The sequence below is a fragment of the Neobacillus jeddahensis genome (assembly GCF_000612625.1).
GTDB classification, from domain to species: Bacteria; Bacillota; Bacilli; order Bacillales; family Cytobacillaceae; genus Neobacillus; species Neobacillus jeddahensis.
The window spans coordinates 1-57,671 of the sequence record NZ_CCAS010000009.1 but is presented as its reverse complement, the minus strand read 5'-3'; the positions used below and the strand labels follow the sequence as shown (position 1 = coordinate 57,671).

Here is a 57,671-nt window from a genome sequence, read left to right as displayed (position 1 = left end):
GTAGCCCCATTCGGTAACACCGTCTCATCAATCGCAAATTCATTATTCCCCATACTCTTTAACAGATGAGGATTTTGAATATCCACGATCCCCAGCCGCTGTGCCGCTATCGAGGTCGTCCCAGTCGTCTTATCCTTCAGTTGAATTTGACCGTTCGTACCAATTTGCACTTCTGATTGGCCATCCAATTCCAGTGGAGCACCGTTTTGATCAAGTAAATACCCGCCATTGGCATTAACTAAATGATAGCTGCCTAGGTTATCAGGATTCGCACTTAAGTGAAAGTTTCCGTCCCGTGAATACCTGACCTCATCGGCTCCACCTGTAGTTGATGGGTAACCAATTTGAAAAAAGCCATTCCCTTGGATCATCAAATCAAACGGATTGCCCGTTTCGATGGCTTGACCTTGCTGTACGTCCAACTGTGTCATCCCCGGACGAACACCATATCCCACTCGTAGACCATTAGGCGTTAACCGCCCAACTTCCTGACTAGAACGTCCTTGATTGTTCAACTGTGATGTAAGCACATCTGAAAAAGTTTGCTCTTTTCGCTTAAAACCAGTCGTATTCACATTCGCCACATTATTTGCGGTGGTATCAATTTTTTGTTGATATGTTTTTAATGCACCAGAAGAGATAAATAGTGAAGTATTCAATGTCTTGTTCTCCTATTCATGTAGTCCTACCCGTTAATCTTACCAACAGAATTTAACAGCTGCAGTGAGCTGTCATAGGCACTAATTACCTTTTGATTGGCCTCATAGCCCTTAACCGTCATCATCATGTCTGTCATTGTTTGACTTGCGTCAACATTAGACTGTTCCATATATCCCTGCTGCAGAGTGACACCTGGATTCGCGCCGCCACCATCTTGAATAAAGGCCAACGGTGTATCGGAACCGTATGCATTACCACCCAATCGACGAAGCTCTAACGGATTTTGCGCAACCGCAATCCCAATTTGTCCAACAGTTTTCGTCTTAGCAGGGTCACTCGGATAGGCGACAATTTGACCATCTGCCCCTATATAGAGATCCTCTTTACTAATACTATCAGTAATGGTAATCGGTTGATGATCCGCCCCCAAGACTCGGTACCCATCGGTGGTAACCACATTCCCATTCACATCTAAATCCCACTTACCATTACGAGTATAACCTACTGTGCCATCTGGTAACTGAACTGCGAAGAAGGCAGCCGGCTTTACTTGGCGTCCATTCACTGTTTGAAATGGGATGGACTGATCATCAATCGCCACATCGAGGGCATTGCCCGTTTCGACGACTGCCCCTTGGCTGAAGCTCGGTATCCGCTCCTGTGCATACACTCCATTTGTTAATTCACCTATTGGAACAGCCATGCCAGGAATTTGCGTTCCTCCCGTAGCTGCTCCGTTTTCATTAAAGTCCTGTACGCGCTGCATGAATAGCTTCGGAAATGACCGGAGGACGGTATCATCCTTCTTATAACCTGGTGTTTCAGCATTGGCTAGATTATCTGATAGTGCTTCTTGTTTGCGCTCTAAGGCAAACATGCCGGAAGCGGCAGTATACAGACCTCTTATCATAATAGACCCTCTTTCTTTACGCGTGGTGATCTTGAGCAGCAAGCTGCAGGATCAACGTTATTTCCCCACAGCCCTTGTCAAGTTTCTTGGCAATTTGTTCAACGGAAAACCCTTGTCTTTGTAAATCAAAGATCTCCTGGTAGCGCTCATTTAAAAATAAATTTTCTATCTTGGGTGGTGTTGCTGCCACTCGCATTGATGATTCAAGTGCCTGTCGCTCTACCTTCCATTGTTCGAATTCATGCATAAGAATACTATGTGACTGTTCAATCGTTGATTTTAATTGTGTCATTTCCTGCATCATATTTTGATATTGTTTGTTTAATTTTTGATGTGCCGTTAACTGGTCCTTATCGCCTTGAGAGGATGATCCCTTTACGACCAAGAAGAGAACAGCAATTAAATTAACTGCTAATAAAACCAAAATGATATATTCTACCAATTGCTCTACTCCTTTATAGGTGCATAATGAAGCGTGAAAATCGCTTCTTTTTTATCATTTACGTATAAATATTAATCAATAGGCCTTTAATTTCACCAATTCTTTCTAATAACGTCAGCCCATTACTTTGTTTATTAAGGACGTGGTCCGTTAATTCCATTAATTTACGGTCCAGTACTTGCACGGTTTTCAATGTTTTATTTCCACCATATGGATCCCAGCTGTCTGTCTGATACAGGCTAACCCCATTTTTTGTGACTTCTCCCATGAATTGCTTGACCATGTCCTTATATTTCCTTAATTCATGGAAGGTGGGATTTTCAGATAATTTTAATCCTTGTTGATCAATATCCTGCAGCATTTGCTGGAGGCGATCCTCGGTTAAACCCTGTGAATACGTGCTCATGATTTTTTGAAAAGAGGTTGAGCTGGTGGAAGATCGTTCCGATGTTGAAAGACGGTTATCACCAAGATTAATCCTTACTGGGTCTTGAATTTTCAAAAGAATTCACTTCCTCTATATAAAACATAACGAATCTGTTAAAAATAATCGAAATCTATCAAAATTATACCTTACTTTTTCATAAATTTCATTATAAATATCGATCCACACCTCCACATCCCCCATCCTATTCATGGAAATACACCAAAAAAATGCTTCCACAAAAATTTGTGGAAGCATTTCGACCCTTATTGAATCTTTTTGACCTGTTTATTAACCTCAAGCATGGCATAAGTTACCGCTTCTACCTCACTAGTCTGTGTTTCTATGCTCTTATTAACTTCTTCTGTTTGATTTCGAACATTGTCAACCTGGGTAGCGATTTCCTGACCATATTTGGCTTGATCATTGGTTGCAATCATCATTTGGTTGACCATTTCTTTGATATTATTAATATTCCGAACGATTTCCTCAGCGGTCAATGACTGTTCCTTCGTTGCACTTGTGACCGAATTGGATTGTGTTGCCACATTTTCAACCGCCGCGATAATGGCATTACTTCCTTTTGCTTGTTCAGCCGTTGCCACGGAAATTTGCTGGACCTGTTCCTTTGTGTTGTTAATCGCATGAACAATTTCTTCAGCAGTAATCGTTTGTTCTTTTGTGGAATAAGTCATTTCCGTTGCTTGCTTCGTCACATTCTCGACAGCTTTTACAATGAACTGACTATTTTGGGTTTGTTCTTCCGTTGCACTTGCGACTTGATTGATTTCCTCAGTCACCTGGGCGATCCCTTCGGAAATTTTTCTGATTGCATGCTCGGTTTGCTCGGCCAACTGATTGCCGATTTTCACCTTCTCGGCCCCATCATTAATCGATGTAACAGCAGCGACGGTTTCAGTTTGAATCCCTTTAATCAAAACAGCAATTTCTTTCGTTGCTTTGGCAGAGCGTTCCGCCAATTTACGGACTTCTTCCGCCACAACAGCAAAGCCTTTTCCATGTTCACCGGCACGTGCCGCCTCAATCGCAGCATTCAGTGCTAATAAATTCGTTTGATCAGCAATCTCATCAATAACTTCAATGATACTGCCGATTTCCTCTGAGCTTTTTCCAAGGTTTGCCATTACGCTACTTGCCTGATTAATCACCTGTGAAATTTCGTCCATTCCATTTAACGTTTCATGTAAGGAGTCAGTTCCTTGAACGGCATCATGCATGACCGAATCCGTTAGTTGTTTAACGGTTTGCGCACTGTCTGCGACCTGTTTAATCGATCCGACCATTTCTTCGACAGTTTGCACGGTTTGTTCCGCTGTTTGGGTCAAGTCGACAGCATTTTTGCTAACACCGTTGATGGAAGCACTTATTTCTTCAATTGCCTTCGTAATTTGTTCCACATTCGCTCCAGCATGCCCAACATTTCCAGCGACCTGTTCAATCGATGCCATCATTTCTTGAATAGCCGATGAACTTTCCTCAGAAGATACAGCCAAGTGCCCAGCACTATCTGCGACCAAGTTAATTGACGCACTCATTTGCTCGATCGCAGCGGAGATTTCATCGACACCTGAAGCCGTAATATTCGTGTTGCCTGCGACTTGTTGGATACTAGCCACAAGTTCACTCACTGAATCCTTGGCCTTGGACATCGATGCATCCAATTCTTGGGCACTATCTGCAGTCGTTTCAATTGATTTTTTGATGCCCATCACGGAATTAGTTGTTGTTTGGACATTTTTAACAACTCCGGATACAGACCGCGAAATCAATCTACCTATTGCAAAGGCAATCACCACACTTAATAATGTAGAAATCACCGCAATCGCGATAATCAATAATTCACTTTTATCGGCATTATCGTCGGCCTCTAAGGATAATTGTGCTAATGCCTTATCCCGATCAGACTGAATTAAGTCTAATTGTTGGGAAGCCTTATCACCAAAGGGGCCCATTTCATTAAATATCGCCGTAAACCCCTTCATATCCTGATCTTCTGATCGTTCGATTGCCGTTGGGAGTAATTTTTGATACTCATAGAAATTACGTTCAAATTCATTCAGTCTTTCTTGATTTTCTTTCACGACCAACATAGGACGTAGTATCTTTACATTTTTCTCGACTTCTTTTGTATTTTCCTCTAGTAATTTACTGGCAGCATCCATTGTTTCCTTGTCCATTGCTGTTCCATGCTTGGCCATATATAATCTGACTCGGGTCATGCCAAGATTCAGTTTATTAATCGTTTTCACCTTGGTATATTCAGTTTGTGTAATTTCCTTTACGGAATCAGCTAAGCTATTAATATTTAAATAAGAGATGACACTTACTGCTAAAAGTAATATTAGCATCCCTAAAAAGCTACTCCATAATTTTGCCTTCATTGAAAACTGTTTCAACTTTCTAATTCTCCTTGTATTCTAAGATGTAGATTCTGGTCATCAATTCTTTGTTTCAAAACCAACCAATAATGAATAAGAGACCTGTTACTTTAACTTGTCCACTTGGTGATTGACGCCTTTTGTTGCACTCACCAATTCTTCTACTTCTTTTGATTGAATTTCGATACTTGAATTCAACTCATCTGTTTGTCTGCGTACATTTTCAACTTCTTTGGAAATTTCTTGGCCAAATCCGGCTTGATCATTAGTGGCAATCATAATTTGATTAACCATTTCTTTAATATTATTGATATTGCGAACAATTTCCTCTGCTGTTAGTGACTGTTCTTTTGTCGCATTGGTCATTGCATTCGATTGTCTCGTTACATTTTCAACCGCATCGACAATCGCCATACTTCCTTGAGCCTGTTCCGACGTGGCAATCGAGATTTGGTCCACTTGGTCCTTTGTTTTGTAGATTGCAGTGACAATTTCTTCAGCCGTAATCGTTTGTTCCTTTGTAGAATAGGTCATTTCCTTTGCTTGTTTCGTCACATTCTCAACGGCACTGATAATAAATGAACTATTTTTTGTTTGTTCTTCAGTCGCTTTTGCCACTTGATTAATTTCCGCGGTAACCTTGGCAATCCCTTCGGAAATTTTCTGAATAGCATAGTTTGTTTTTTCAGCTAATTGATTGCCGATTTTCACCTTGTCAGAGCCATCGTTAATCGACGTAACGGCCGTATTGGTTTCGGTTTGGATTCCTTTGATAAGGACCGCGATTTCCTTTGTTGCTTTAGCAGAACGTTCCGCCAATTTCCGAACCTCATCTGCGACAACGGCAAATCCCTTGCCATGCTCACCGGCGCGTGCTGCTTCAATTGCCGCATTCAATGCAAGAAGGTTCGTTTGCTCGGCAATATCGTCAATGACTTCAATGATACTGCCGATTTCCTCTGAACTTTTTCCTAACCCTTCGATTACACCACTTGCATGATCAATCACTTTCGATATTTCATTCATTCCATCCAAGGTTTCACTTAACGACTGCGTTCCTTCAAGGGCATCGTCCATAACTGTATCGGTTAACTGTTTCACCGTTTGCGCACTATCCGCTACCTGTTTGATCGACACAACCATTTCTTCGACTGTTTGTGCTGTTTGTTCTGCTGTATTCGTCAGGCCAACGGCATTCTCACTTACCCCTTTAATGGATGCACTTACTTCTTCAATGGCTTTCGTGATTTGTTCCACATTTGTTCCGGCACTAAAAACATTCATGGCTACTTGCTCAATCGAAGTTAACATTTCTTGCATCGCTGATGAGCTTTCCTCAGAAGATGCGGCTAATTGATCTGCCCCGCCTGCGACTAAGTTAATCGAAGCACTCATTTCTTCAATCGCAGCAGAAATCTCATCAACACTTGAGGCGGTTATATTGGTATTCCCGGCCACTTGTTGAATGCTTGCCACTAGTTCATTCACCGAATCATTCGCTTTATTCATCGAATCATCCAATACTTTCGCGTTTATGGCTGCCTTTTCAATTGATTCTTTCATCTCACCAACAGATTTATTCGAAACATCCACGTTGTTCACGACGCCTCGGACTGAGCGACGAATCGATCTCGTCATTGTGATAGAAATAATGATGCTAAAAATCGCACCTGCTATCGATACAAGTAATAGAATTAATCTTGAAGTAGAAGCCTCATCCTCTGAAGCAGCGATGATATCTTTATTATCCTTTTCGACACTTTTTTGGAGTTCATCGAGTGAAACGGTTGTTTTTTCCCCTAATGTGTCCATAATCTTCATTTGCAGCTGAACCATGTCATAATCATTTTTATTTGAATCTTCAAACATAAATGGGATAATGGCGGCATATTCTTCGAAGTTTTTACGGAATGATTCTAATTGGTCCCTATTTTTTTTCGTCAGGTCTAATTTCTCAAACCCTTTGATATTATTTCTAATTTCAGTAATATCTTTATCTACATTTGCTTTCATCACATTTTTATTAACCTGTTCGCGCTCATAGGCATGTTTCGTTGCATATAGTCGGACACGCGTAAACTCTTCTTTTAATTTTCCGGCTAACTCAATTTTGGGAACTTGGGTATTACCGATTTGGTGGACATAATCGGATAAAAGAGCTAACCCTTTTCCAGATAGTAAGAAGGTAGAAATCAACAGGATGATAATGACTAAATAACTACCATAAAGTTTAAGCGCCATTGGTAGTTTCCTAGCTGATTTCTTCGGAATCTTTCCTGTTCCCTTTTTTGGCATTTTGCTTGCTGTTTTTCTTTTAGGTTTAAACATATTAATTCTCCTTCATTAACAACCTTGTATTCTTTCGGGATTATAATGAATCTTTTATTTCTTTTAATTCATCTAAATTGGTTGTATCCTCAAGCAATTTTTCTATATCCAACAAAATGATAAGGCGCTCATCCAATTTCGAGATTCCCTTCAGATAGGAAACATCCTTCGCTTCCAATAGATTTGGATGCTGAATCGTATCCTCAGGAATATTTAATACATCGGTTGCCGCATCGACAACAAGTCCAATTTCTTTGTCATATACCTGAACAATAATCATTCTGGAGGCGTCTGCTACCTGAACAGACTCCCCTGTCAAGGCTTCTCGTAGGTCGACAATCGGAGTGACAACGTCCCTGATGGTCGTTACCCCCAATACATGTGCTGGTCTATTCGGATAGGGCGTGATTTCCTGCATCCGTTCAATTGAGACAACTTGATTAATGTGTACGCCATATTCTTCGTTGTCTACTTTAAAAATGAGTGTTTTATTATCTTGTTCCATCTGTTTTCCCCTCATCTTCGCTTATTTTTTTCTATTTTCCATCGACTTGTTGTAGATCGCCGACTGAGGCTTCCATTAACTCTGCCAATTTTAATAAAATGATTAAGCGCCCCTGAATATTAGCAATTCCACCAATATATTCTGAATCAAATCCACAGCTGGCAGGAGCTTCGAAATCTTCTGCTTTCACATCCATTACATCTTTTGTTTGATCGACGATTAATCCTAATTCAATTTCATCTAATTTGGTCATGATAATCCGGGTATTGTCGGTATAGTCTACTTGTTCTATCTTTAACAGGCTCCGTAAGTCAATAATCGGAGTGACATGTCCGCGAAGATTAATCACTCCTTTTACAAAAGTCGGTGCATTGGGGACTCTCGTAATATGTTGAATCCGCTCTATCGATTGTACGTGCTCAATGTCTAATGCATACTCTTCTTCGCCTAGTGTAAAGGCGACGATTTTGACCATGTCCATCAAAATGATTCACCCTTTCTATTTAAAAAACTGATTCGTATCGATGATGAGGGCCACTTCTCCATTGCCAAGAATGGTTGCCCCGGAAATGGCGAAGATATTGGTTAAATAGCCACCAAGTGATTTTAAGACCACTTCTTGCTGCCCGATCACGGAGTCAACTACTAAGCCCATCGTTTTATTGCCCCTGTGAACGAGGACAATAAACAATTGCTCACTGGATTCCGTTTGGTCGCTAGCCGGCACATGGAACACATCGTTTAAATACACCAATGGAACGACTTGTCCACGGAATTGGAACACTTTTTGACCGTGAAGGGTAGCAACCTGATCCTTCAAAATGGTCGTTATTTCGTTAATTGAACTAAATGGAATCGCAAACGTTTCTTCTTCTACCTTTACTAACATCGAATAGATAATCGACAGGGTTAACGGAAGCTGGATTCTGAAAACGGACCCATGACCTGGTGTGGAATCAATCGTAATTAATCCACCTAACGATTCTATTTTAGTTTTTACTACGTCTAGACCTACGCCGCGACCAGAGATATCAGAAATCTTATCTGCCGTACTAAATCCAGAGGAGAATATTAGCGCAAATACTTGTTGATCCGTAAGTGTATTTGCCTCGTCTTGTGTGACGACGCCACGCTCAATCGCTTTTTCCAACACTTTATCTCGGTTTATTCCTTTTCCATCATCCACCACTTCAATAAAGACATGATTTCCGCTATGGTAAGCTTTTAAAATGATGGTTCCTTCTTCAGGTTTACCACTGGCGATTCGTTCTTCTGTGGACTCAAGCCCATGGTCTAAACCATTTCGAAGTAAATGGACCAAAGGATCGCCAATCTCATCAATAACCGTACGATCAAGCTCCGTCTCTGCTCCTTCGACCACCAATTGAACTTTTTTATTTAATTCCTTGGCTAAATCGCGGACCATTCTTGGGAAACGATTGAATACTTGCTCGACTGGAACCATCCGCATATTTAAGATGAGTCCCTGAAGATCAGTGGAAATACGGGTCATATGTTCAACGGTTTCATTTAATTCACCTAGTTGACTTTTCTTAGCAATCTGTTCAAGTCTGCCACGGTCAATAATCAATTCACTAAATAAGTTCATTAATTGATCTAGTTTTTCAATATCCACCCGGATTGATTTAGAGCGATGTTTTTTCTTGGGTCCCTCTGTATCCTCTTTTTCTACAGTACGCTTTGGTTGTACCTCTGTTACTTGCTCTTCCGTACCTGTTGCTTTTGCCGTATCCTCTGATGGTTTCGTTAAACTCTCTTCTACTATAACTTCTTTAACTTCTGAAATATTGCGGATCTGTGTTTGTATATCGGTGGCGTCTTTTTGAGTCAACAATAAAATAGTGAAAGAATCTGTAAACTGTTCTTCTTCAATTTGGTCAACTGGCGGATTTGACTGGATAATTTCGCCAAGTTCCTCAGCAGCTTGAAAGACCATATAGGCACGAACAGCTTTCATCACACAGTTTTCATCAAGTGAAACCGTTACTTCATATACATTGTGACCAAATTTTCGTGCTTCATTGATAAGGGTTAATTGGTACTCATCAATATCAATGATATGGGTGCGTTCTGCGGTAACGGCTGTTTCAAGTGATGCTGCCGACATTTCTTGAACGGGTGAAATGGATGGATTCTGAATTTGTTCTAATTTTAAGACAATTCCACTAACATCTTCTTTTCCATCCCCACCTTGTTCAATGTTATCGACCATTTTTTCAATCAAGTCAACGCATTGAAAAATGACATCCATGATTTCGGAGGTAATCGTTAATTTATCATTGCGAAGAAGATCTAACACATTTTCCATTTCATGTGTTAAAGAAGCGAGATCTTCAAATCCCATTGTTCCTGACATCCCTTTAAGCGTGTGGGCTGAACGAAAGATCTCGTTTACGATGGCAGTATTACCTGGTTCTGCCTCTAGGTTTAACAGTTCATCATTAATTGCCTGAACATGTTCTTTTGATTCTTCTATGAATATTTCTAAATAATTATTAAAATCCATTTCAAACTCTCCTCACTAAGTAGCATCCAAAAGGGACATATATTCCATATTAGCATAGTTTTCGACTTTTTAAGTCGTTTTGTTTGATAGATTTGTAGATTTTTTGATAAATTATGATGTTAAATAAAACGCTCCCACATTTCGTGCGGAAGCGTTACATTTAAAAGTCGATTATTTTAATTTTTCAATTTGTATTTTTACATCATCTACAGAGCGAACGACCTCTTCTACCTCTTTAAGTTGCGTTTCCATGCTGGTGTTTAATTCCTCTGATTGTTTACGAACATTTTCTACTTCAAGGGCAATTTCTTGACCGTATTTAGCTTGGTCGCTCGTTGCAACCGTCATTTGGGTAACCATTTCTTTAATACTATTAATATTACGAACGATCTCATCAGCCGTAAGGGCCTGCTCATTTGTTGCATTTGTCACAGAACCTGTTTGATTAGATACATTCTCAACTGCAGCCACAATAGCTGTACTACCCTGCGCTTGTTCAGCTGCCGCCAGCGAAATTTGTTGAATTTGCTCCTTTGTCATCGTAATCCCTCTGACGATTTCTTCGGCAGTTATCGATTGTTCTTTTGTTGAATGAGTCATTTCAGTAGATTGCTGCTTGACACTTTCGACCACATTTGTAATTAACCCACTATTTCTAGTTTGTTCCTCTGTTGCTTTGGCAATTTGACTCATCTCATCCGTCACTTGGGCAATCCCCTCAGAGATTTTTTGGATGGCTTGATTGGTTTTTTCTGCTAGTTGATTTCCAATAATAACTTTATTGGCACCCTCATTGATGGATTTTACAGCTGCACCCGTTTCAATTTGAATTCCTTTAATCAATCCGGCAATTTCCTTTGTTGCTTTAGCAGAACGTTCTGCAAGTTTTCGGACCTCATCGGCGACTACCGCAAAGCCTCTTCCATGTTCACCTGCACGTGCTGCTTCAATGGCCGCATTAAGGGCTAATAAATTCGTTTGATCGGCAATATCATCGATGACTTCAATAATTGTTCCAATTTCTTCTGAACTTTTGCCGAGATTCTCAATCACATGGCTTGCTTGATCAATTACTAGAGATATTTCCTTCATTCCATTTAATGTTTCCTGTAACGAGACTGTACCTTCATGCGCATCCTCTTTTACTGTATTGCTCAGGTGGTTGACGATTTGCGCACTTTCAGCGACTTGCTTGATTGAATTCACCATCTCTTCTACCGTTAGTGATGCTTGTTCAGCCGTTTCATTCAAACTATCAGCATTATGATTGACAGTATTGATAGATTTGCTCATTTCTTCAATCGCTGCTGCGAATTCATCGACCCCCAAACTTACACTACCCACATTTGCGGCTACTTGTTCGATCGAAGCCATCATTTCTTGAATAGCAGAGGAAGACTCTTCGGCAGCTGAAGCTAAATGCGAAGCACTACCGGCCACCAAATTAATTGATGCACTCATTTGTTCAACTGCAGCAGAGATTTCATCTACTCCTGAAGCTGTTACTGTTGTACTCCCCGCCACCTGTTGGATGGAAGCCACTAACTCACTGATGGAATGGTTGGCTTTATTCATCGAATGATCTAAATCTTGAGCACTGATGGTTGTTTGATCAATTGACTTTTTAATTTCAGACACAGAGTTTGTCGTGACCAATACATTCTTGACAACTCCATGGACCGAGCGGCGAATAAGCTTTGTGATCAGGAATGAGATCAGAATGCTAAACAGAACCGCAATGATTGAGACAATCATGATCTGGATACTAGAACGAGTAGAGTCCTGCTTTGCTTCCTTTACGATCAAATTATTTTCTTCCAGAATGCTCTTGGAGAGCTTATCAAGCGATACCATAGATTTTCCACCCAAGGCAGACAATAACCCCATTTGACCATGAACATCGTCATAATTGTTATTTTTCGATTTTTCATAGAACGTCGGCATGATGTTCACGTATTTTTCAAAGCTATCACTGAACTCTGCTAATAGTTTTTTATTTTCTGTATCTAAGTTTAGTTTTTCCATTTCTTTAATGTTATTTCTTACCTTTGTGGCGTCTACTTTAATAAAACTTTCTACATTTGCCTTTGTTTCCTGCCCTTGTTCATACGCATGCTGGGAGGCATACATCCGTACATTGGTTACCTCTTCTTTTAAGTCGCCAATTAATTTAACCTTGGCAATTTGGGTATTGCCAATATTTTCAACATCACTGCTCAGAACGTGGATTTTTTGATAGGCCACCAATGAAATGGATCCTAGGAATAACAAAATAAGGATAAAACTCCCCCACAGCTTTACCCCCATGGACAACTTACTCGTTCCTTTGCTAAAAAAATCACCCAAATTTTTTGTCCATTTCATTGGTAGTTTTTTTGGCATTTTTACTGAAAACTTTTCTGGTATTTTCTTTGCCATTTTTTTTATCATATTTTAATCTCCTTTACGAATTTTCTATGTACGTTATCCCATGGTTATGAAAATACTATCACCTCACCAGATTGGAATTGTATTTACTTATAAGAAATAACATTTCAAATATATATAATATTAGCATAGTTTTTGAGTTTTTATCCAAATTTTTTGATTATTCTTTTGAGATTTATTGATTTTATTTGATTTATAGTCCAAATAATAAAAAAGGCGAGACGTGTTCAAAGCCAATCTAGATGGTTTCAAACACGTCTCGCCTCATTATTATAAGTATTTCTTGATATAACCGCCGTTCATACCTGTCCGGTCCTGAGGATGGGCTGCCTCGTCTGAATGCCCCATTTGCTTCGCAAGCTGGGTAATCGCCTCCAAACATTTGGGGCATTTTTTCCCTGATTTAATCATCGTGCCGCATGTTTCACATGGATACTCTAGATTTTCGAAGTGTCCGACGAGGATTCTGTCCGCCAAAATGAATTGGCGGATTTGTGCAACGGTAACCCCTGTCGCCTCACTCACTTCATAGATGTTACTACCGGGATATTCACGCAAATAATCTGCGACGCGAAGATAATCTTCTTCTTGTTTTTGGTAGCAATTGTCACAAATATCTCTAACCCACAGGTAAACCTTCTGGCATTTTGGACAGTTCCGCAATTTTGGTAAAGTCATGTAAGCAACTCCATTTCACCCTATACTTAATCGAAACTATTACGGAATTGCTGACTATTAGCTTCCTAAAACCTTGTTAATCGAATCCATTACACGATCCGCTTGGAATGGCTTGACCACAAAATCCTTCGCCCCTGCTTGAATAGCTTCTAGTACCATTGGTTGTTGCCCCATGGCTGAACACATGATAATTTTCGCCTGCGGATGAAATCCTTTAATTTGCTTAACAGCTGTAATGCCATCCATTTCCGGCATGGTGATGTCCATTGTAACCACATCTGGCGTTAATTCACGGTATTTTTCAACGGCATCTGCACCATTCACAGCTTCACCGACCACTTCCATTCCATTTTTTACCAATATATCCTTTAACATCATGCGCATAAATGCTGCATCATCCACAATTAATACCCTTGCCATAGTGTTTAACCTCCAATATTCAATTCTAAAAATTTTACATACTCATTTTGGTTAGACGGTCGGCTTGGCCGATAATGTCTGTAATCCGCACCCCAAAGTTCTCTTCGATCACTACCACTTCACCCTTAGCGATCAGTTTGTTGTTCGCTAATATATCAACTGGTTCGCCAGCTAATTTATCGAGTTGAATGACCGCACCAGCGCCCAATTCCAATATTTTACGAATTGGCATTTCCGTTCTACCCAGCTCCACGGTAATGGCCAATGGAATATCATATAATAAATCAATATTACTAACCCCATTGCTTGCTGCCGTTTTTTCTGAAAAAGCAGCATATTCAACCTTTTGAATATTTGCATTAACTGATTCCTGTGCTACCGGAGTGGCTCCGATATCAACAGGTAAAGCATTTACCTGCTGAGCTGGCATTTGTCGCAGCGGAGCTGCTGGTTTTTCCGCTACTACGGGAACAGGATTGACTGGTTCTGGCTCTTGTTGATTGAGGATTTTATGAACCATTTCTTTCGCAAAGGAAAGGGGAATAAACTGAATCATATTCGAATCAATCAGCGTGCCGACCTTTAACCGGAAAGAAACCTCGATAACCACATCATCATCAAAATGTTCCAGTTCTTTTGGTGGTAATCCCAACACATCGATCGCTGGCGGCGAAATATCTACTTTTTGATTAAAAATCGTTGACATTGACGTCGCAGCGGATCCCATCATTTGATTCATTGCTTCTTGAACGGCACTGAGGTGCAGGTCAGAAAGTTCCTCTTCCAACTGTGTGCCATCACCGCCCATCATTAAGCTAGCGATGATTTTTGCATCATTTTCCCTAATGATAAGCAGATTTTTTCCACGAATACCAGTGGTATAGTCCACATGCACAGCTACACTTTTTTCCTGTATCATTCCTTCGATTTGATCTTGTTCAATGACACTTAGTGTAGGAGTGGTTATCTCTACCCGTTGATTTAAGAGCATAGAAAGAGCAGTAGTGGAGCTGCCTAATGATATATTACCAATTTCCCCTATTGCATCTTTTTCCATTGAGCTTAAAAAATCATCAATATTTAAGCTTGGTTTTGTACTTGTTTGATTGAAAAGCGCATTTATCTCTTCTTGAGATAAGATACCGTCGCCCATCTTATAGATCATCTCCTTCCACTTGGATTACTTGGTCGATTTGAACTGCGTAACGCCCCTTTTGCAGCCCCGGGTCCCCGAGAAATCTTGGCAAATCTCCTACTTTGACTTGGATTTTTCCTGTATCAATTCCAATTACATCACCGGTTTGCAGATTCATCAAATCGGAAACCGATATCGTCGCACGGCCAAGCTCAGCCACAACTGGTACACGAACAGCATCTAGATTTTGCTTAATATGATCCTGTCCTAGGGTATTTGATTTTGATAAGGAAGAAAGCCACTGATGCGTAGTTAATTTTGGCAGCAGGGGTTCCACAATCAAATGTGGCAGACATAGGGTCATTCTACCTGTAACCTCTCCTATGGTTGTACGTAGAGCAATGATAATCACGGTGTCATTTGGAGATGCGATTTGAATAAATTGCGGATTCGATTCAATTGTGTCCCATTTTACATTTATTCTTTCAATGCTTTTCCACACCTCTTCATACATCGTAAAGGCCTTAGAAAACATCTTTTGCATGAGTACGGTTTCGATTTCTGTTAATGATCCGTCACGGGCCGATGGATCCCCCTGCCCGCCCAACAAACGCTCAATCACGGCATAGGCAACCTGGGGATTAATTTCCATCACCATTTTGCCATCCATTGGTTTCACATCATAAACGTTCAAAATCGTTCGCGAGGGGATGGACGCGATAAATTCATGGTAGGCCACCTGGTCTACCAGATCAATTTCGATTTGAACGAACGTTCTAAGTTGTGCAGAAAGGTAGGATGTAAACAGCCGTGTAAAGTTCTCATGGATTCGCGTGATGCTCCGTAATTGTTCCTTTGAATACCGCATGGCACGCTTGAAGTCATACACTTTTACTTTTTCTTTTTTCTCTGTGACATCGGATGCTTGCAGCTCGCCATTATTTAACGCCGATAGAAGAGCATCGATTTCTTGTTGCGATAATACTTCTGCCAAAGGGCATCCCCCTAACTCTTCCCTGAGTTATTCAATCAATTTATATTACTCTAGCAAATTAACGTTTTAAGTTTACGATTTCTTCCATAATCGAATCAGATGTTGTAATTGTTCTAGCATTTGCCTGGAAACCACGTTGAGCAACAATCATTTCCGTAAATTCTTCTGTTAAATCCACGTTAGACATTTCCAAAACACCAGCATTGATTTGTCCCCCAGCATTATCTTCAATGCGGCCAAAGAATTCTTGTCCAGAGTTCGCTGTGGTGACAAACATGGAATTCCCCACCTTTTGTAAACCGCCAGGATTCGTTACAACCGATGTACCAATAGAAATGATCTCATTTGTATTCGAAGTTTCATCATTCAGATAATATTTACCAAAGTTAGCATCAGTAGGATCCATTACTTTTGCTAGTTTTCCGCTCTCTCCATCTTCTCTCACGACATTTATATTTCCGCTATTATCAACTGAAAAAGAAGTGAATTTTTGATTGCTTACTTCATCATCAAATATTTGAATTGGAACAGCTTGTTGTACACCAGTGTTATCTTCAGCAACTCCTGCCACTAAATAACCATTGGTTGTGACAAGGTTCCCCCCACCATCTAAAGTAAAATTACCTGCTTTTGTTAAGAGGTACTGATTTGGATCTTGTGGTGAAACCACTACAAAATAAGCTTCACCGTCAACACTTAGATCCGAGCCCACATTAGTCGACATTGGACTTCCTTGCGTTTGAACAGTATCTATGGTGGAAACTTTTGTACCAAGTCCAATCTGCATTGGATTCGTACCACCTTGCGAATTAGTAGGTCCATTGGCTCCTGCAAGATTTTTGCTTAAGAAATCTTGAAAAACGACCCTACTTTTCTTAAATCCAACTGTATTAACGTTTGCAATGTTATTTCCGATAACGTCTAACTTGGTTTGAAAGCCTTTCATACCAGAAACGCCTGAATAAAATGAATTTAACATGATTTGTTCCTCCCTATTTTCTTGCTTACGTAATTGGATTAGTTTGAAGCATTTTCAACTTGCTTTATTTCCGTAACCTTTTCCATCGGAACCTTGTTATCCCCGACCATATAATAATAACTTCCTGCCTCAGAGGAAATTCCTTTAACAACCCCTGAAACTGGTGAAGTTGTTCCATCTGGTGTCCAGGTTACCTCTTTACCAATCATGGAAGCATATTGGCTGATTTGACTATTGGAAAATCTTTCAAAGGATGTGTTTAAATTTTGCATTTGTTCAAGTGAACTAAATGTGGCCATTTGTGCAACAAAATCCTTATCCTGAAGTGGGTTTGTCGGATCCTGATTGGCCAATTGGGTCATCAATATTTTAAGAAAATCATCTTTGCCAAGTGTACTTTTTTCTTCAAAGCTCTGGCCGCTATTGGTGACTGCGTTATTCTTAATCACAGTTGAAACATCAATCCAATTGCTCATAAACTTTTTCTCCCTCCTAAGCTGTAAAATCAATACGTGAGCTGGGTTTTACAACTGAGCTTCCGTATGTACTAACTATAAGCTCTCTCTCCGTATCTGTTTGATCAGCTTCTTTCTGTTTTTTTAAAGAATCCTTCGTTGGAGTATTCGTTCGTTGCTCAGCGGATGACCCAAATCCACCTTGTGCAAAGGATTGACTCGTTTGATTCCACTCCATGGAATGAGGTGTTTGCTGAACAATATCCAGCTTTTGCACCTGCAAGCCCTGTTGCTGCAATGCTTGCTTCAGATTCTGTAATTGCCCTTCCAGTGTTTCCTTAGCAGCAAGTGTATCCGTGATAATTTGGGCAGCAATTTGGCCCTGCTGAGTTGAAATTTTAATTTCAACATGTCCTAAATGCTCTGGATACAAAGAAAATTTTGCCTCAGCCGCTCCAGTTGGCTGATTGGTTAAGGTTAACTTTCCGCCCATCCATTGACTCACTTCGGGAACAAAATCAGCTACTGTAAGGACGCGTCCCTGAATACTAGGCTTTGAAACATTATCGCTAGGCAGCTGCAAGGATGAAGTCGAAACAGCTCCAGTAGTTGTACCCGTCCCCGCTTCAACATGATCGGCTGTTGTGAACTCTTCTATTTTAGAATCGTTCGATTGTTGTCCAATTTCTAAAACCGCTACTGGTATACCTTGCAAATGGAGCGCATCTTTAAGTCGCGTGGCCTCTCCCTTTAGCATATTTTCTGCTTGTTCCGAGTCGGTAGCTAGTTGAACGACTAGTTTTCCTTGTTCTGAGGTGATAGTAACCTCCAAGTCACCTAATTCTTTAGTAGATATGGTGAATGTTTGGTTCACTTCATCCTGACTTGGAAATTGACCATTTTTACTAAACCATTCACTAAGCTCAGTAATAAAACCTGTCATTGCTAGATTGGAATTCGATTGACCAACTGTAAGATTTTCAACTGGAATACCTTGTTGTTCGAGCGTTTGCTTCAATGCTGGTAGTTGTGCATTTAGCAGTTCTGCTGCCCTAGTGGTGTCAGTCATCATTTGCACATATATTTGCCCTTGAACTGACGTTAAATTAACCTCTATAGTTCCTAACGCCGTTGGGGTTAATAAATATCTGCCGCCATTACCTTCACTCAAACTAGTAGGGAGATTCGTTTGACTGCTAATCCATTCACTTAATTCCGGAACAACTTCCGCAATAGAAAGTAATGGTGAATTTGATAAATTACTATTTTCAGACATTTGAGGCTGATTGGATAAAACGGTTTGATTCATATTTTCAAAGTAAATCATTTGCGATTGAATATTAATAGGTGAAAGGAACACCTGATACTTATCGAGACTCCTACCAGATGTATTATTACCCTGGACCTGCATTTGCGCAGTTAGTGGACTTGTGTTCTTCGAGTCCATCGTTTCTGTGAAAATGGTGTTAATCTTCTCGATTATATCACTAGGTAGTTCCATCAAATCTTTTTGATTTGCAGGGAGATTAGCTATTTGTTGTAAAAATAGATTCCCCATTTCAGTAGCATCAACATCACTATACATCCCAGTTGAGTTAAGCCATTGAGCTACTGCCTGTCTTCCTTCTGTATTGACTTCAGCAAGCGGACTGAACGAGGTTGATTCTGTCGAAATCAGACTTCCATTGCCAATTCCAATACTTTCCGGTACCTCTTCAGGTATGGTGGTTGACACTTGCTGTAACCCGGCAATCCATTCCGATAAAATGGTGTCTAATTGCTCCCAATCCTCAACACTAAGATCTTGAAGATCCAATTCAAACGGTTCATTTTTGTTAGAGACGTTTGTCAAAGTTGATACAACTGCCTGTTCATCTAATATTGGAGGTTGCCCTAATTTTTGAAACAAGGTGAATATTTGGTTAAAGGAATTTCCTATATTTGCAGTTTGTGAGGCTAACTTTGTTTTTCCTCCGTCAGATTGAGTTGTTTGATTTATTTTGATACTAATTTGAGCGGCATCCAAACACTTACCCTCCTTATAGTCGACTATCTATTTCAATTATATTTCATTATAACCTATTCGCCATTTTTCGTCATGAAATTTTTAAATTGCCAAATATTTTCTTTGATGGATTTTGTTTTAAATTCATTGCAAATGGGAAAGGATTTCTTCATATATTTTTGATAATGGATATTGTCCATCTGCATATCCTGCCTGTACCACTGCCTTTGGCATACCATAGACAATGCATGACTCTTCGTCCTCTACTAACACGGTTCCCTGATATTTTTTTACTGCTCCACAGCCTTCCATACCGTCCACTCCCATACCAGTTAAGATTATCGATAAAAGACGGTTGGTATAGATTGGTGCTGCAGAAGCTAATGAGATGTCAATACACGGCTTATATAAAGCTTGACCTTCTTCATGATTATCAATCAGCAAAACGACTGTCCCATCCTGTTTTCTTTCAAATCTGGTTTGATAACCAGAGGGTGAAATGTAAATGGTTCCTGCCTGGATTTCTTCCCCATCTTTTCCTTCCCTTACATTTAGATGACACAAGGTGTCAAACCGATCGGCCAATGGTTTTGTAAAACCAGCTGGCATATGTTGTGCCACGACAATAGGAATCGGAAAATCCTTAGGAAATTGAGGTAAAATCGCTTGTAAAGCAGATGGTCCACCAGTGGAACAACCGATAAAAATGAGCTCAATGTTCTGATTAACTAGTTTTGTTACTTTATTTTCGATTGGTCGTAGTACAGGAGAAGGACTTGGAAGTTTTCCTTTGACAATACTTTTTATTCTCTGTAAAAACTCTTCGATCTGTTCTTGATCGCTTGGATTTTTGAGAAGATTGTCTTTCAAAAAGAAATCAACTGCCCCGTATTCTAGTGCCAGTAAGGTTTCATTTGCCCCTTCTTTGGTAAGAGAACTTAACATAACGACTGGAACAGGCGATAATTTCATGATTTCTTTTAATGACCGAATTCCGTTCATTTCCGGCATTTCCACATCCATCGTGACAAGATCAGGTTTAAGACGCTGAACCTTTTCAACAGCCTCTACCCCGTTTCTCGCAATCCCAATCACATAAAGCTGAGGATCCTCTTCAATAATGTGACTGACAGCCCTCCTCATAAAGGCAGAGTCATCGACTACTAATACACCGTATTGTTTCATCTTGATTAGTTTCCTTTCGATAATAAAAAGTCTTATCTGAGTCTACTTTTTGAAACCCCATGGTCAAATCCGTGATAGATTCTGCGTGTCCAAGAAACAAATAACCGCCCTGTGTCAAATTCCGATGTAAACTATGAATTACCTGTTTGGTTGTATCCTGATCAAAATAAATCAATACATTTCTACAAAAGATAATGTCAACATTCCCTAATTGGGCAACTTTATCCTGATTTAGCAGGTTTAAATGCTGGAATTTCACCATTTTTTGAATCGCACCATTTACTTGGTACCCACCATCTGTCAAAGTAAAGTGTTTTTCCAACATTCCACCAGGAATACGTCGGAATGCAAATGACCCTTGATGATACCAACCCTTTTCTGCCTTTTGCAGAACTTTTTTATTTATATCTGTGGCAATGATCTCAACAGTTCCAAATGGAAACAGTCCTGATTCCTGTATCAGCATTGCTAAGGTATAGGGTTCCTCCCCTGTTGAACATGCTGCACTCCAAATGCGTAACGGACGATTTCTAATTTTCTGTTTCAATTGAGGCAGGACTAACGAACAGCATTCGACTAGTTGACTCTCTTCCCTATAAAAGTACGTTTCATTTATGGTTAATATTTCAACAATAATATCCCATTCCATCGGAGAAATTTTTAAGTATTCCGCATATTCTCCGAACGATAGGTTTAATTCGTCCACTCGTTTTCCAATCTTTTCTTTTAGCGTAGTGAGTCGATCGTTGAAGCGCAATCCGCAGTAATCATAAATTATTTGACTTAATTTGATAAGCCCATTATCTTGCATATTCATCACCTTTACTGCTGCTTCTCTTTCCATTTGGGAGAGCAACTATATTTAGAAGAAAGATATTTTATTGATAGTTTTATTCTTAATTTTGATTCTTCAATTATTATACTGTATGAGTGCCATGTTTTGATATGGTTGGCAGAAATTTATATATTATTTCAATAATTTTGCCCTAATTTTTACAAAAAAAGAAAAATTTTCGTTTTGTTTAAGCAATCAAAAACTCTTCTTTATCAAACAAAATAAAAAAATGCTTATTGTCGAATTTTATCGATTAACGTACAATGTTATTAGGTATAGTTTTTATCAAAATTAAAGGGAGATAGTGATGTCGAGTATTTTCGGAATTTTGTTAGCACTTATAGCAATTGGGGTTGGAATGTATTTAAAAGGTGCTGATCTCATTGCATTATATAATCCCGCAGCATTGCTAATTATATTTGGAGGAACTGCAGCGGCAATTATGATTGCATTTCCATTTAGTGAACTTAAAAAGTTTCCTATTTTACTTAGAATCGCCCTATTTGAACCAAAATTAACAACAAAGGTTGATCAAATTTCCCGTTTAGTTGAGTGTGCAGAAATTGCAAAAAAAGAAGGGATTCTTGCACTTGAAGAACTAGCGAGCGAAACAACTGATCCATTTTTCAAAAAAGGGCTTGAGTTAATTATTGATGGTCATGATATTGAATTCATTGAGGAAGTCTTATTAGAGGAAGTTGCCGCAATTGACAAACGTCACAAAACAGGTGCCCTCATCTTTACACAAGCAGGCACCTATGCCCCTACGTTGGGCGTACTTGGTGCCGTTATTGGTCTTATTGCCTCACTTGGAAATTTAAATAATATTGATAAACTAGGGCATTCAATTTCTGCAGCCTTTATTGCCACGTTATTGGGAATCTTTTCTGGTTATGTTTTATGGCATCCGATTGCCAATAAATTAAAGCGAATCTCAAAAAAGGAACAAGAATTAAAACTTCTAACGATCGAAGGCTTGCTTTCCGTCTATCAAGGTCTTTCTCCTAGTGCGTTAGAAAAGAAATTAACTGTCTACGTTTCTCCAAAAGAACGCATTTCTTACGAAAAAAAGAACGAGGATCATACCAATGAGAAAACGGCGTAGAGATTTTGACGAAGAGCATGAAGAGCATATCGACGAATCATGGCTCATTCCCTATGCGGACATTTTGACTCTTTTATTAGCCTTGTTTATTGTTTTATTTGCGGCAAGTAGTGTGAATAAATCCAAATATGACGCCATTATGGAATCATTTAAAAAGGAATTGACAGGGACAAATATTGCCAATCATCAGTCCGGATTGTCACCGACTCCACCACAAGGAAAAACAGAAGAGGAACCTGCTGCAAACGCAAAGCAAGAGGAAACTAAAACGGAAGATGAAACAAAGGACGAGGATCCCGAGCTTGACCAATTAAAACAGAAATTAGAGGCCTACATTGGTGAAAACAAGTTGGAAGCTATGGTAACCCTGAGTGAAACAAAACGAGGAGTGGAAATTTCCTTTAAAGATGTGATTCTCTTCGATCCGGGTAAAGCAGAATTAAAAGAAAGTTCGTTTGACACATTAAATATCTTAACAGGGATCATGTCGACTGTTCCGAATCCCATCAGTATTGAAGGACATACTGATAATGTTCCGATTAAAAATTCTAAATTCCCGTCAAACTGGGAGCTTTCTTCTGCTAGAGCTGTTAGTGTTCTCCATTATTTTGCTTCAAAAAATATAACCCAGGATCGCTTGCAATTTGTCGGCTATGGAGAATTCAAGCCACTTTATCCTAATGATACTGCTGCACATAAACAAGCCAATCGAAGGGTAAATATTGTGGTCCTTCGTACGAGTTAAAGCCCCAAAAAACGATCTGATTTTAATAATCAGATCGTTTTTTTTACTTAAAAGACGGATGATACTCCTTTCTTATTCCGTTTATTTCACTGGCAATGGGACCACTTTTTGCCCGATGGCAGCAATCAATTCTTTTGGTATTGGGAAGCTTAGGGCAGCTGGATCCTTCATCACCGCTGGGATGGTACTCTGCATTGCCTCTTCACTGATGTTGTACTCCTTGAAATCTGCTGGTAAACCTACCTGTTGTTGAAGCAATCTAATTTTTTCAATGACCTTCGCTAACGCTATTTGTGATGAGGCATCTTTCACTTCTACGTGGAGCGCTTGAGCGAGCTCAGCCACTTTAGGCAAATACAGGGTAGGCACCATTTCCATGACAACTGGTAAAAAGACTGCATTCGCTAGGCCATGCGGAATGCGGAATAAGGCGCCATATGCATGTGCCATATTATGAACCGGGATCGCATTTAGGGCAAAGCTAAAGGCCGTAATTCCCATCAGACTGGCTTGGAGAAGGTCCATGCGGGCATCGAGATTGCCACCGTCTTCTACGGCAATCGACAGATTTTTTTCAATTAGACGAATCGCATGTAAGGCATAGGCATCGGTTAGTCCAGTTGCGGTCGGTGAGGCGAGTGCTTCGATCGCATGTGTTAAGGCATCAAAGCCGGTAAAGGCTGTAATAACCGGTGGAAGCCCTACTGTTAAATCAGGGTCTAAAATGGCTATATCAGCATTTATAAAAGGATTGATAATATTGGTCTTCATTTGAATTTCCTCGTTAAAAATAACCGCGATCGGCGACACTTCCGAACCAGTTCCTGCCGTTGTCGGAATAGCAATATGAGGGATCCCCATATGGTTCGCTTTAGGAAACTGTTCGTATAATAGTCCGCCTGGAATAGTCTCTTTTATATCAGCTAAACCTTTGTGGAGCGCATATTTCACGCCCTTTACGGTATCAAGCACGCTCCCGCCGCCAACGGCAAGTAAGCTATCAGCGCCCACCTCTCTAGCATAACGGACGGCATCATTAATGCAGTGACTCTCGGCATCTTGGGCAATATCAAGATAGGTTCCGACTAATTCAGGTCCGCTTCCATGACCCGTCAATTCAAAAATAGAGGCCACCTTTTCGACGATCCCTGCTTTTTCTAAGCCGTGGTCACTGAGGAGCAGCACCCGTTTCGATCCAAGACCAGCGAATAAACTTGGCACCATTGCTCGTGAATTTGAACCGCTATAAATCCCCGTCCGTAACATAAACTGCGATAAGGTTGTTTTCATATTCCTCTTCACCTCTTTATTAGTTTTGACCAAACAGAATTCCATACCAGTTGCGTCGATCCAATTCAGGGGTCATCGATGTATGCACATGCTTCACTTGTGTATAGGCATCGAGTGAATGCTGACCCATTTCGCGGCCAATACCACTTTGTTTGTAGCCTCCGAACGGTGCATCACTGCGGAGCATATGCCAGTCATTAATCCAGACAACCCCCGCTTGCAGCTGTCTGGCCACCTCATAGGCTTTATTGACATCACGTGTCCACACACCAGCAGCTAGCCCATAAATCGTATCATTGGCCATTTGGATCGCCTCTTCAATTTCAGCATAACGGATCACACATAAGACAGGTCCAAAAATCTCCTCTTGGGCAATTTTCATATTATTTGTTACATTTGTAAAAATAGTTGGTTCGATAAAATGACCATCCTCACAGCCTGGGACCTTGACTTCCTTCCCGCCACAAACAAGGGTAGCTCCCTCTTGTTTCCCTGCTTCAATGTAGGCAAGGATGGTTTCCTTTTGCTTTTTCGAAATGACTGGTCCGACATCTGTGGTTGGATCAAGCGGATTGCCGAGCTTTAGTTTACTGGAAAGAGCAACGAGACCGGCAACCACTTGATCATAGAGCTTATCAGGAACAAATAACCTCGTACCCGATTCACACAACTGACCGGAGTGAAGGAATACGCCGAAAAGACTGCCAGGTAAGGCAATATTCAGGTCTGCATCCTCTAAAATAATATTAGGTGATTTTCCACCAAGCTCTAATGTAGTGTTTTTGATCGTGCCCGCTGCAAGACCCATGATTCGCCTGCCCACATCGGTTGATCCCGTAAATGCCACCTTGTCAACCAATCGATGTTGCACTAAGGCTTCGCCCACATCAGCACCAGGGCCGGTGACGACGTTGATGACACCTGGTGGCACGACAGCCGAAATAATTTCTGTCAGCTTCAATGTAGATAATGGAGTATAACTGGCGGGCTTAATCACAATCGTGTTCCCCATCGCGAGTGCCGGGGCAATTTTCCAAGTGGCAATTGACATCGGCAAATTCCATGGGGTAATGGCCACACACACACCGATTGGTTCTCGCCAGATAAAATTGTGGGCCGGTCCTGGAAAGGGCGGAACAGGCAGTGTTTCTGAAAATGGATAGTCGACCGTGAAGTTCGCCAGTGTTTGAAACAAATCGACCATTTGTAAAATATCACTGTTGCCAATCCGACGGACCGTTCCTCCTGAGCTTATTGCTTCTAAATAGGCGAGCTCTTCCGCATGATCGGCAATTTGGTAGGAAATAGCGTACAAGATTTTTGCCCGATCCTTCGGGTTCATGTTTTTCCATTCTCCTTGATCAAATGCCGCACGTGCTGCTTTTACCGCTCGGTCTACGTCTACCTCCGTTCCTTTTGCTACCTTTGCGACGAGCTCACCCGTTGCCGGATTAAACACATCAAATGTTTCCTTGCTGCTGGCTGGCTCCCATTTTCCATTGATAAAATGGGGAAATGTTGGTACCTCTACCTTTACAGTCATCCTAACTTCCTCCTCTACTAAATGTACTTACAATACCCCTAGTTCACTATCTGTATATCTATAAATCTCTTCGATTTTTTTGCCTTTTGCCCGTGCTAAAATTTCCATTCGGACAGATAACTGTTTTAGCGTAAAATTCATAATGTCATCCGGGTCTCCGCCAAACGCACTAACCTCCCTTCCCGCGATCCCCTCTTGATTTAAGCTAATGGCTAATGGGGTCAGTTCTCCCATTTTAGCAGCAACAAAATCAAACAGATGTGGATGTTCACAAATCAATCGTTGTAAAAGGAAGGTGCCATAACCAATATGCCTGGACTCATCCTTCTTTAATTGACCAATTCCTTCTAGTAACCCTGGCATGATTCCCGCTGTTTCCAGAGCAGCATAAAAGGAAAAATAGCCAGTTTCCGCTAATACCCCTTCGACAAACATGTTGTAAACAACGGATGCTTCGGCAATCGCTTCAGGCGACTGGTCCGTCACAAGACGTTCCATTGCTGTTGGAAGAATTTCATAGAAAATTTTTTGATAGGTTTCCGTATGAAAATGGGATAGCTCACCTTTTTCACCAATAGCATTCAAGACAAGTCGGAAAAATTCTGTGTGCTTTGCTTCCTCAAATAAAAAGGTCGTTAAAAACATCTCCTCTTCCAAACGGCCTTCTTTGGCGATCGCCATCATGAGTGGCAATAGATCCAGGGTGACCGCTTCTTCACCGGCTTGGAATTGAGAAATCAGCCGCAAAATATCTTCTTTCTGCTCTGTATTCATCATGCTCCAGTCTTTTTGATCCTGCCGGAAATCTATGTCCGCCGGGTTCCATGTCCCTAGCCTCTTCGCTTTTTGATAAAGTCTGTAAGGAAATGAATCCTCTAATATCCCTCTAGTACTGGTTGTTAAAATCGTTCTTTTTCCCATTTGTTTCTCCTCCTATTTATTCGTGATTATTTGATGGCCATCTCTGCCGCTGTTTTCCTTAGCTGCGTTTTCAGTATTTTTCCAACACCATTTCGTGGGAGTGTGTCAAGAAACACAACTCTTCTAGGGGTTTTATTTTTTGCCAAGTGATCCTGACAATAGCGGATTAACTCCTCCTCCGATACAGCGGATCCTGCCTTTTTCACGACACAGGCGATCATTTCCTCCCCCATCCGTTCATCTGGAACACCGACTACAGCCGTCTCAACAACCTGTTCATGCGCCGATAAAATTTCTTCCACATCACGTGGATAGACATTAAACCCACCACGAATGATTAAGTCCTTTTTCCGATCCACAATATACAGATAACCTTCGTCATCGACACGAGCCATATCGCCGGTAAATAACCAGGAATCGCGGAGGACTCGACTGGATTCTTCCGGATTTTGATAATAGCCCGGCGTTACATTGGCACCACGAACAACCAATTCACCAACCTCACCAATGGGCACTTCCACACCGACTTCATTGACAATCTTGATTTCGACTCCTGGAATCGGGGTGCCGACCGAGCCTGACTTTATTTCCATTCGTTTCGTGTGTGCCGTCACAACTGGCGCTGCTTCTGACAAGCCGTAGCCCTCAAGCACTTTCGCACCAAACTTTTGTTCAAAGGCATTCAGTAAGGCAACGGGCAATGGCGCGGACCCTGAGCCTACCGATTCAAGGCTTGACGTATTAAACTGTTCAGCTTCCGGATAGGAAACGAGTGCATGGATCATGGCAGGAACTGCGGAAAACGTTCTTACTTTATATTTTTCAATTGCCTTGAACACTTCCTTCACATCAAAGTTGGAAAACACGACGATAGAGCTGCCCGTTAATAAGCAAATGTTGGAGACGGTTAGACCATATACATGGGCAAGCGGCAAAACCCCTAAGGTCGTGCCCCGCTCTGTTTCATTATGGATAACAGAGTTTTCCGCATTTGAAACTAAATTTCGATGTGTTAGTAACACCCCTTTCGGATTTCCCGTTGTCCCGGAGGTGTAGAGAATGACCGCCGTGTCGTCACCCTTACTATCCTCGGCCTCCTTCTGCTCGCCCTGACCGACCACATCATAAAAATTCCTCCATTTCTCATTTGATGGAAGATCGACGACGATTAGCTTTGGTTGGACTGACAAGCCCTCAAGTGATTTTTCAACATTTTTCAGGGTAGTCGCTGAGGTGATAACTACTTTGATCCCGGAATTAAGGGCAATATAATGTAGTTCCTTTGGATGTAGGGTAAACATCACTGGGACGATAATCGCCCCCGCCCTCGTAATACCTTGATATGCAAAAAGAACCTCAGGACAGTTAGGCATACAAACGAGTACCCTGTCTCCCTTGTTAACGCCCAGACTTTGTAAGCCACTGGCAAATTGGTCTGCATATTGCTGTGTCTCTAGATTTGTATACATCTTGTCTTTGAAAAATAAAAAGGGATACTCACGATAATCAGCAATATTCGTTTCAAGTAAGTCCTTAAGCTGCACACATTCCACTCCCTTCGTAAAATTTATGGGACACATGACTAAATCCTTCTAAATAAGGTTGTATTTCACCAGCGATCCAGACTGTTCAAAACGAACTTGTTGTCGTAATTCCAGCAAATCCAAGTGGCCTTGTATTTGCGATAAGCCTAAAAAGACGGTCTTTCCATGTAAATGTGGATACATTGCTCCACAAATTTCAAAAATGGTTTTTCTTCCATTCCTAAGGATCGCTACTATCTGATCACAGCGCTTCTCTTGTTCTTGTAATCTTTTATTAATTAACGATAAATGATCATCGAATACCTCGCCATGGCCAGGATAGATCATCTTTAATGGTAATTTACTGACTTTCGCAAGGGATTCCCGATATTGTAATAATGGTTTTGGTCGACTTGTCTCCCCAGGGCTGGGCGGCTCAATGAAGGCGTTCACAGAGAAACCCTTAAGTAAATGATCACCAGCAAAGGCATCCCCGGTTTCACGATTCCAAAGGAGAATATCCGATTGACTATGGCCAGGTACATGTGCTGCCGTAAAGCTCTTCCCACCAATGGGAACCCTATCACCTTCCTGTAGATAAGAAACATTTCTCCAAGATTCTTCTATATAATTCCGTTTGACGATATGTTTTAGGGGATCTGCCCCACAGGATTGTAAAAATTGGTCAAAAAAATGCTTCACCCTTTCAAACTCATGATACCCGCCATGAAGTGAGTCTTTCGCCCGCTCATGGACATAAATGGGTAGATCTACTTCAGCTTGTATGTGTGGAATGGCACCAGCATGATCAATATGAGTATGCGTTAGGACAATGGCATCAAGATCCGTCAATGTCACGCCATGATTATGTAATCTTTCTTTGAGTTGTTGAAAGGCTTCTTTACCAGGGTTGCCTGTGTCGATTAACGTAATCTTGTCTCCCAATACCAAAAAGGCGTTTACCGTTCCTTCAGCAAAATGGGTAGATAATTCAAGGGGAACAATTTTAAACAAGAGCTGAACCTCCTTTCTGAAAAACTATAGAACAATTCTATCCAAAAAATGGATAACCCTTCCACTCTCAAAAACTATATTTTTGCTGATCCGATATTATGAGTACATAGGAGAAAAAAGTTACATAAAAACCCCCTTAAGATCCATTACGATTTACCAACTCGTAATTTCTTCAAGGGGGTCCTTAGTTAGTATTTTATGCAATAGATAGTATTACCCTTGCCCTCGGTACAACTATTTTTCAACTTTAATTGGAACGACTTTTCCGTCCTCAATCGCAGCTACTTCCAATTCGCCATCGAAGCCCCCACCAGAAAATTTAGTAAATTGATAGATTCTCACATTATCAGCGATGTTTGAAACGCCATCCTGCATATGCGCTTGAATTTTAACAGCATCATCTACCGATCCGGCAGCCTTCATCGCTTCAACAAAAATATACATGCCGATATAATTTAGACCCGCTTCTGAACCTGGATTTTCACCATATTTGTCATTATACTTTTTGACAAAATCAGGAATCGCTGGACTGTTAGTCGAATCTATTAAAGGCATAACGCCAATAGAACCATTTAATAAATCGTACGAACCTGTTACCGCTTTCATTTCATCAAACTTCGCCTGATCCATAACGATAAATCCGCCTTTAAAGCCAAGTTCTCGTGCTTGTTTGGCAACCTTAGCTGTTGGCTCGGAGGCACCCCCAATGAATAATACATCTGGCTTTTCCTTTAAGGCATTCGTGACGGATGTAAAGAAGTCTGTTTCTTTAGCAAAGTCGATGGAAGAGTTATAGACAACCTTTCCACCCTCTTTTTCCCAATACTTCTTCAGTTGATCAGCCCAATCTTTTCCGTACTGTGAAGAGGTCGGCAGGAAGGCAATTTTCTTACCGAACTTTTTCATTTCATAATCCGTAAAAGGTTTCAAATAGCCATCGTAGCGAGGAGGGATTCGAACGGTTAGATCATTGCCCACCTCTGACACTTTCGGTTCACTTGTATAGGCACCAATGAGAAAATTATCCTGCTGATTGAATACTTGAAGGGCAAAAACGCCACCACTATGTGGAGTAAAAATAATCGGTGTCTTATTTTCCTGAACCAGTCTCTTTGCGTTCGCACCAGCTTCGTTCGGTAAATATTTATCATCCAAGGAAACGATATTCAACTTGTATTTTTTTCCGCCAACTTCAAATCCTCCTGCACCGTTAATCTCATCTGCAGCCATTTTAATCCCATTTAAGGTCCGCTCACCATAAAAGGCTGCTGCTCCACTTAATGGTCCAGTGTAACCGATGTTCACTATTCCTGTTTTGCTGTCTCCTCCATCTCCTGCAGGCTTGGTGCCAGCTGTTTTTTTCTCTGTGCTGTTACAGGCTGCTAAACTGAAAATGATGATGAAGATGAAACACATCATTAAAAGCGACTTCATTCTTTTCATTCGGTTTCCCCCTTGATATTATTCGAATCTTCAGAAATAGACAGTGATGAAATTCTCGCTCACCACCCCCTTCAAGTCGCATAGTATTCAGCCCCCAGCGGTCAGTGACTATGCCCCAATATAGGCTTTTCTTACTTCATCATTGGCGAATAATTCTTCTGATGTCCCTTGGAGAACAATCGAGCCATTTTCAAATACATAGCCTTTATCGGCAATTTTCAGAGCGGCATTGGCATTTTGCTCCGCCAACAGGATGGTGGTTCCCTCGTTATTAATCTTTTGAATCACCCCAAACATTTGCTCGACAATCAATGGTGCCAAACCGACAGATGGTTCATCGAGCAGCATCAGCTTCGGTTTGGACATTAGCGCCCGACCAATGGCAAGCATTTGCTGCTGCCCCCCACTGAGTGAGCCTGCGGCATCATTCCTTTTTTCTTTTAAAATTGGAAATAATTCATAAACATGTTCAAGGAGATGCTTGATTTCCTCCTTTTTGCGGCGATGAATATAGGAACCCATTTTTAAGTTTTCTTGAACCGTCATCGCTGGAAACAGCTTTCGTCCCTCCGGACATTGCCCAATTCCTAATTTCACCATCTGGTCTGCAGATGTTTTATTGACCTTCTTCCCTTCAAAAAGAAGTTCACCAGTAGCCGGCTTGCTTAAACCGCTAATCGTTCGAAAGGTGGTGCTTTTTCCGGCGCCATTTGATCCTAGTAGCACTACAATTTCTCCCTCGTTCACCTCGATATTGACATCCTGAATGGCGGTAAAGCTTCCGTATTTGACAGAGATATTTTTTAGACTAAGCAATGGCGCTACCTCCTAAATACGCTTTAATCACCATTTCATTATTGCGAATTTCCTCTGGTCTGCCCTCAGCAATCTTTTCTCCGTAGTTTAAGACCATAATCTTATCCGCGATGCTCATAATCATTTGCATTTTGTGTTCAATTAAACAGACAGTGATTCCCGTTGACGCCATCTTCTTCATTAACTCAGCCAGACCTTCTGTTTCATCAGGATTGACGCCAGCTGCCGGTTCATCTAAAAAGACAATTTCCGGATTTGTTGCCAGGGCCAGCGCAAAAGCCGTGCGCTTTTTCTCTTCTTGCGTTAAACCGCCAACAAGTTTAGTCGCGACATTTTTTAAATCGACAAACTCGAGCACTTCCATGGCTTTTTCACGGCATTGTGCCTCTTCTGCTTTCAGACGTGGTGTCCGGAGGATGGCATCCAATAGATTTGATTTTGTCCTTAAGCGGTGCCCGACAATGACATTATCCAAAACCGTAGATTGTTCAAACAAATTCGTTGTTTGGAAGGTACGGGCAATCCCGAGCTTTGCTATTTTATCAGATGGTAAGGTGGTAATCTCACGGCCATTAAAAATGACGGAACCTGAGCTCGGACGATGGAAACCGCTGATGAGATTGAAAAATGTAGATTTCCCCGCCCCATTTGGACCAATGATGGCATTGATTTTCCCCTTTTCAATCGCAAAATCAACATTATTTACTGCCACTAAGCCCCCAAATTTCTTCGTTAAATTCTTCGTTTCTAGAAAAATCATCCTAACCCTCCTTTACTTCCTTTTCCGCCTCGATCGATGCTCCACTTCTCACTTTTGTCGGCCGCAATATCCTTTGATGGTCCTTTTTCGAGATCAGTTTTGTATACCAGCTAGAAACCGCCCCGACAATTCCGCGTGGATAGAAAATAACTAGCAAAGTTAACACAGGGCCGAAAATAAGCATCCGATATTCTTGAAAACCTTGTAGCTGCTGCGAAAGCCAGACAATTAGTGTTGTACCGACGAGCGGACCACTTAATGTTCCGATTCCACCTACCAATAAGTACGTTAATAAATCAAATGTGATCGAGATAGCGCCAATATCTGGACCGATAAAGCGAACAAATGATGCATACAGAGCTCCAGAAAGTCCGGCAAAAAACGTTGAGAGCACAAAGACCGTTAACTTATTTTTCATCGTGGAAATCCCAATTGTCTTCGCTAAATCCTCACTATTTCGGATCGCAATATAGGTCCTGCCTGTTAAGGAATGGATGATGCGATACATGATTAAGACAACTAGTAGCAGAAAAAACAGGACAAGATAATAATGAGAAATTTCAGTTTCAAACTTGATCGGACCTATGCTCGCTGGGGCCGGTATACCAATCAAGCCGCGGACCCCTTCGGTGAGACTGTCCCATTTATCTATAATAAGGTAAAGAATATATCCCAAACACAAAGTATAGATGGCGAAGAAATGCTCCTTTGTGCGAAACGCAATCAAGCCTACGACGAGTCCGATTACACAAGTAATCAACAAGGATAAGATAAAGGCACCCCAAAAATTCATCCCGGCTTTTACCGTTAATATTCCTATTGAATACGCACCAATCGCAAAGAAACCCGCATGTGCCAGTGAAAGATAACCCGTATAGCCAGCTAGCAAATTGAGACCATAGACGCCAATCATCCAAATAAACGATAGGGTCATGACATGTACATAATAAGTATTATTCGTAATTAAAGGGAATAATACAGCCACAACAATCAATAGAGAAATCATATTTCTTTGTTTAAAGATCTTTGCCATCAATGCTGCCCCCCTTTGGAAAATAAACCGGTTGGCTTCACTGTTAAAATAATGACAAGTAAGATGAAGGCGATAATATCCTTGTAGTCGTTAGAAATGTATGTGGCACCAAGGCTTTCACTAAAGCCTAAAATATATCCGCCCACAATCGCTCCAGGAATACTGCCCATCCCGCCAAGGATAATGATGACAAACGCCTTTAAAATGACGAGCTGTCCCATCCCTGGGAAAACGAGATTAATAGGAGATGACAGGGAGCTGGCAATCGCAGCTAATCCACCTGAAATCATGAACGTTAGCATTGCGACCTTGTTTGTATTCACCCCGACGAGGTTCGCTCCTTCACGGTTCTGTGACATTGCAATAATCGTTGCGCCCATAAAGGTTTTTTTCAAGAAAAGATATAATAGAAGCATCACGACAAGAGCAGCAACGACGATGAGGATGCGCTGCATCGTAAACGTTAGACCCATGATTTGGACAACTTGCCCATAGGGTGTCGGCATGCTTTGGTACTCAGCCCCCCAATAAAATTGAGCAAAGGCTTCTAAGAATAAGAGAATCCCAATGGCAGCAATCTTATCATGGATAGGTGGAGCCTCCCGGAGCGGATGGAAGACGAATCGCTCCATCAATACACCGATGAGGCCAACTAAAATAATGGAAACAAAAATGGCGATCCAATAATGGAGTCCAAATTTGGTCATCATCGTTAAAGTTATGTATCCCCCCATCATGTATAAGGCTCCATGTGCAAAATTAGGAATGTGCAGAATTCCATACACAAGCGTTAACCCGAGCGCCACTAATGCATAAACGCTTCCAATTGTTAAACCATTAAACAGCTGCTGGATGAGAATCTCCATACCTCTCCCCCTTTATTTTTTTAAGGAGCCTTCCTTTCTTTTTCTTGGTCGACTCCTTATGATTGTCTAGTCATTACGTTACCTTATTATCCGCTTTGACCTTTTCCTCTTCCTGAAGGGTGCGCCAGAGAATTTTCCCGCTCGAAGTCATTGGGAATTGTTTTCTAAATTCAATCTGGCGTGGATATTTATAGGCAGCCATATGCTGTTTAGACCATTCGATGATTTCTTCTGCACTGACTTTACCTTCATACCCTTCATTTAAAATGACAAACGCTTTGACGGTTTCCCCTCTTCGTGGATCGGGTACCCCGACAATGCAGGCCTGTTGGATTGCTGGATGTTTATAAAGATAGGATTCCACCTCGGTCGGCCATACTTTAAATCCGGATGCATTAATCATCCGTTTGACACGGTCGACAATAAAGAAATACCCTTCCTCATCATAACGGCCAATATCACCTGTTCTGAAAAACCTTTTCCCGTCGATGTCAATAAAAGAACTTCGATTTTCATCATCACGATTATAGTAACCTACCATGATTTGCGGACCATTCACGATAATTTCTCCAATTTCTCCGACACTAAGCTCTTTACCTGACGTCGGCTCGATAATTCTTGCATCGACATCAAATGATGGAATACCCAAGCATTGCATTTTTGGCCGATCAGGTGGATTGAAATGCGTTTGCGCAATCGTTTCTGATAGTCCATACCCTTCTACAAAACGTAAGCCTGAAAGCTTAAATAATTTTTCACCAACGGCTTCCGGTAAGGCTGCCCCACCTCCTGAAATAGAAGTTAATGTGGCAATATCTTCTTTTTTTAGATTAGGATTGGCTAAGAAATCAATAATCATCGTTGCGATCGTTACCCAGTGGGTGCAGCCTAAATTTTTGATCAATTCCACGGCAGCATCCCGGTTCCATCTTGTTAAAATCACCATTGTACTTCCGCTAAAAAGCGGCATATGCATACTATGGACCATCCCTGTTACATGAAAAAGCGGCAAGGTCATTAAGTGCACAGCATTAGGAGTTGTCGAGGACCAGTAGAAAGCCCCTATCGTATTAGCATTAATCGTTCTATTCGTGTGCATACAGCCTTTCGGGAGCCCCGTCGTGCCTGATGTATACGGAAGACAGGCCAAATCATCGCCTTTTGCCGTATGTTCCGTTGGGGTAAGTTTCGCCTCAATCGCGTCATTCCAATGATAATGGTCCGCTTCTATAAAGTTTACTCTCGTGGCCTCAACCTCCTTCGGAAGCATGCCTTCAAACCCATGACCTGCATAATCCGAATAGGCCGCAAGTAGTAAATTCTCTAAGGAAGTTTTCCTTAACAATGGACGGATACGATCATATAATTCTTGGCCGGCTAATGCCGTTTTAATCTCACAATCCCTTATATAGAATTCCAATTCGTCTGCTACTAGCATCGGATTGATCGGAACGACAACAGCATTGGCTCTTAAGATGGCATAGTACCCTATCACGAATTGCGGTGAGTTCTGCATAAATAGTAATACCTTTTCGTCTTTTTGCACGCCTAGTTTGTGCTGTAAATAACCGGCAAGTGCATTAACTTCCGCATCCAGCTCCTCATAGGTTATTTTGTTGCCGTAATAGAATATCGCATCTTGATCTGGATAGCGATGGGCACTAACCTTGAGATTGTCATATAGGGAGGTAGCGGGAACTTTTAATGATTTGGAAATCTTTGGCCAGTAGTCATAATGAAGAGTTAACACAGACATCTCTCCTTTTTTTAATAGCATGTCAGTATCTTAAAATCAGTTTTTGTAAACGCTATCATTTATAGTGATACCGTTTAATATCAACTCTAAAAAGATATCAACGAGTTGTTCTTCCTTGACCTCTCCATCGGGATGAAACCAATAGTAGCTCCAATTCGTGATACCGAGTATCCCCATCGTAAGGATGTCAGGCCGTAGACCTTCTTTAAACTCCCCATGCTGGATGCCTGCTTCAATCAATTTTTGGGTATTTTTTCGAAATAACGTCCGTTTTATTTTAATTTCCTCAATGTACTTTTCGCTTAAATGTCGTATTTCACGTGAGAAAATCCGTGCACTTGGTCTCTCTGTTCGAATGTTTTTAATCAACATCGAAATAATCTCATACAGTTTATTGGTAAAATTCATCGAGGAATCTTGGAGAATGACTTCTTGTTGTTTTACAAGCCCTTCAATATAAATGAGGTGGATATCCTTTAGAAGCTCTTCTTTACTGCTAAAATAATAATAGAATGTACCCTTTGTTACACCTAAAAATCGAACAATATCCTGCACTGATGTTGATTTAAATCCATTTTTATCAAATAGCTGGATGCCGATTTCCATTAATTTCTGTTTCATCGGATAGTTCCTTTCGGCTATATGCTAAGTACCGGGCAGGGGGCATCACCATCTACATTCCCCCACCCGCCACTCATAAATATGGTGCCTGACCCCCAACTATAAGCGCTCAATTATTGTCGCAATTCCTTGGCCGCCCCCGATGCAAGCGGTAATCAATGCATACTGTCCGCCGCTCCGTTTAAGTTCGTAAACCGCCTTGGTCGTCAGGATAGCCCCTGTTGCACCAAGCGGATGTCCATGAGAAATAGCTCCGCCGTTCACATTCACTTTTTCAAGATTCATCTCAAGCTCTCGATTACAGGCCAATACCTGGGCAGCAAAGGCTTCGTTGATTTCAATGAGGTCCATTTCCGCTAAGGAATAACCTGACTTTTCCATCACCTTTTTCACCGCTGGCACCGGTCCGATTCCCATAATGTTCGGATCAACCCCAGCAACGGCATAGGCGCGAATTACTGCCAATGGCGTGAGGTTTAATTCCTCCGCTTTTTCCCTTGACATGATCACTAAGGCAGAAGCTGCATCATTTAAACCTGAGCTATTTCCAGCAGTAACAGTTCCACCCTTTAGAAATGCTGGTGCTAGTTTAGCTAATGCTTCACGGGTTGTTTGTGGCCTTGGATGCTCGTCGGTTTTAAACACGATCGGCTCGCCCTTTTTAACTGGAATGGTAATCGGAACGATTTGTTCAGCGAATCGGTCCTCTTCCATCGCTGTCACCATTTTCAGCTGACTTTGCAGAGCAAATTCATCCTGCTCTTCTCTCGCAATCTCGTATTTTTGAACGAGGTTTTCAGCAGTAATCCCCATTGGTGGATCGCCTATTTCTTTTGGTGATAACTGTGATTTTCTAAAGCTTGGCGGCATCGGGCTATATGGTTTGTCTGGTCGATCCATCAAATAAGGAGCCCTGCTCATGCTTTCGGTTCCGCCCGCAATATAGATATCTCCATCACCAGCCCGAATTGCCTGGGCCGCAAGATTGATAGCATTCAATCCGGAGCCACACTGTCTATCGACCGTTAGTCCAGGTAAATCTAGTGATAGCCCTGTCTGTAATGCTGCTAATCTAGCAATGTTTCCACCGCCTGATAGGACATTTCCAAAAATAACATCATCAATCCATTCAGGCTGAATTTTAGCCCTTTTTACCGCTTCCTTAATCACTTCTGCTCCCAATACATGGGCAGGAACTCCTGCAAGGCTTCCCCCCTGCCTGCCTATCGCTGTTCGGACGGCTGACACGATAACTGCATCTCTTTTCATTGTTCTGTTCCCCCTTGAAATTGTGAAATGCCCTTTCCCTCATCCGCTATGAAAGTGCGATTCCGCTTATTAAATTAACCATTAGTAGTAGTTATGAAGCACGATCTCTTGCTACATAGCATGCGCGCCGCCATCGACGACAACAATATCCCCTGTCACAAAATTAGACGCAGGTGACGCTAAAAATAAGGCAACACCCTTTATATCAGTATCTGAGCCAAATTTCCGCAGTGGTGTCCCCTCAAGAATAGCCTCTCCCCCTTGATCTAATAGACCTTTTGACATTTTCGTCGGGAAGAATCCAGGGGCAATTGCATTCACGTAAATTCCTTCTGGTCCCCATTTCACCGCTAAATCCTTTGTGAAAGTAATGACGGCCCCTTTGCTAGAGTTATAGCCAATGGCATTCATATATTTAGGATTGCTGCCTTTTAAGCCGGCAACCGAGGCAATATTGATAATTTTCCCGGATCTTTGTTCAAGCATCACTTTTCCAACCGCCTGCGACATTAGGAATGTACCTGTCACATTCACGTTCATCACTTTTTGCCAAGCCTCGAGCGGCATTTCCTCCACTGGTGCTCCCCAAGAAGCACCGCTATTGTTGACGAGAATATCAATCCGACCAAATTTTTCAACAGTTCGTTCGACAACGTTTCGTACATCCTCAGGATTGGAAACATCACATTTTAGGGCAAAGCTTTCCACTCCAAGCTTTTTTAACCCCTCACTTACTTCCTCACAAGCCTCCAGTTTTCTAGAACAGACGACCACATTGGCACCTGCCTCAGCAAAGCCTTCGGCTATTTGCTGCCCCAGGCCTCTGCCACCTCCTGTAACAATCGCTACTTTACCCGTTAAATCAAATAGTTGTTGAACATGCATTGAAACTCCCCCTAATCAAAAATCAGCGATATTTTTTTAGTTCGTATCTGGCAATTGCTCGCTTGTGAACTTCATCTGGACCATCGGCTAATCGTAATGTCCGAATATTAGCCCAGCTTGCTGCAAGCGGTGTATCTTCACTAACTCCAGCAGCACCAAAGGCCTGAATTGCCCGATCGATCACCTTTAATGCCATATTAGGGGCAACCACTTTAATCATAGCAATTTCAGCTTTTGCTTCTTTATTCCCAACCGTATCCATCATGTATGCAGCTTTAAGCGTCAAAAGTCTTGATTGTTCAATCTCAATTCTTGCCTCGGCTATCCATTCCTGAATCACGCCCTGGTCAGAAAGTTTTTTTCCAAAAGCAACCCTACCTTGAATACGCTTACACAATTCCTCCAGTGCACGCTCTGCTGCACCAATTGTCCGCATACAATGGTGAATTCGGCCTGGTCCAAGTCGGCCTTGGGCAATAGCAAACCCTTTTCCTTCACCCCAAAGCATATTGGAGGCGGGAACTCTTACATTCTTATATTCAATTTCAGCATGACCATGTGGTGCGTGATCATAGCCAAACACTGGTAATATCCGTTTAATCGTTACCCCTGGCGCATCTAGTGGAACAAGAATCATCGATTGTTGTTCATATGTAGAGGCCGTCGGATCATTTTTACCCATCACAATCGCGATTTTACAGCGGGGATCGCCTGCACCTGATGACCACCATTTCGTTCCGTTAACGATATAGTCATCACCATCACGAACAATACTTGCTTGAATATTCGTTGCATCTGATGAAGCTACATCTGGTTCGGTCATCGAAAAACAAGAACGGATTTCCCCGTCTAAGAGCGGCTTTAACCACTTTTCCTTCTGCTCCTCCGTTCCGTAGCGTACAAGGACTTCCATATTTCCCGTGTCTGGTGCGGCACAATTGAACACTTCCGGAGCAATACTAGAGCGCCCCATAATTTCGCAAAGAGGTGCGTATTCAACGTTCGTTAGACCCGCTCCTAGTTCACTCTCTGGTAAAAACAAGTTCCATAGCCCATGCTGTTTGGCTTTCTCTTTTAATTCCTCCATAATCGGGGGAACCTTTGAAAACGGGTTACTTTTATCAATCTGCTCATGGTAGAGCGCTTCATTTGGATAGACATACTCTTCCATAAAATGCGTTAGTTTTTTCTGATACTCCTTAACCTTTTCGGAATAACTGAAGTTCATTCTATTCCCTCCTCCCAACATACTAACTAGTCGGTATGTTACTAAATCTATAATAGTAGAAATTATCGGAATATTCAATGACTATTTTTCCGACAATTTCTTCAACAATATAGTAGAATATTGTTTATCTAGCTACTCTTTTCTCAATATCTTAAATATTCCTGTACCTTTGGCTATTAGCAGATCATCCTCATCGACAATTTCCGCTTCAATCGTCGCTAGTTTATACCCCTTTTGGACAATGTTAGCTCGGGCAAAGAGGTGCCCAGAATTTGTTGGGGCAAAATAATGAACTTCCAAATTCATAGCCACAACGGGTACTCTATATAAATTGCGAAGGAAGATGGTTTGGACCGTACTAAGCATGGATGCATGAACCCCGCCATGAGCCATTTTATTCGTATTTAATAACTCTTTTTTTAACGGCAGTTTTAGTAGAATGTCATCCTCTTCTAAGTTTACAACTTCAAAACCAATATGGGTAAAGAAGGGATTCGCTTCCCAATCGTTTAAAACGTTTCTTTTTATGACAGGCACCGACTCATCATTTTCTTCTTCAGCAAATTGAATCATCGAGCCCGTTTTAAAGGTACCGTTCCCTTTTGCAATGAGGAATCTATCCTGATCATAAATGCAGCCTTCTGCCGTTACGTATTTATCATCCTTGTTCAGGATTCTTGTTTCAGCCTGATAACGTTCTTTTGGTACTAGGTCAAAAAAGGATAGATTCAGATTGATTGTTGTCGCAAATGAGTTTGTCTCGAGTGAGATGGTCGCACCCATGGTAATATCGAGCATGGTTGCAAAAACCCCTGGATGGACAGTACCATCATCTTGAAGTAGATGAGGTCCCATTCCGAGCTCAAGTTGAAACAGATCTGGTGAACCACTGTTAAATCCGATATAATCAAAAAAAGTTGAATTGGTTTTTGGTAGTTTCACTTCAATGTCCCTCTCTAGTCGAATAAATTTAAAGTAGCTCGACCATCATCGCCATTCCTTGCCCACCACCAACACAAAGTGTAGCGATTCCTCTTTTGGCTTGACGTCTGTTCAATTCATGTACTAAGGTCGTGACAATCTTTGCTCCGGTTGCTCCGAGTGGATGTCCGAGAGCAATCGCACCACCGTTCACATTTACCTTATCCATATCGAGTTGTAATTCGCGAATCACGGCCAAGGACTGCGAGGCGAACGCTTCATTTAACTCAATTAGATCTATATCATCCAATGAAAGCTGTGTGCGTTCTAGCAGTTTTTTTATCGCTGGAACGGGCCCAATCCCCATCACCTCTGGTGAAACCCCTACTGCTGTCCAGTCAACAATTCTTGCCAGCGGTCGTAAGCCCAGCTTTTCGGCATGACTACTTGAGGTCAGTATAAGTGCTGCTGCCCCGTCATTCCGGCCGCAAGCATTCCCTGCGGTAACCGTCCCATTTTCTTTAAAAACCGGTCGAAGTTTGCTAAGCATTTCCACCGTCGTTTCAGGTCTAGGATGTTCATCGACAGCGACTGTCAAGGTACTTTTTTTCTCCTTCACCTCTACAGGCACCACTTCGGATGCAAAACGATTGTCCCGGATTGCTGCTGCCGCCCTACACTGACTTTCAAACGCGAATCTATCTTGGTCCTGGCGTGAAATCGAAAACCGTTCTGCTACATTTTCTGCGGTGATGCCCATTCCAAGTTCTTTGCCGTAGATTTCATGTGGCTGCTGGCCTGCTTCGGTGTTGGAATCAACAAGTTTGGAATTGTCCCCGCCAAAACGAGTGTTCCTCAGATAAAGTGGCGCATTACTCATGCTTTCCGTTCCACCTGCCACAACAATATTCGCCTGGCCAAAGGAAATTTGTTGGGCACCGGAAGCAATCGCCTGTAACCCGGATGCACATAAGCGGTTAATCGTAAAGGCCGGCACAGTGTCAGGCACACCAGCTCTCAACGCCGCTACCCTGGCCACGTTCGAAGATTCCGTTGACTGCCGCACTTCACCTAAAATGACTTCATCCACTTGTTTTGGAGTAATTCCAGCCCTTTTTACCGCTTCCTTAATAGCAATCGAGGCAAGGGTACCGGAGTTCAAACTTTTTAAGACACCCCCATACCTTCCTACCGGTGTGCGCACGGCACTTAAAATGACAATATCATCCATTTCGAATTCTCCTTTGTTACTAGATTAGTTGTACTCTTTTTCTAGTTGCCCTGCGATAATATTTTTCTGTATTTCAGAGGTGCCCTCATAAATTCTCGTAATTCTCGCATCCCGAAAAAATCGTTCGATCGGATAGTCGGCAATATAGCCGAGCCCACCGTGAATTTGGACTGCCTTATCAGCCACGCGATTGTAAACTTCTGAACCATAAAGCTTTAACATAGCCGCTTCCTTAATGACTTTCATTCCTTGATCCACCATCCACGCCACCCGGTAGGTGAATGACCTTAATGCCTCAATTTCAACAGCCATCTCAGCTAACATATGACTGACTGCCTGGTTCCTTATAATCGGTTTACCAAACTGTATGCGTTCCCTCGCATATCTCGTTGACATATCGAGGAGTTTTAAGCAGGAACCAAGATTGCGAGACGCCAAGCCAGCCCGGCCATTCGTTAAAATTTTTAACGCGTTGACATACCCTTGCCCTTCAACGCCAAGCACGTTTTCCACTGGAACCTCACAATCTTCAAAAATACATTCTGCTGAATGTGATCCTCTTAGGCCCATTTTTTTCTCAACCGCCCCAACTTGAAAACCAGGAAAATCCTTTTCGACTATAAAAGACGTAATCCCCTTGCTTCCTTTCTCAGGGTCTGTCGCCGCCATAACGGTGAAAACACTTGCTTCCGTAGCATTTGTAATATAATGTTTCAAGCCGTTAATAATGTACTTATCTCCTTTTCTGACTGCCGTGGTTTTTAAATTGGCAGCATTTGAACCAGCCGCAGGCTCTGTTAAGGCAAAGGCGCCGATTTTCTCACCGTTTGCCATATCCGGTAAATATTTGCGTTTTTGTTGTTCATTCCCCATTTCCACAATTCCAACTGTACCAATTCCGGTATGGGCCCCAATTAACGTGGTGTAACCGTTATGTGTTTGGCCAATTTCCTCATATAATGCACATTTCCCCACCATGTCAATTCCAAGACCACCATACTCCTCAGGAATACTAAGTCCAAACAGACCCATCTCTTTTGAGAGATTAATAACTCTTTCAGGTATATGGTTCTCCTCTTCAATTTGCATGGCAACAGCTTCTACCTCTGTCTGAATAAAATCCCTAACATTCTTTTTTAGAAAAAGAATATCTTCGTCTAATTCAAAGTTCATGACTAACAACTCCATTTATTCATCTTTTTGTTCAAATCTAGTTCTTTGCCTCTGCCAAGAGGATTCGTTTTAATACCTTTCCGACGGTATTTCGAGGTAAGGCATCGATTAATTCAAACTGTTTTGGCACTTTATAGCGAGTTAGGTTTTGATAACAAAAGTACTGAAGCTCCATCATATTAATGGTTCTTCCATCTTTTGGGACAATAAAAGCCTTTACGATTTCCCCTGCTTGCTGGTCGGGAATACCTACCACCGCTGCCTCAAGAACATCGGGATGTTCATATAGAACTCCTTCTACTTCCTGTGGATACACATTAAATCCACCAACCAAAATCATTTCCTTTTTCCGACCAACAATATAAAAATAACCATCTTCGTCCATTGTTGCTAAATCACCCGTATGGAGCCAGCCGTCTCGAAGTGCATGCTTCGTTTCCTCCGGTTTTTTCCAGTAGCCAAGCATAACCTGTGGCCCCCGAATCAATAATTCACCGACCGTTTTTTCAGGCAAATCCTCCCCATCATCATCGACAATTCGACAGTCTGTTTTTGGGACCGGGATCCCGATACTTCCTATTTTCAATTTCCCACCTGGCGGATTGCGATGTGTTGTCGGTGATGTCTCGGATAATCCATAGCCTTCACCAAGGGTAACCCCCGTTAATTGCTCAAACTTCTTGATAATTTCAATTGGTAATGGAGCAGACCCGCTTGAGCACATCTTGAAGCAGGTTAAATCATAGCTATCAATCTTAGGATAGTGGACAAAGGCATGATACATTTTTGGTACGCCAGGGAAAAATGTTGGTCGATGCGCTTGAATGATCTTAAGCACTTTTTCAGTCTCAAATTTGTTAACCAACACATTCACCGCACCGATATATATGCCAAGATTCATCCCACTCGTCATCCCGTAGACATGGTATAGCGGGGTCGCCGTTAAAATCGTTTCTTCACCAAAACCCATTCTATCTCCATATAGGGCCTTACTTTGAAGGACATTTGCCAGTAAATTAAAATGGGTCAACATGGCCCCCTTTTTCGTTCCTGTTGTTCCACCTGTATATTGAATGACAGCAATTTCTTCCTTCGCGATGATTGAACAGGCTTCTTCACTAAGGGGAGTTGCGTTAGTGATTAAGCTAGGAATGTTCGGAACGCCAGAAGCCTCCAAGCTTGGTTCCGTTACAAAAATATGTTTAAAAACAAAGGATGTTTGTAGGTTGGTTATCTTTTCTAAATTTACCGGTTCTGCAATAATATAGTTCAAATCGGCATCATGCGATATTTCCAAAAGTTCTCTAGAGGTATATAGGGGATTGATTTGGACTATGATAAGTCCCAACTTTAAGGCGGCATAATAGCAAATGACATAGATGGGGTGGTTAGACACCATTAGCCCTAAGCGCTCTCCTTTTGTCGCACCAAGCCGCTTCCAGGCATTGGCCAGCCGGTCTACCTGATCCTTCAACTGCTTGTAGGTCAGTCTTTCCTCCTCATAAATTATCGCCAATTGCTGACCATACTTTTCTGTTGTCGTTTCTAATAATGAATAAAGATTCTCCTCAGGAATATCAAAGGATTGAACGGTGGTCACTGGATATTGCTTTAACCAAGAACGGTTATGTTGTTTTTGCAAGTGTTTCACCTCGCCAAGAAGAGTTGGTTTTAAGAATTACTAGTTTGGTAGTATAACAGATGATAAATTGTTTCTAGAATCGGCGTTTCCACCTTTAGCTCTCGCCCCTTTTTTGCGATATATCCGCAAATGGATTCGATCTCTAGAGGTTTCCCTTTATGTTTATCCTGGAGCATGGAGGTTTGATGCGCTCTTGCAAGCTGTCCTTGCGCAAAGATTGTTTCGTAAAAATCCTCCTCGACCTCTATACCGGAGGCCCTAGCAACCTGTATGGATTCTTTACAGATATTCATTGCCGTTTGGTATAATCCGTCATCATCATACACGGCGCCAACCTTTGCCTCCATCAAGGCAGTGATGGGATTAAATGTGACATTCCAAAGCAGTTTTTTCCACTTAACAGCTATGATATTGTTCGATGGGAAGGTTTCAATATTCGCCTCATTAAAAATGGCGCTAATTTCATCTGCATGTTTAGCAGAATGATTGTCTAATGCGCCAATGATTAGTCTTGGTGTGACGCCAATTTGTTTCACACTACCTGTTTCTGTCACAATTGCTTGGATATACGTTGCAACCGAAATAATTCGTCCACTTCCAAACATTTCACTAAGAATTTCTTCATTGTCTACGCCATTCTGGAACGTCATGATTGTGCATGATTTTTTTAAATAAGGTTGAAAATTAGCAGCAACCTCCACTGTATTGGTTGATTTTACACAAAATAGCAGGAGGTCTATATCGGAAAATAATTCATAACGATCGGTAAAAGTACCTGCCACTTTGAAAGTCTCTCCACCATTTTCAACCGTAATCCCTTCTGCCTTCATTCTTTCGAGACTCTTGCCCCGCGCTAGAAAAGTGACTTCATGACCCGCTCTTTTTAATAGGGCCCCAAAATAACCGCCAACTGCACCGGAACCTGCCACACCAATCTTCATTTATTTTCCTCCATATACTTATGTAAAAATGCAAAGGGCAAAACTTTCACCCCCCACATTCAACTTTATTAATCCAACAGATCTGGTTGTTCTTTCACAATCCGATTCCATAATGGCTGGAATTGAAACCAACCTGCACTAGAAATTCCGACTGTATCATAGGTTACACGGGCACTCTCATCATCGATGCATATAGGCTTTCCAGCTGATTCGGCAAGTAATTGTGCTTGACAGGAACGTTCCATTGTAATAAACCACCAGGCCGCTTCATCAACCGTCTGGCCCACTGTTAGCAAGCCGTGATTTCGGAGAATACACGCTTTCTTGTCCCCAAGTGCATGACCAATCCGCTTCCCTTCTTCGATGTCATGGACGACGCCAGTAAAATCATCAAATATGGAATGATCTTGATAAAAGGCACACGCATCCTGTGTGATTGGATCTAAGTGACGACCAAGGGATGACCAGGATTTTCCGTAAACAGAATGTGCATGAGCAGCAGCGATGATATCAGGACGAGCCGCATGGACTTGAGAATGGATCGCAAAGGCAGCACGGTTAACCGGGTAATCTCCTTCAACCACCACTCCTTCATGATTACAAAGAATTAAATCAGAGGCACTAATTTGACTAAAATGCATCCCAAACGGATTTACCCAAAAGTGATCCTTCCGCTCAGGATCACGTGCCGTAAGATGGCCGGCAACCCCTTCGTCAAAACCAAACTTAGAAAATAAGCGGAAGGCACCTGCTAGTTTTTGTTTTAAATGAAGCCTTTCTTCTTCGATAGAAGAAAAAACGGGCGGCCGATAATTAACTTTCAGCTTAGTGGTCATAGTATCACCCTTTATTAAAGTAGTTGGAATATCATTCCTTTATTTTTCACTACTATTTAATAGAACTAAACCCAGCATGAAGACGGAATTCCTCCACCATGCCGGGTCTTTATGTCCCTCCCATTAATATTGGCGGTATACGACCTCGCCCTTTAACACTTCATTTCCCTGCTGATTAACAGCTTGAACTGTAAAGCGGAGAAGCTGCTCCTGTTTTTCTTTTAATGTGGCTTTAAGCGTGACTACATCATTTAGAAAGACCATGCCTTTAAAGCGGATCGAGTAATCTTGAACAAACCCTTCCTCATAGTACGAAGTAAATAGCTTTGCCAGATTGCCCATAGTCCACATGCCATGGGCAATAATCCCTGGTAAACCCGCTTTTTTAGCTTCATCATCAATCGTATGGATCGGATTAAAATCACCGGATGCCCCCGAATATTTAATCAGATCCATCCTCGAGACCGGCTCAAGCTGAATGTCTTGGATGGATTCGCCAACTTGTAACGCTAAAAGTGAACTCACTTTACCAACACCTTCCTCACTGCTTCAGAGATGACAACCGTTGAGGTTGAACTGAAAATGTTGTTTCCGGCTTGGTCATCCCCAAAGCTTTCAATCACGAGGAAGCCCATTTCTCCAAAGTTCCCTTTTTTCTCAAAATAATTTTTCACCTTGGAATAGCAAAATACTTCTTCCCCGACGATCAACGGCCTTTCATAATGGAAGGTCTGTTCCCCATGAATTAAACCTTTTGCGGGTAGGTTCAATCCCACTATATCACCATAATCAAAAGTCCTCGGGAAGGTCGGTGGTGCAATATTCGCTTTATATTTAGACAATCTTCCGGTATCTTCATCAAAATAAATCGGATGAAGGTCCCCAATCGCTTCAGCGAATTTCTTAACTGCCCCTCGTTCAACCACATTCTTCACCTTGCTCGATTGTTTACCAATTTGCTCTTTAAACAAATCCTTTCACCTCACAAGTTAACATTTTGGTCCGCCCGCGACATAGATTACCTGACCATTAACAAACGATGATTTTTCATCTGCAAAGAAGGCAACAGCATTGGCAATATCTGCAGGTTTACCACTTCTGCCGACAGGAATATTAGCTACACTTGCTTGGATTAATTGTTCAAATGGAATCCCAATTCTCGCTGCCGTTTCTTTCGTCATCTCTGTTTCAATAAAACCAGGTGCAACGGAGTTGGCAGTGATTCCATACCGGCCTAATTCGATTGCCAGTGTCTTTGTGAAGCCCTGCAAGCCCGCTTTCGCCGCCGCATAATTGGCTTGACCACGATTACCAAGCGCCGAAGTGGAAGAAATATTAATAATTCGTCCGTATTTATTTTCGACCATATATTTCTGAGCAGCACGTGCCGCATTAAACGAGCCCTTCAAATGGACATCCATCACGGTCTGCCAATCTGAATCCGTCATTTTAAATAAGAGATTATCTCGGATGACCCCGGCATTATTGACAAGAATGTCGATCGAACCATAGGTGTTGTAAACCTCTTTAACAGCATTTTCTATTTGTTCGGCATCGACAACATTGGCTACCTTCGCAAAGACTTCATAGCCTTTTTCAGTGAATTCTTTTGATGTTTCCGTCAATGCCTCTTCATTTAGGTCAACAATCGCCACTTTTGCCCCCTCAGATGCAAAAAGTTCGGCAATTCCCTTTCCGATCCCCCGACTTCCTCCTGTTACAAATGCAACTCGCCCCGCAAATCTTCCTGTCATTTCGATTCCTCCTGCAAAAATATTTTAGATAGCGCTTACAATCAGTCCTTAAATATATTGGCCTACCTTGACATGACCTTTAATTAAGTTACGTGAGATAATCATGCGCTGAATTTCGTCTGTACCATCATAAATTCTCCATAGTCTTGCTTCACGGTACCAGCGTTCAATTGGCAATTCTCTTGTATACCCCATACCACCGTGAATTTGTAAAACTCGGTCAACCACTCGGTTCCCCATATTTGCCCCGTATAACTTTGCCATCGAAGCTAGATGACGATTATCTTCGCCATTATCAAGTGTAAAGGCTGCATTCAAGACGAGCCATTTGGCTGCTTCAATTTCAACGGCTGAGTCGGCAATTTGCCATTGGATTGCTTGGCGTTCTGCAATCGGTTTTCCGAACGTCACTCGTTCTTTTGCATAGTCAATCGCCATTTGTAAGAGGCGTTCAGCGGTTCCAACTGCTCTTGCACCTACGACCCATCTAGCAAACCCAATCCACTCCAACCCTAGGTTATACCCCTTATGCAATTCGCCAAGAATATTTTCCTCAGGAACGCGTACATTATCAAATACCAAGCCTGCCGGACCCCATTCCCCCATCGTATGTATATACTCGGATTTCCAGCCCATGTCGCGGTCAACGATAAAACAGGTAACGCCTTCACGCCCATGTGTAGTTTGGTGTAAGTCTTTATCCGTAATTGCGATCGCCATTACAAAGTCTGCTTCATTGCCACCTGTAATAAAGGTCTTTTCACCATTTAACACCCATTCATGGCCATCCTTTACGGCTGTCATTTTAATATTTCGTGTATCAGAGCCTGCACCAGGTTCAGTCATGGCAAAACATGATTTCTTATCACCATTGATGGTTGGCAATAAATACTTTTTCTTCTGCTCGTCATTTCCATAGTAAAGGATATTGTCTGCACCGCCACCAAAGGAAAATGGCACAAATGTTTTGGAAACCTCCATTAAAACAATCGCCATCATCATTTGGCCAAGATCAGCGCCCCCATATTCTTCTGGTGTGTTAATTCCCCAGAAGCCAGCTTCCTTTGCCTTTAATTGCAGCTCTTTAAGCTTTCCAGCTGGGAGACTTGGTTTACCTTCTCGTTCGTTTCGTAAAACATCATTTTCAAGTGGAATGAGTTCTTTTTCTACAAATCTTCTAATAGTTTTTTGGACCATTTTTTGTTCATCGGTTAGTCGCAAATGCATTTCCATCACTCCATTTCTCATTCTTTTGAATGGTAAAAACTGGTCGTAGATCCTCAAAAGCTTGCAACAATTCTGTTAATCTAGTTTTAACTTCTTAAAAAGCATATGCAAAAAACATTTAATACATACCTACCGGTTGGTATGTTACTTATATTTTATTCCGAACTTTCAGATAATACAAGGTTTTTTCTGTTTTTTATTTTTAATTAACGCATACAAACTGAGCTCTTTTCTTTTACTTTACTTAATATAATGTTTTTGACTAATTCCTTTCTTTTTGGCAAATGATATTAGTGGTATTCAAATTGAATATCCTCGTTTCAAATCCTATGATGAGGTGATTGTTGATGAGCTATCGAGATCAATTAGATCCACACTCAGAGCTTTTTCACCACACTTTTACCAGACCGAAACACCAAAAAGCACAGGTGAACGGGCAAACGCAAATGTCGCAAAACCAAATCATCTTAAGGAGTAATGCTAAGGCTCACCGCTGGTAGGAGTCTTGGCAGCGAAACGAAACTGATTGTCTAAAAAACAATTAGTACAAAAAGGAAGACCCTTTTTCGATGCAATTTTCGAGACTGGGTCTTTCTTTTTTTCATGAAAATAAAATTTTTCAGAAAAGTTCATATTGAAAATATAGGATTGGAAGGCTATCATAAATCTAATTACATATTATTAAACTGGGGTGGAATAGGGATATGTTTGAGGAATTCTCAATAAGAGATGCAGAAATAGAAGATTTACCCGTTATAGTGGACATATACAATTCAACCATTCCCAGCAGAATGGTGACAGCCGACTTAGAACCAGTGTCAGTGGAAACTAGAGAGCCATGGTTCAACGAGCATACACCTACTTTTCGTCCTTTATGGGTGGTCGAAACCAATGGCAGAATTTGTGCGTGGGTCAGCTTTCAATCATTTTATGGCAGACCCGCTTATAATCATACCGCAGAAATCAGCATTTATATCCATCATGATTTTCGGGGCAGAAAACTTGGTAAATATCTTATTCAAAAATCCATTGATGCCTGCCCCAAACTTGACATCAAGACATTGCTCGGGTTTATTTTTGGACATAATGAACCAAGTACGAAACTGTTTTTAAGCTTTGGATTTGAAAAGTGGGCCCATTTTCCGAATGTAGCAGAATTAGATGGGGTAGAAAGAGATTTACTTATCTTTGGAAAAAGAATTGGCTAATACCTTCATTGGCCGTACGACCAGATTATACATGATGAACAGGAGCTGAAATACATGAGTGTACATAAAGCGATTACTCAACACGTAAACAAACAAAACAAACAAATAGCTACTTTTCTCTTACTCGACCAACAAAGAGAATTTTATATTGAGGAAGCCTTGAAATGTTGTAAAGAGGGAAAACCATTTACGACCGAGAAAATCAACGAAATTACAGAGCAAATTAATGCCCTGACAAGACAGGGAATCGTACCAAATCGTAAATTAGTTTCCATCGATATGGTTAAGGCATACGCAAAGAAGTCTTAAAGGCTTCTTTTTTTATTTCCATTAAATTGTAAATCCTTATTCCGTATTCCAAATTAATCAATTATCTAGTAGTATATCAGAGGAGAAATAATTATTACTTTCATTCTCGGACCCTGGTTTCTTTGAAAGAATAGGAGATTTTCATGGATAAAAAAAAGCTCGTTATCCTTTATATTATTAGTAGTATTATTTGGATATATGGTTCAAATTACCTCATTCAAGAATTTATCCCTACCCCTTATATTCATCTTTTAGAAAGATTAAAAGAAATTCTCTATATCATCGTTACAGGAGGATTTATCTACTTTTATATCAATAAGCAACAAGAGTTAATGGTTTCGCGGGAAGATCAAAATCGCCTTTCCACACTTATTAATTCCATGGTGGACTTTGTTAATTTTAAGGATGGAGAAGGCAGATGGATTGAAACCAATGACTATGGTTTGAAACTGTTTCAGCTTGAGCATGTCGATTATCGTGGGAAGAAGGATTCTGAGCTAGCCCACTACACTGAATTTTACGCAAATGTCCTTAAGTCCGTTGAGCAATCCGATGAGCAAGCCTGGAAAAATGGAAAAATCCTCCGAATTGAAGAGGTACTTCCCCTTCCAAATGGTTCGTGGAAAACGTTTGATACCATCAAGGTTCCCCTTTTTCATGCCGATGGCAGCAGACAAGGGTTAGTCATCATCAGTCGTGATATTACGGAAAAAAGGGAGATGGCCAAACAGCTAGCAGAGAGTCAGCAACAATATAAATCTTTATTTGAATATAGTCCAGATATCGTTTATATGCTGGACCTTAACGGAATCATCACTAATCTTAACCCCCACTTTGAAGTGATTACAGGTTTTAAGCGGGAGGCGATGATTGGCACAAGTATCACTACATTATTGCCGAAAAAATATAAAAGGTTTTTAACTAGTTTTATTTCCTCTGTTGTAGAAAATGGCAAGCCGATCGTATATGAGATGAGTTTCCCTCATGCGAATGGAACGAACATTACCTTACAATGTACATCCCTCCCAATTATTGTTAATGGTCAAATCACAGGGATTATTGGCTATGGCCGAGATGTTACCGCTCTTAGGGCCACAGAGGAGCGCTTAAGAAGAACAGAAAAGCTTTCCGTTGTCGGAGAATTATCAGCTAGTGTAGCACATGAGATTCGTAATCCACTTACCTCGTTAAAGGGCTTCGTTCAGCTTTTACAAATGGAGGATGGAAAACATCAATATTATTATCAAATCATGTTGGATGAACTAGACCGGATCAATCATATTGTTAGTGAACTATTGTTACTTGCCAAACCACAGCATTTTAAGTTTTCGATAGCGTCTATTCAAAAATTATTAAATGACGTGGTATCGTTATTAAGTTCAGAAGCCATTTATTATAATGTAAGGATTGATTCTTTTTTCCATGAAGAAAATCTCTACATTGAATGTGAACCAAATCAGCTAAAACAAGTATTTATTAATATCCTAAAAAACGCCATCGAGGCCTCCGAAAAAGGTGGGACCGTTACGATTGAACTAGCGAAATCAGTAGATGAGCAGGTTTTGATTACGGTGAAGGATAATGGTTATGGCATTTCAAAAGAACGGTTAGAAAAAATTGGCGAACCCTTTTACTCTTCTAAGGAAAAAGGGACAGGCTTAGGGTTAACCGTCAGCTTTAAAATTGTCCAAACACATAATGGAACGATTCGTTTTACTAGCCAAAAAAATCAAGGTACTTCCGTTCAAATTACCCTCCCTATTAAACAGGATCATTCAAATAAAAAGGTCGTACAGAATTTACATTCACGATCGTAAACTGAAAACTGCCTATGGTCATCATCAAAGGCAGTTTTTTTGTCTATTAACCTAAGACGGATTAGACGTTGCTTCCGCATTTTTTTTTCGATTACGAAAGAACGCAATAATGAGAAGAAAGACTGGAATCACGACCTGAAATGGATAATGCAAATAAATGGGAACTATACTTAGCCCTTCTTTAATGTGTTCCGCGTAATTGGAGGCAATGGTTACCGAGGCAAATAAAACTAGGGTCCCCAATGGAAAACTTAATTGAGCTTGATTCGTAAATTTAAAAATATCAGCTGCTCCAGCCACTGCCGCATAGAAGAATAATGATATTTTAAAAAAACCACCTACCATTAAATAGAGCATAAACAGCACATCCAGTCGCTCGATAAAATTAGCTAATTTAATTTTGCTAATGGTTGAAAGTAGTGGGAAATTAGCTCGAACAAATAAATCGGTGCCTAAGGCAGAAACATTAATGGCGGCTGTTAAGGCAATATTTATTCCACTTAGGACCATTGCACTCAGACAAACTACTTTCACCTTTTTTGGATTATTGATGTAGGGCAGAATCATCGTAAAAACAACCATTTCCCCGAAAGGGAAGGTGAGTGTTTCGCCAAGAACAGTGCTCATTACTGGTTTCCAGCCATTCTCTAGGATAGGGCGAAGATGCTCAAGATTAATTAACCCAGAAAAAATAACTAATCCAAAGCCAACAATGGCCAAAAAATAGATAATCATTAAAAAAAGTTGTCCCACCCTGGCAATTACTTCAAAACCCTTATGAATACCATAAATAATTGTAAAAATCATTAAGCAATTAATTACAATTAAAGGCGTACCTGTGTAGATGGTCGTTGTTAATAATTCTCCGAAGTCACGTAATACCCTTGCCGCACAATATAGGAAATATATAATATATAACAAACCGATGAAACGGCCAACCCATTTTCCCGTAATCCTTTGCGCATAACTGGTTAAAGGAATATCCTGATAATACATATAGAGACGGTAGTAAACCAGGAATAGGACGAGCCCTCCAGCTAACCCCACTAAAATGGCAATCCATGCATCTTGTTTCGCACTTGCTCCTAACCCAACAAGAATAGCACTCCCCATCTCAAACATAACGACTAGAACAAATAGTTGTGAAGCATTGATTTTTGCCTTTTCCATTCACTCCCTCCTCTCTCGACCGATTCATTGTTTCATTGTTGACCAAAATGGTTTTGTGCGGATTCCCTCTCTACGAACATAGAAATCAACTTTTACATTCACGTCTAAGTCAGCAAATTCCTCGTCCCACTGATTCTGAATTCGTTTCCACAAGCGAGGATTGGCCAAATGCACCTTTTCGCCAAAACCCAAGATATCACTCTTTAATCGTTGAGTTGCCTTTACTGTCGCTAATATTTGTTTTTTTGTCTCAATTTCTACTTTTTTTTCGATTTGATTCATTACATCAGGATTGGTCAAATCAATATTGGTGTTGGCCTCACTAATCCACCCTTCATTTTCGATTTTTATATTAATGAGAGGTTTTTCATTAATAACCTTTGCAGAAACTTTTGTTTTAGACCGTATCGGTGCCACCGTAAGGGCCTTCTTCTTCCCATTCCAATTTATATTGATGTCGGTACTTTGCAGCTTATCAAGTATCCAGATGACCCCTCTTGCTTCATCATTACTTAGCCAGTCTTGCAATTTCCCATCATGAAATACTGCTAACCCATCCGATTCAAGATAGGCATCTGTAGTCGTTTTTTGCAGATTACTTGCTTTCTTTGCTCCTGATTTCTTTCCACGAAGCCTATATCCATTTAGAATCGGTTGTTTCCCCTTGCTTAATAATCCGCTAAGGAAATCGTCAATATTAATGCTCATATTTTCACCCAGCATACTTTCAGATGATTTTATTTGATTTGAAATACTTTTAACTGGGATTTTATCAAGAATCGTAAGAGTCGTTACAATCTCTTCCGCTGTAGAACCCCTTGCAATGATTAATTCAGTTGTGGTTCGAAATTCTGGATCGCGATCTAATGCATCCAAGACATCAAGCATATTTTCCTTTGCTATTTCTTCACTAATCACAACAATATTGGTGTGCGCATAATAAAGCCGCCTAGAAACCTTTTTTGTAGCATTTCTAGCTGCCTCTGTTAAGGTATCACCCGTACTTTTATAAACAGCGATTGGTAGCCCTTGTCCTCCCCCCGTTTGCGCGGAAGAAACATTGCCCGGATTTACAAGTTGAAATGAGAGGGTAAACTTATTATTTTCGCCCTTGTCCACCCCTAAGGCCATCACAAAGGCTAAGTCAGTGAGTTCCTTTTGATTCCAACAAGCACTAAGAATGGGTAAAATCATAACGACAATGGATAGGACCATCAAGACTTTCTTCATTATTTGTCACCCTTTGTTTCCTGGATGTCATTAGGTTTCGGCGGATCCGGTTTTTGATTTTCTCCTGTCCTAACAATATTCCCTTTACTCATAAATGGAGGTCTTTTCTTAAATGCCCAAATTGGAAAACGAACAAACACATCTTGTTGATTATTGATGTTAAATGGGGCTAATGGCATCATATAAGGCACCCCAAACGAACGTAACGAGCATAAATGAATAGTAATAAAAATAAGCCCGAGCATCATTCCATAAAACCCCAAAATAGTCGCTAATCCCATTAAGGCGAAGCGGAGAAGTCTAGCTGCAATCGCCATCGCAAAAATTGGCGTTGAAAAATTAGCAATCGCCGTAATCGAAACTACGATTACCATTATTGGGGAAACAAAGCCAGCCTGTACGGCAGCCTGCCCAATAACAAGCGCACCAACAATGGAAACGGCTTGGCCGACAGCCCTTGGCAATCTTAGCCCAGCCTCCCGGAGGATTTCAAAGGTAACTTCCATGATTAATGCCTCCACAAATGCGGGAAACGGGACATTCTCCCGTTGAGCGGCAATCGCAATTGCCATTGACGTCGGTATCATTTCTTGATGGAAGGTGGTTGCCGCAATATAGGTGGCCGGCCCCATCAGGGCTATTAAAAAAGCCAATATTCTTAAAATTCGAATCCCTGTTGAAATATCAAATCGTGAATAATAATCATCAGGTGCCTGAAAAAATTGAATAAAAATAGCTGGTGCCGTTACAACAAAGGGTGTCCCATCAACAATAATGGCCACTCTTCCTTCAAGTAATTGTGAGGTTACAACATCAGGTCTTTCAGTATGATAGGTAGTAGGAAATGTGGTCCACGTCTGATCTTCAATTAATTGTTCAATATAGCCTGAGCCAATAATCGAATCCATATCAATTCGCCCTAGTCTTTCTTTAATCTCCTTCACAATCTTTTCATTAGCAATTCCTTTAATATACATAATGCCAACATCCGTTTGAGAAACCCTTCCTATTTTGAACGATTCTAACCAAAGATTAGGACTTTTTATCCTGCGCCGGATTAAGGCGGTATTAGTTCTAAGCGTTTCTGTAAAAGAATCCTTCGGCCCTCTGATGGAAAGTTGGGTAGTCGGCTCCGAAATGGAACGTTTTTCCCATCCCTTCGTCTCTCCACTGATTGCCTTCGTGCACCCATCTAAAAAAATAATCGTATTCCCAGACAGTAATGAATCATAGACTTTATTCCAATCAGCAATGGACTCAACACTCCCTAATGCCACGGCTTGATCGAGTACGTATTGAAAAATATCGATGCGTTCTGGAATGATTTCCTTCTCCATGAATGGTTCTAATAAGAAATCACTAACAACTTTGTTATCTGCTAATCCATCTACATACACTAAAGCACCTTTATGGATGCTCACTTTAAAGTCTCGACAGACGATATCCGCGCTATCTCCAAATTCTTCTTTGATTCGCCTAATATTTTCTTTATACTCTCTAAGGATCGGTAAATCCTCTGGCTTAAGTGGATCTTGTTTTTGCCTATAATTATCATTCTTTCGCTGTTTTTTCTTCTTTTTCATGATACTTGACAATATCGACACAAGCTTCCACCCCACTTCCAAGTATTACTATTGGCTATTTTACCCAAGGTGTTCAGGAATATCCATTTACGCAATATTCTTCTTGTTAATAGCGTATAAGGTATCTACTTTCTCAAAATACTATCAATAATGTGGATAGAAGGTGAATTGTTTGAAACTATTCTTCGTAACTCTATTAATTGCTGGAGGATTATCATCCCTAATTATTTGGTTAGATATTCTAATGGGCACCAACCCTAATGGCATTGTTTGGAAGGCTCTCAACCCTTTCCGAGTAATGGAACCAGCCGAATATATCATTGTCTTTTTATTTAGCTTATTCTTTATTTTTAAATCCCTGGCATCTTACATTAAAAAGAAACGCCAGAGTCAAACCCCCTCTAATTAATCTCCAAGCGAAACGATCAAATGAAAAGAGCTCCCATTGTCATTGGGAGCTCTCAGACTGTAGACAAACTCGAAAATTTTCGAGTTTGTCTACA

The 57,671-nt window shown here is 41.2% G+C and carries 54 protein-coding genes (1 of these 54 running past the window's edge); 7 read left to right on the top strand and 47 right to left on the bottom strand.

Annotated elements, in window-relative coordinates; all coding sequences use genetic code 11:
• The 19 genes from TY15_RS06320 to TY15_RS06230 all read right to left on the bottom strand — a co-directional run.
• Positions 1-659 carry the 5' portion of a flagellar hook-basal body protein gene (locus TY15_RS06320; RefSeq protein ID WP_040209399.1) on the bottom strand. Its footprint begins 193 nt before the window's first position, so the window shows 659 of its 852 coding nt (coding positions 1-659); it begins with the start codon at positions 657-659; the stop codon falls past the left edge of the window.
• Between the two features lie 26 nt (positions 660-685).
• Complete coding sequence (locus tag TY15_RS06315) at positions 686-1,570, bottom strand: flagellar hook-basal body protein (protein ID WP_040209400.1); 885 nt, start codon at positions 1,568-1,570, stop codon at positions 686-688.
• Positions 1,571-1,586: 16 nt separating this feature from the next.
• Positions 1,587-2,012, bottom strand: a complete 426-nt coding sequence (locus TY15_RS06310; protein WP_040209401.1) for a DUF6115 domain-containing protein — start codon at positions 2,010-2,012, stop codon at positions 1,587-1,589.
• Positions 2,013-2,070: 58 nt separating this feature from the next.
• Entirely contained in the window at positions 2,071-2,514 is a 444-nt protein-coding gene (locus TY15_RS06305) for a YaaR family protein (protein ID WP_040209403.1), read from the bottom strand.
• 188 nt (positions 2,515-2,702) lie between these two features.
• Complete coding sequence (locus tag TY15_RS06300; RefSeq protein WP_052353714.1) at positions 2,703-4,853, bottom strand: HAMP domain-containing methyl-accepting chemotaxis protein; 2,151 nt, start codon at positions 4,851-4,853, stop codon at positions 2,703-2,705.
• An 87-nt stretch (positions 4,854-4,940) separates the two neighbouring features.
• Complete coding sequence (locus TY15_RS06295) at positions 4,941-7,163, bottom strand: methyl-accepting chemotaxis protein (protein WP_052353713.1); 2,223 nt, start codon at positions 7,161-7,163, stop codon at positions 4,941-4,943.
• 40 nt (positions 7,164-7,203) lie between these two features.
• Positions 7,204-7,668 (bottom strand): chemotaxis protein CheW, encoded by a 465-nt coding sequence (locus tag TY15_RS06290; protein ID WP_052353712.1) that lies wholly within the window; start codon positions 7,666-7,668, stop codon positions 7,204-7,206.
• Positions 7,669-7,699: 31 nt separating this feature from the next.
• Positions 7,700-8,149, bottom strand: coding sequence for a chemotaxis protein CheW (locus TY15_RS06285; protein ID WP_040209407.1), 450 nt, complete (start codon positions 8,147-8,149; stop codon positions 7,700-7,702).
• A gap of 18 nt (positions 8,150-8,167) precedes the next feature.
• The gene (locus TY15_RS06280) at positions 8,168-10,195 is read right to left on the bottom strand and encodes a chemotaxis protein CheA (protein ID WP_040209409.1); all 2,028 of its coding nucleotides are present in this window, start codon (positions 10,193-10,195) and stop codon (positions 8,168-8,170) included.
• Between the two features lie 171 nt (positions 10,196-10,366).
• Positions 10,367-12,625 carry a methyl-accepting chemotaxis protein gene (locus TY15_RS06275; RefSeq protein ID WP_052353711.1) on the bottom strand — a complete coding sequence of 753 codons (2,259 nt, stop codon included), beginning with the start codon at positions 12,623-12,625 and terminating at the stop codon, positions 10,367-10,369.
• 267 nt (positions 12,626-12,892) lie between these two features.
• Positions 12,893-13,300, bottom strand: coding sequence for a hypothetical protein (locus tag TY15_RS06270; protein ID WP_042374197.1), 408 nt, complete (start codon positions 13,298-13,300; stop codon positions 12,893-12,895).
• A gap of 57 nt (positions 13,301-13,357) precedes the next feature.
• Entirely contained in the window at positions 13,358-13,720 is a 363-nt protein-coding gene (locus TY15_RS06265) for a response regulator (RefSeq protein WP_040209411.1), read from the bottom strand.
• A gap of 34 nt (positions 13,721-13,754) precedes the next feature.
• On the bottom strand, positions 13,755-14,885 hold the full coding sequence (gene fliY, locus TY15_RS06260) for a flagellar motor switch phosphatase FliY (protein ID WP_244440888.1): 1,131 nt from the start codon (positions 14,883-14,885) through the stop codon (positions 13,755-13,757).
• A complete protein-coding gene (gene fliM, locus TY15_RS06255) occupies positions 14,875-15,849 on the bottom strand; it encodes a flagellar motor switch protein FliM (protein ID WP_040209413.1) in 975 nt (324 codons plus the stop codon). The genes fliY and fliM overlap by 11 nt, the downstream gene beginning before the upstream one ends.
• 58 nt (positions 15,850-15,907) lie before the next feature.
• Positions 15,908-16,828, bottom strand: a complete 921-nt coding sequence (locus TY15_RS06250) for a flagellar hook-basal body complex protein (RefSeq protein ID WP_040209415.1) — start codon at positions 16,826-16,828, stop codon at positions 15,908-15,910.
• 38 nt (positions 16,829-16,866) lie between these two features.
• Positions 16,867-17,304, bottom strand: coding sequence for a flagellar hook assembly protein FlgD (gene flgD / locus TY15_RS06245; protein WP_040209416.1), 438 nt, complete (start codon positions 17,302-17,304; stop codon positions 16,867-16,869).
• A gap of 16 nt (positions 17,305-17,320) precedes the next feature.
• Positions 17,321-19,309: a flagellar hook-length control protein FliK gene (locus tag TY15_RS06240; RefSeq protein ID WP_040209418.1), complete on the bottom strand. Its 1,989-nt coding sequence runs from the start codon at positions 19,307-19,309 to the stop codon at positions 17,321-17,323.
• A gap of 123 nt (positions 19,310-19,432) precedes the next feature.
• Positions 19,433-20,473 carry a protein-glutamate methylesterase/protein-glutamine glutaminase gene (locus tag TY15_RS06235; protein WP_040209420.1) on the bottom strand — a complete coding sequence of 347 codons (1,041 nt, stop codon included), beginning with the start codon at positions 20,471-20,473 and terminating at the stop codon, positions 19,433-19,435.
• A complete protein-coding gene (locus tag TY15_RS06230) occupies positions 20,442-21,290 on the bottom strand; it encodes a CheR family methyltransferase (protein WP_244440887.1) in 849 nt (282 codons plus the stop codon). Before TY15_RS06230 ends, TY15_RS06235 begins: the two co-directional genes overlap by 32 nt.
• Before the next feature lie 319 nt (positions 21,291-21,609).
• Between TY15_RS06230 and motA the strand changes: the two genes are divergently transcribed.
• Complete coding sequence (gene motA / locus TY15_RS06225) at positions 21,610-22,413, top strand: flagellar motor stator protein MotA (RefSeq protein WP_096911909.1); 804 nt, start codon at positions 21,610-21,612, stop codon at positions 22,411-22,413.
• Complete coding sequence (locus TY15_RS06220) at positions 22,397-23,158, top strand: flagellar motor protein MotB (protein ID WP_040209424.1); 762 nt, start codon at positions 22,397-22,399, stop codon at positions 23,156-23,158. Before motA ends, TY15_RS06220 begins: the two co-directional genes overlap by 17 nt.
• Before the next feature lie 81 nt (positions 23,159-23,239).
• Here TY15_RS06220 and TY15_RS06215 read toward each other — a convergent pair whose 3' ends face one another.
• The 25 genes from TY15_RS06215 to TY15_RS06095 form a co-directional block, all read right to left on the bottom strand.
• Positions 23,240-24,448: an iron-containing alcohol dehydrogenase gene (locus TY15_RS06215; protein ID WP_040209425.1), complete on the bottom strand. Its 1,209-nt coding sequence runs from the start codon at positions 24,446-24,448 to the stop codon at positions 23,240-23,242.
• Between the two features lie 19 nt (positions 24,449-24,467).
• Positions 24,468-25,991 (bottom strand): aldehyde dehydrogenase family protein, encoded by a 1,524-nt coding sequence (locus TY15_RS06210; protein WP_040209426.1) that lies wholly within the window; start codon positions 25,989-25,991, stop codon positions 24,468-24,470.
• Between the two features lie 27 nt (positions 25,992-26,018).
• Positions 26,019-26,912, bottom strand: a complete 894-nt coding sequence (locus TY15_RS06205) for a R2-like ligand-binding oxidase (protein WP_040209427.1) — start codon at positions 26,910-26,912, stop codon at positions 26,019-26,021.
• 26 nt (positions 26,913-26,938) lie between these two features.
• The gene (locus tag TY15_RS06200) at positions 26,939-28,456 is read right to left on the bottom strand and encodes a long-chain-fatty-acid--CoA ligase (RefSeq protein WP_040209533.1); all 1,518 of its coding nucleotides are present in this window, start codon (positions 28,454-28,456) and stop codon (positions 26,939-26,941) included.
• A 48-nt stretch (positions 28,457-28,504) separates the two neighbouring features.
• Positions 28,505-29,449: an MBL fold metallo-hydrolase gene (locus tag TY15_RS06195; protein WP_040209429.1), complete on the bottom strand. Its 945-nt coding sequence runs from the start codon at positions 29,447-29,449 to the stop codon at positions 28,505-28,507.
• 234 nt (positions 29,450-29,683) lie between these two features.
• Positions 29,684-30,892, bottom strand: a complete 1,209-nt coding sequence (locus TY15_RS06190) for an ABC transporter substrate-binding protein (protein WP_040209430.1) — start codon at positions 30,890-30,892, stop codon at positions 29,684-29,686.
• 108 nt (positions 30,893-31,000) lie between these two features.
• A complete protein-coding gene (locus TY15_RS06185; protein ID WP_040209431.1) occupies positions 31,001-31,708 on the bottom strand; it encodes an ABC transporter ATP-binding protein in 708 nt (235 codons plus the stop codon).
• The gene (locus tag TY15_RS06180) at positions 31,701-32,468 is read right to left on the bottom strand and encodes an ABC transporter ATP-binding protein (protein ID WP_179301879.1); all 768 of its coding nucleotides are present in this window, start codon (positions 32,466-32,468) and stop codon (positions 31,701-31,703) included. The genes TY15_RS06185 and TY15_RS06180 overlap by 8 nt, the downstream gene beginning before the upstream one ends.
• A gap of 1 nt (position 32,469) precedes the next feature.
• Positions 32,470-33,501 carry a branched-chain amino acid ABC transporter permease gene (locus tag TY15_RS06175; RefSeq protein WP_040209432.1) on the bottom strand — a complete coding sequence of 344 codons (1,032 nt, stop codon included), beginning with the start codon at positions 33,499-33,501 and terminating at the stop codon, positions 32,470-32,472.
• Positions 33,501-34,367: a branched-chain amino acid ABC transporter permease gene (locus TY15_RS06170; RefSeq protein ID WP_040209433.1), complete on the bottom strand. Its 867-nt coding sequence runs from the start codon at positions 34,365-34,367 to the stop codon at positions 33,501-33,503. Before TY15_RS06170 ends, TY15_RS06175 begins: the two co-directional genes overlap by 1 nt.
• Before the next feature lie 73 nt (positions 34,368-34,440).
• Positions 34,441-36,123, bottom strand: a complete 1,683-nt coding sequence (locus tag TY15_RS06165; protein ID WP_392391373.1) for a long-chain fatty acid--CoA ligase — start codon at positions 36,121-36,123, stop codon at positions 34,441-34,443.
• A gap of 36 nt (positions 36,124-36,159) precedes the next feature.
• The gene (locus tag TY15_RS06160; RefSeq protein ID WP_040209435.1) at positions 36,160-36,744 is read right to left on the bottom strand and encodes a TetR/AcrR family transcriptional regulator; all 585 of its coding nucleotides are present in this window, start codon (positions 36,742-36,744) and stop codon (positions 36,160-36,162) included.
• A gap of 99 nt (positions 36,745-36,843) precedes the next feature.
• Positions 36,844-38,013 carry a thiolase family protein gene (locus TY15_RS06155; RefSeq protein WP_040209436.1) on the bottom strand — a complete coding sequence of 390 codons (1,170 nt, stop codon included), beginning with the start codon at positions 38,011-38,013 and terminating at the stop codon, positions 36,844-36,846.
• Positions 38,014-38,124: 111 nt separating this feature from the next.
• Complete coding sequence (locus tag TY15_RS06150) at positions 38,125-38,898, bottom strand: SDR family oxidoreductase (protein WP_040209437.1); 774 nt, start codon at positions 38,896-38,898, stop codon at positions 38,125-38,127.
• Between the two features lie 22 nt (positions 38,899-38,920).
• Positions 38,921-40,126 carry an acyl-CoA dehydrogenase gene (locus TY15_RS06145; protein ID WP_040209438.1) on the bottom strand — a complete coding sequence of 402 codons (1,206 nt, stop codon included), beginning with the start codon at positions 40,124-40,126 and terminating at the stop codon, positions 38,921-38,923.
• Positions 40,127-40,258: 132 nt separating this feature from the next.
• Complete coding sequence (locus TY15_RS23935; RefSeq protein WP_052353710.1) at positions 40,259-41,068, bottom strand: hotdog fold thioesterase; 810 nt, start codon at positions 41,066-41,068, stop codon at positions 40,259-40,261.
• Between the two features lie 28 nt (positions 41,069-41,096).
• Positions 41,097-42,278, bottom strand: coding sequence for a thiolase family protein (locus TY15_RS06135; RefSeq protein ID WP_040209439.1), 1,182 nt, complete (start codon positions 42,276-42,278; stop codon positions 41,097-41,099).
• A gap of 24 nt (positions 42,279-42,302) precedes the next feature.
• Positions 42,303-43,451, bottom strand: coding sequence for an acyl-CoA dehydrogenase family protein (locus tag TY15_RS06130; protein WP_040209440.1), 1,149 nt, complete (start codon positions 43,449-43,451; stop codon positions 42,303-42,305).
• Between the two features lie 37 nt (positions 43,452-43,488).
• Positions 43,489-45,093: a long-chain-fatty-acid--CoA ligase gene (locus tag TY15_RS06125; RefSeq protein WP_040209441.1), complete on the bottom strand. Its 1,605-nt coding sequence runs from the start codon at positions 45,091-45,093 to the stop codon at positions 43,489-43,491.
• A gap of 29 nt (positions 45,094-45,122) precedes the next feature.
• Entirely contained in the window at positions 45,123-46,034 is a 912-nt protein-coding gene (locus tag TY15_RS06120) for a ketopantoate reductase family protein (RefSeq protein ID WP_040209443.1), read from the bottom strand.
• Positions 46,035-46,102: 68 nt separating this feature from the next.
• On the bottom strand, positions 46,103-46,870 hold the full coding sequence (locus TY15_RS06115; RefSeq protein WP_040209445.1) for a class II aldolase/adducin family protein: 768 nt from the start codon (positions 46,868-46,870) through the stop codon (positions 46,103-46,105).
• A 123-nt stretch (positions 46,871-46,993) separates the two neighbouring features.
• Positions 46,994-47,395, bottom strand: a complete 402-nt coding sequence (locus TY15_RS06110; protein WP_040209448.1) for a MaoC family dehydratase — start codon at positions 47,393-47,395, stop codon at positions 46,994-46,996.
• A complete protein-coding gene (locus TY15_RS06105) occupies positions 47,392-47,841 on the bottom strand; it encodes a MaoC family dehydratase N-terminal domain-containing protein (RefSeq protein WP_040209449.1) in 450 nt (149 codons plus the stop codon). The genes TY15_RS06110 and TY15_RS06105 overlap by 4 nt, the downstream gene beginning before the upstream one ends.
• A gap of 18 nt (positions 47,842-47,859) precedes the next feature.
• Positions 47,860-48,624 carry a 3-oxoacyl-ACP reductase FabG gene (gene fabG, locus TY15_RS06100; RefSeq protein ID WP_040209451.1) on the bottom strand — a complete coding sequence of 255 codons (765 nt, stop codon included), beginning with the start codon at positions 48,622-48,624 and terminating at the stop codon, positions 47,860-47,862.
• A gap of 48 nt (positions 48,625-48,672) precedes the next feature.
• A complete protein-coding gene (locus TY15_RS06095; protein WP_040209452.1) occupies positions 48,673-49,851 on the bottom strand; it encodes an acyl-CoA dehydrogenase family protein in 1,179 nt (392 codons plus the stop codon).
• Between the two features lie 347 nt (positions 49,852-50,198).
• On the opposite strand from TY15_RS06095, the gene TY15_RS23475 reads away from it, so the two are divergent.
• From TY15_RS23475 to TY15_RS06080, 4 genes are all read left to right on the top strand, one after another.
• A complete protein-coding gene (locus TY15_RS23475) occupies positions 50,199-50,351 on the top strand; it encodes a YpzG family protein (protein ID WP_074432776.1) in 153 nt (50 codons plus the stop codon).
• A gap of 204 nt (positions 50,352-50,555) precedes the next feature.
• Positions 50,556-51,059 carry a GNAT family N-acetyltransferase gene (locus TY15_RS06090; RefSeq protein WP_040209453.1) on the top strand — a complete coding sequence of 168 codons (504 nt, stop codon included), beginning with the start codon at positions 50,556-50,558 and terminating at the stop codon, positions 51,057-51,059.
• A 54-nt stretch (positions 51,060-51,113) separates the two neighbouring features.
• Positions 51,114-51,368 (top strand): YpbS family protein, encoded by a 255-nt coding sequence (locus TY15_RS06085; protein ID WP_040209454.1) that lies wholly within the window; start codon positions 51,114-51,116, stop codon positions 51,366-51,368.
• Positions 51,369-51,511: 143 nt separating this feature from the next.
• On the top strand, positions 51,512-53,185 hold the full coding sequence (locus TY15_RS06080) for a PAS domain-containing sensor histidine kinase (protein ID WP_040209455.1): 1,674 nt from the start codon (positions 51,512-51,514) through the stop codon (positions 53,183-53,185).
• Positions 53,186-53,236: 51 nt separating this feature from the next.
• Here TY15_RS06080 and TY15_RS06075 read toward each other — a convergent pair whose 3' ends face one another.
• From TY15_RS06075 to TY15_RS06065, 3 genes are read right to left on the bottom strand one after another with little or no spacing between them, the layout of a single operon-like run.
• Complete coding sequence (locus tag TY15_RS06075; RefSeq protein ID WP_040209456.1) at positions 53,237-54,355, bottom strand: GerAB/ArcD/ProY family transporter; 1,119 nt, start codon at positions 54,353-54,355, stop codon at positions 53,237-53,239.
• Positions 54,356-54,379: 24 nt separating this feature from the next.
• Positions 54,380-55,585: a Ger(x)C family spore germination protein gene (locus tag TY15_RS06070; RefSeq protein ID WP_040209458.1), complete on the bottom strand. Its 1,206-nt coding sequence runs from the start codon at positions 55,583-55,585 to the stop codon at positions 54,380-54,382.
• Positions 55,585-57,168, bottom strand: coding sequence for a spore germination protein (locus TY15_RS06065; RefSeq protein ID WP_040209539.1), 1,584 nt, complete (start codon positions 57,166-57,168; stop codon positions 55,585-55,587). The genes TY15_RS06070 and TY15_RS06065 overlap by 1 nt, the downstream gene beginning before the upstream one ends.
• A gap of 163 nt (positions 57,169-57,331) precedes the next feature.
• Here TY15_RS06065 and TY15_RS25435 point away from each other — a divergent pair, with 163 nt between their 5' ends.
• Positions 57,332-57,577 (top strand): YczF family membrane protein, encoded by a 246-nt coding sequence (locus TY15_RS25435; protein WP_476738869.1) that lies wholly within the window; start codon positions 57,332-57,334, stop codon positions 57,575-57,577.
• The last annotated feature ends 94 nt before the right edge of the window (positions 57,578-57,671 follow it).

Excerpts from the sequence above, each read along its gene's own strand:
- TY15_RS06165 (WP_392391373.1), bottom strand. The coding sequence starts at position 36,123 with ATGTCTGTGTTAACTCTTCATTATGACTACTGGCCAAAGATTTCCAAA.
- TY15_RS06085 (WP_040209454.1), top strand. The coding sequence starts at position 51,114 with ATGAGTGTACATAAAGCGATTACTCAACACGTAAACAAACAAAACAAA.
- TY15_RS06265 (WP_040209411.1), bottom strand. The coding sequence starts at position 13,720 with ATGGCAAGGGTATTAATTGTGGATGATGCAGCATTTATGCGCATGATG.
- TY15_RS06070 (WP_040209458.1), bottom strand. The coding sequence starts at position 55,585 with ATGAAGAAAGTCTTGATGGTCCTATCCATTGTCGTTATGATTTTACCC.
- fabG (WP_040209451.1), bottom strand. The coding sequence starts at position 48,624 with ATGACAGGAAGATTTGCGGGGCGAGTTGCATTTGTAACAGGAGGAAGT.
- TY15_RS06205 (WP_040209427.1), bottom strand. The coding sequence starts at position 26,912 with ATGGGAAAAAGAACGATTTTAACAACCAGTACTAGAGGGATATTAGAG.
- TY15_RS06270 (WP_042374197.1), bottom strand. The coding sequence starts at position 13,300 with ATGACTTTACCAAAATTGCGGAACTGTCCAAAATGCCAGAAGGTTTAC.
- TY15_RS06250 (WP_040209415.1), bottom strand. The coding sequence starts at position 16,828 with ATGTTAAATTCATTTTATTCAGGCGTTTCTGGTATGAAAGGCTTTCAA.
- TY15_RS23475 (WP_074432776.1), top strand. The coding sequence starts at position 50,199 with ATGAGCTATCGAGATCAATTAGATCCACACTCAGAGCTTTTTCACCAC.
- fliY (WP_244440888.1), bottom strand. The coding sequence starts at position 14,885 with ATGATCTATAAGATGGGCGACGGTATCTTATCTCAAGAAGAGATAAAT.
- TY15_RS06170 (WP_040209433.1), bottom strand. The coding sequence starts at position 34,367 with ATGGAGATTCTCATCCAGCAGCTGTTTAATGGTTTAACAATTGGAAGC.
- TY15_RS06090 (WP_040209453.1), top strand. The coding sequence starts at position 50,556 with ATGTTTGAGGAATTCTCAATAAGAGATGCAGAAATAGAAGATTTACCC.
- TY15_RS06180 (WP_179301879.1), bottom strand. The coding sequence starts at position 32,468 with ATGATTTTTCTAGAAACGAAGAATTTAACGAAGAAATTTGGGGGCTTA.
- TY15_RS06290 (WP_052353712.1), bottom strand. The coding sequence starts at position 7,668 with ATGGAACAAGATAATAAAACACTCATTTTTAAAGTAGACAACGAAGAA.
- TY15_RS06230 (WP_244440887.1), bottom strand. The coding sequence starts at position 21,290 with ATGAATATGCAAGATAATGGGCTTATCAAATTAAGTCAAATAATTTAT.
- TY15_RS06160 (WP_040209435.1), bottom strand. The coding sequence starts at position 36,744 with ATGAAACAGAAATTAATGGAAATCGGCATCCAGCTATTTGATAAAAAT.
- TY15_RS06275 (WP_052353711.1), bottom strand. The coding sequence starts at position 12,625 with ATGATAAAAAAAATGGCAAAGAAAATACCAGAAAAGTTTTCAGTAAAA.
- TY15_RS06115 (WP_040209445.1), bottom strand. The coding sequence starts at position 46,870 with ATGACCACTAAGCTGAAAGTTAATTATCGGCCGCCCGTTTTTTCTTCT.
- TY15_RS06150 (WP_040209437.1), bottom strand. The coding sequence starts at position 38,898 with ATGCATGTTCAACAACTATTTGATTTAACGGGTAAAGTAGCGATTGTT.
- TY15_RS06095 (WP_040209452.1), bottom strand. The coding sequence starts at position 49,851 with ATGCATTTGCGACTAACCGATGAACAAAAAATGGTCCAAAAAACTATT.
- flgD (WP_040209416.1), bottom strand. The coding sequence starts at position 17,304 with ATGAGCAATTGGATTGATGTTTCAACTGTGATTAAGAATAACGCAGTC.
- TY15_RS06215 (WP_040209425.1), bottom strand. The coding sequence starts at position 24,448 with ATGAAAACAACCTTATCGCAGTTTATGTTACGGACGGGGATTTATAGC.
- TY15_RS06155 (WP_040209436.1), bottom strand. The coding sequence starts at position 38,013 with ATGAAAAGAGATGCAGTTATCGTGTCAGCCGTCCGAACAGCGATAGGC.
- TY15_RS06280 (WP_040209409.1), bottom strand. The coding sequence starts at position 10,195 with ATGGATTTTAATAATTATTTAGAAATATTCATAGAAGAATCAAAAGAA.
- TY15_RS06210 (WP_040209426.1), bottom strand. The coding sequence starts at position 25,991 with ATGACTGTAAAGGTAGAGGTACCAACATTTCCCCATTTTATCAATGGA.
- TY15_RS06175 (WP_040209432.1), bottom strand. The coding sequence starts at position 33,501 with ATGGCAAAGATCTTTAAACAAAGAAATATGATTTCTCTATTGATTGTT.
- TY15_RS06065 (WP_040209539.1), bottom strand. The coding sequence starts at position 57,168 with ATGAAAAAGAAGAAAAAACAGCGAAAGAATGATAATTATAGGCAAAAA.
- TY15_RS06235 (WP_040209420.1), bottom strand. The coding sequence starts at position 20,473 with ATGAAACAATACGGTGTATTAGTAGTCGATGACTCTGCCTTTATGAGG.
- TY15_RS06130 (WP_040209440.1), bottom strand. The coding sequence starts at position 43,451 with ATGAACTTTGAATTAGACGAAGATATTCTTTTTCTAAAAAAGAATGTT.
- TY15_RS06145 (WP_040209438.1), bottom strand. The coding sequence starts at position 40,126 with ATGAACTTCAGTTATTCCGAAAAGGTTAAGGAGTATCAGAAAAAACTA.
- TY15_RS06120 (WP_040209443.1), bottom strand. The coding sequence starts at position 46,034 with ATGAAGATTGGTGTGGCAGGTTCCGGTGCAGTTGGCGGTTATTTTGGG.
- TY15_RS06315 (WP_040209400.1), bottom strand. The coding sequence starts at position 1,570 with ATGATAAGAGGTCTGTATACTGCCGCTTCCGGCATGTTTGCCTTAGAG.
- TY15_RS06190 (WP_040209430.1), bottom strand. The coding sequence starts at position 30,892 with ATGAAAAGAATGAAGTCGCTTTTAATGATGTGTTTCATCTTCATCATC.
- TY15_RS06220 (WP_040209424.1), top strand. The coding sequence starts at position 22,397 with ATGAGAAAACGGCGTAGAGATTTTGACGAAGAGCATGAAGAGCATATC.
- TY15_RS06080 (WP_040209455.1), top strand. The coding sequence starts at position 51,512 with ATGGATAAAAAAAAGCTCGTTATCCTTTATATTATTAGTAGTATTATT.
- TY15_RS06285 (WP_040209407.1), bottom strand. The coding sequence starts at position 8,149 with ATGGACATGGTCAAAATCGTCGCCTTTACACTAGGCGAAGAAGAGTAT.
- TY15_RS06295 (WP_052353713.1), bottom strand. The coding sequence starts at position 7,163 with ATGTTTAAACCTAAAAGAAAAACAGCAAGCAAAATGCCAAAAAAGGGA.
- TY15_RS06075 (WP_040209456.1), bottom strand. The coding sequence starts at position 54,355 with ATGGAAAAGGCAAAAATCAATGCTTCACAACTATTTGTTCTAGTCGTT.
- TY15_RS06135 (WP_040209439.1), bottom strand. The coding sequence starts at position 42,278 with ATGGATGATATTGTCATTTTAAGTGCCGTGCGCACACCGGTAGGAAGG.